This is a genomic window from Brevundimonas sp. GW821-FHT12C05 (genome assembly GCF_058807475.1).
In genome coordinates, this window is record NZ_JBXAQS010000002.1 from 384,695 (window position 1) to 439,650 (window position 54,956).

Below are 54,956 nucleotides of genomic sequence, written 5' to 3' on the forward strand. Positions count from 1 at the left end.
GCTATGACTTCACCCGCTGGCTGCGTCGCGAGACGCCCGCGCCGACCCGGCACACGCCGGTGATCATGCTGACCGGCCACGCGGCCCAGTCCAGCATCCAGAAGAGCCGCGACTGCGGCGCCAGCTTCGTGGTCGCCAAGCCCCTGACCCCGACGGTGCTGCTGCGCCGGATCCTCTGGCTAGGCGGGGACGAGCGCGAATTCGTGGAGTGCGAGACCTACGTCGGCCCCGACCGCCGGGTGCGCAATTTCGGCCCGCCGCTCGGCGAGCCCGGCCGCCGCGCCGGCGACCTGTCCACCCATGTGGGCGAACCGGCGGAGGCGAATATGGATCAGTCCGATATCGACATGCTGATGAAGCCCATGAGGGTGGCCCTGTGACCCAGGTTCGCACCACCAAGATCAAGAGTTCGCTGGCCAAACAGCTGGAGCGCCCGGGCGGCCGCACGATCGCCGACGCCCAGCGCCTGGCCGAGGCCGGTCTGCAGAGCCACAAGGCCGACATCATGGCGGACCTCGGCCGTCTGATCGGCCAGCTGGAAGACCTGTGCATGGCCGCCGCGCCTGAGGGCCGGGATCGGGTCTATGTGTTGGCCGCCGCCCTGGTCGACCTGGCGGGCTTCTTCGACACCGGCCCGCTGTACAGCGCCGGCTACAGCCTGTGCGACCTCAGCGACCGCATGCGCGCGCCCGCGCCGTGGAACTGGCCGGCGGTCGAGGTGCATGTGAAGGCCCTGCGCCTGATCCACACGGGCGGCTGCAAGGCCGGGGCGGAGTCCGACATCCTGCTGGCGGGACTCCGCAGCGTGCTGGGCGCGTTCACGGCGGCGGCCTAGCCGCCCGCGAACCGCGCCTTCAGCTCGGCCTTGACCACCTTGCCCGCCGCGTTGCGGGGCAGGGGTTCATCGACCACGAAGATCTCCACCGGCGTCTTGAACGCCGCCAGCCGGGCCGCCGTCAGGGCCTTCAGCGTCGCCGCGTCCACCGTCTGGCCGGGCGCCAGCGAGACCACGGCGACGGGCTCTTCGCCCAGCACCGGATGCGGCCGGGCGATCAGGGCGGCCTCGGCCACCGCCGGATGGTCGAACAGCACCGCCTCGACCTCCTGGCAGTAGATGTTCTCGCCGCCGCGGATGATGATGTCCTTCTTGCGATCGACGATGAAGCAGAAGCCCTCCTCGTCGATCCGCGCCAGGTCGCCGGTGTGGACCCAGCCGTCGACGAAGGTCGCGGCGGTGTCCTCCGGCCGGTTCCAGTAGCCCTTCACCACATTGGGTCCGTAGGCCAGAAGCTCGCCGACCTCGCCCGTCGGCAGGTCCGCGCCGTCGGGGCCGACCACGCGGATGGCGCTGACCGGCATGGCCGGGCCGCAGCTGTCCGGGCGATGCAGATAGTCCTCGCCGAAATGATGGGTGTGGGTGGCCGAGGTCTCGGTCATGCCCCAGCCCGATCCCGGCGAGGCGCTGGTCCGGTCGGCGATCTGGCGCACCAGGTCCGTCGGCGCCGCCGCCCCGCCGTAGGTCACGGTCTCCAGCGAGGACAGATCGTACTTGTCCCGGTCCGGATGCTGCAGCAGCTGGATGGCCACCGTCGGCACCCCGCCGATCAGGTTGATCTTCTCCCGCTCGATCAGCATCAGCGCCTCGGCGGCGTCGAACCGTCGCTGGCAGACCAGCGTCTGCCCCGTCACCAGCGCGGGCAGCAGCAGGGCGTTGCAGCCCGTCGTGTGGAAGAAGGGGATGGACACCAGCCCGACCTTGGCCGGGGCCGCCGGGTCCGGCGTCGGCGGCGCCTCGCCCCGGCGCACGAAGCTGCGGACATAGGAGTACAGCCCCGCCACCGCGCCGCAACCGGCGTTCCGATGGGTGCCCAGCGCCCCCTTGGGGAAGCCCGTGGTGCCGGAAGTGTAGAAGATCGCCGCCGCATCCTCGGGGTCCAGCGGGATGCCGGGCATCTCGCCCGGGGGCAGGTCCGCCCACGTCGCCGGGGCGCCGACGACGGCCTCCAGCCGGCGCACGCGCGGATCGCCGACCGCCTCGGTTCCGCGGCAGACCAGCACGTCGGTCAGGGCGGTCAGCTCCGGCAGGTGGGGCGCGATCCGTTCCAGCCGCTCGATGTCGACGACGGCGACCGTGCTGCCCGAGTCCGCCAGTCCGTAGGCCAGCTCCGCCCCGGTCCACCAGGCGTTCAGGGGCGTGGCGATGGCCCCCAGCAGGGTGGAGGCGAAGAAGGCGACGGGCCATTCCGGCAGGTTGCGCATGGCGATGGCGACCCGGTCGCCCTTCTTCACCCCGTGCGCCTTCAGGTCCGCGGCTAGCGCCAGGGTGGCGCGTGCGAAGGCCTCGAACGACACCCGTTCGTCGCCATAGACGATGAAGGTTCTCCCGCCCCACTGTCGTCCGGCCATGAAGGAATGCAGCAGCGTCGGCGGCGCGTTCTTCCACACCTTGTATGGTCGCCCCTCGATCACCGCGTCGGCCAACTCGAACGGCGACCCCGGCGCCGTCAGGGCTCCGGTGGCCTGGGCCAGGGTCAAGGCGGGCCACGGGCGGGCGGTGGAGTCGGTCATGGAGCGCTTTCCTGGGAGCCGCCGCTTTTCGCGGTCTGGTCTGACGCCACAGTGACCCCGATTACAGAACCTGATCAAGGTTCAGTTGGTCGCAGGGCGGTCGGTCGCGGACCTGGGCGCCGGATCGCTGCGCGCCGGGCGACGCCTTCGGGAGACGCAGTACGCGCGGGCATGTCAGGCGACCGCTTTTCGGTGCGTGGCGGCGCAGGCTTGGCGATTACCATTCGCCCATGGCAGCTTTACCGCATGAAGCTGACTGAATGGATCATCACCGGATTGTGCGGGGCTTGGTTGATGGCGCTATTAGCTATCGCTGCACCGGATGACAGGGTGCTGCAAGTACTGACCTCGACCAGCACCGCGGCTTGGTTGCAGGGGATCGGTAGCGTGGTGGCGATCTTTGCCTCCGCTCACATCGCGCTAGTCGTGGTCCAGCGCCAGCACGCCGCGACGGAGGTGGCTCGTCAGGAGGATGCGCGGGCCCTGGAACGGGAGCGACGTCGCCTGCTGTGGGAGGGCGAGCGCCTCGATCTGAAGTCCATTGTCGTAGTTGCTGACGAGCTCAAGACCGTCGTTGAGTTGGAGGCCCATCTGTCGGGCACACAGGGCTGGACAAAGGAGAACGTCCCTTACGCGCGCACCAGGCTGGCTGGCCTGAAACCCACGCTGGATGCGCTGGCGATGAAGAACCTTGTCGACGGCGGCCGCTTGGCCCTGAATGATCTGAGGCGTGTCACAGCAACCCTCGACACCGCACTCGAGGCTATCGAGAAACAGGTGCCCGCCGTGCAGCCTGACAAGGCGGCGCTGGGTGGCGTGCGAAAGCTGCTGACGCGCACGCGTACGGCGCTGAATCGGGCCTACAAGGCACACCTCGCCGTTGAGCCCTGAAGGGAGTGAGCCGGTGCGTTGGAGGCAGCCACGATCACATGGATGAATGTTAGTCGTGATCCGCCGGGGGCGGCACCCGGGGGCGCGTTTAATGAGCCGGCGAAGAACCAATGGGGCGCAACGGATCGGAACCGGAGGTCGGAGAGAGACCCCCGCCGCCTCCGCCGGACCCAGACGGGTCATCGGATCCATCCGGTTCGATCCAGCGGTCGTCGCCGAGCTGGCGATAGGCCGAAATACGGGCGATCGACAGACCGACACTGGCATCGACATCCGGCAGGCCGGCGACGCAGGCGATCTGTCCGCCCTCGAGGTCGCTGCCGGACATTGTGAGCATGCGCAAGAAACGCTGGTCGCTGCACGGCACCCGGACGCTCTCACCGCCGATGATCACGCGGATATGGTGAAGGTGCGAGGCGCGGTGAAAATCGAAGATCATTTCACCGGGTCGAGTGTCAGAAATGCCGGGCTTCCGATGACCGTAGCTCAGCATCTGGTCAATGTGATGGGTGGAAAGGGTGACCTCGCGCCGCATTGTCGTCAGCGTCAAGTTACTATCGGTTGAGCTCAAGATCGATCGCAGGCTTTCCAGGCGCCGGCGAAGTAGGGCGTCCCGAATGATCCAAGCAGTCTTTGGCGAGTTGTCGACCATCCGAAGCTTTCCGCCCGGTTCGACGACGTAGTGGGTCTTCTTTGGCCAGCCGAGCCGAACCCAGTCTGCTGTGATCTCGCCCCCAAACTCGATCGCCTTAAGGAGGTAGTCGAGGCCCAAGTCGGGGTCACTCCATGTCGACGGAAGTTCGTTCCATGGGTGGTTGGGGTGGAGATCCATCCAGTCCGATTTGCCTCTCACGCGCTTGCGTGAAAGCTTGAACGTCTCGATATCGAAGAGCCACCAGAAGCTGCCTTCGCCGGCGGCTTTAAGGTGGGCATTCAGGCCGATCTCATCGTTCTCACCAAGCGCCCGAGCATCCGTAATCGCCTGGATAGCTTTGAGCATCTCCAAGTCGGTCTTGAGCTGGCGGTTCCGTCCGCGATACGGCGACACACGAACTCGAAGCTGGTTCAGCCCCGGCTGGGGCGGCGTCTGGCCGGGCTGTGACGTCAACGGGTTCTCCCCCACGCGAAGGATGGCAGCTTCGCGCGAGAGGTTGGTTTTGGTCAACCGGGGGGTGCGGCGTGAGCGATAGCGTAGTCACCTGGGCGAAGGCCCCAATCTGTTCCTATTGCAGTTCGAAGCAGGTGCTAGTCGAACTGGCGAGCTCTGCCGACGCTTGAGGGGGCGTGGGAGTTTCAGCTCCTTGGCTCAGACAACGTAGCGTGAACGTTTGTCCGGGACTCTGCTGGCGCCTTGTCCTCTGCAACGAGCAGATTTTCACCAGTTGCTTCGCTGCACTCACGCTGATCGGTGCAGCGCTGGGCGGACTGATCAAAAACAAAGGAGAAATGGCGCACCCGAGAGGATTCGAACCTCTGACCCCTGCCTTCGGAGGGCAGTACTCTATCCAGCTGAGCTACGGGTGCGTCTGGCGGCGAGAACGCCGGAGGCAAGGCCTCTACAGGATGAGCGGCCCGCCCTCAATCCCGAAAGCATGACCGCTCTTGGCCGGACGGCGCTGCGGGCCTAGGGCGAAATCGGCGGTGCGGGACATCGGTCCCGTGCAGCTCAGATTTCGCTCCTCGACGATGCTGGACCATTTTTTGGATTCAGGGCGGGTCGCCCTGAAGCAAAAATGGTCTAGCCTGCCGCTGCTTCATCGACGGGAGGTTCCGATGCGCGCCCTCATTCTCGCCCTGCTCTGTCTCGTGGGGGCCTGCGCCACCGCACCGGCGGCGGCGCCGACCGGACCGGGGGGTGACACCCTGGACGCGGTGGCCCGCGACTATGTCGCCCTGATCCTGGAGATCGGAGAGCGCGAGCCCGGCTATGTCGACGCCTACTACGGCCCGGCCGAGTGGCAGGCGGCGGCCCATGCCAACCCCCGCACCGTGCCCCAGTTGATCCAGGGCGCGGCGACGCTGACCGAGCGGTTGAACGCCATCTCGACGACCGGCGCGGAGGCCATGACCGTCCAGCGCAAGGCCTATCTGCTGGCCCACGTCTCGGCGGCCTCGGCCCGCCTTCGCATGCTGTCGGGCGAGAAGATGGGTTTCGCCGACGAGGCCTTCGCCCTGTTCGGCGTGCGCCCCGAACTGAAACCTCTGAGTGACTACGATCCCGTGCTGGCCCAGATCGACGCCCTGCTCCCCGGCCCCGGCGCCCTGTCGGACCGGGTGACCGAGTTCAAGTCGCACTACATCATTCCGAAGGATCGGCTTCAGGTCGTCATGGACGCCGCCATCGCCGAATGCCGCGCCCGGACCGTCCGGCACATCCGTCTGCCCGCCGATGAGAACTTCACCCTCGCCTTCGTCGGCGACAAGCCGTGGTCGGGGTACAATTATTATCAGGGCAATTCGCAGTCCAAGATCGAGATCAACGCCGACTTCCCGATCTATACCGAGCGCGCCATCGATCTGGGCTGCCACGAGGGCTATCCCGGCCACCACGTCTACAACGCCCTGCTGGAACAGACCTTCGTGCGCGGCCGGGGTTGGGTGGAGATGAGCGTCTATCCGCTGTTCAGCCCCATGTCCTTTGTCGCCGAGGGCAGCGCCAACTACGGCATCGACCTGGCCTTCCCCGGTGACGAGGGAACCCGGTTCGAGCGTGAGGTGCTGTTCCCCCTGGCCGGCCTGGATCCGGCGACGGCGGAGAAGAAGGCCCGGCTGGGCGCGCTGACCCGCCGCCTGGCGAGGGCCGAGTACACCATCGCCGACGACTATCTGGCCGGCCGCATCAGCCGCGACGACAGCATCGAGCGGCTGATGAAATACACCCTCGCCGACCGCGCCAAGGCCACCCAGCGCCTGCGCTTCATCGACACCTACCGCAGCTACATCATCAACTACGGCCTCGGTCGGGATGTGGTTCAAGCCTGGGTCGAGCGGCAGGGACCGGATCACTGGCGGGGCATGGAGACCCTGCTGTCCAGCCAAATCCTGCCGGCCGACCTGACGGACTGAGCGCGCCTCAGCCGGCGACGCGGGGGTCCTGGTCCAGCCGCCGCATGAAGGCGGTCAGTCGGGCCAGGGCGCCCAGGTCCCGATCATCCGTCCGGCTGCCGGCGCGCAGGTTGTCCTGAAGCACTTCCAGGATCATCGCCGCATGCTTGGGCGTCTCCGGTTTCTGGTCGAGGATCTGGGCCTCGGCGCGGGCGCGCCGGACCTCGTCGCTGGTGTCAGGGCCGCTGGATTGCGTCCAGATCGACCAGGCTTGATCGATGTTTGTCTTGGTCATGTAACCCGCCCTCCCGGGCAAAGCGTCGCGCGGCCCAGGCTTCCCAGGCGCCGACGAAGAAAGTTATACAAATCAGTAGCCACACCTCCAGGCGGATGGTGATGGCGGTCCATGCGAAGTGCCGGCCGGCGGCCAGCACGGGTACGACGTGGGTCAGAACCGAGATCAGCTGGAAGCCGGCCAGGGCGGTCAGCCACCAGCGATCACGGACGTAGGTCAGCCACAGGATCGCGAACAGGAAGGCGATCTCCAGCCCCGCCACTCCGGCGCGCAGGGTGCCGATCTGGATCGGCTCCACGACGCGGACGAGGATCAGCAGGGCCAGAACCATCACGCCGACGGCGCGCTCTTCCCATCCGCCGAAGCGGAACAGGGCCAGCACACCCGCGAGGGTGATGGCGATGATCACGATTGTGGTCACGCGGGGCTGATCTTCAGACCGTGGCCAGACGGCCGGTCGTCTTGGGAGTGGGCGTCAGCACCTCGCCGTCCTGGGGCTTGGTCTCGCCCGGGATCAGCAGGGTGTGGTTCAGCCCCATGCGTCGTGCGTCGCGCAGGGCGTGGCCATGGGCCTCGACCAACTCGCCGCGGGCTTCGGTCAGGGTGTGCAGCGCCTTGGCGGCGGCGCTGAACGCCCGGTGACCGGCGCTGGCGGCCAGGCCGGCGCTCATGCGGCCGGACAGGGCGTGGGAGATCATGTCGGCCAGCCGGGCGCCGGCCGCGTCGATCATGTGTTCGGCTTCCCGCAGGTCCAGCGCCACGGCGCTGGCGTACTGGTCGGGCTTCTGGGCGATGTTCATGAGATCCTTCAGGGTCAGGGATTGCCACCTGTCGGTGCGAAAGGATCCGTTCCCCCGAAGATCAGCCCGACCAGCCCCGTGAGGATGGTCAGCACGATCAGCCCCACCAGCGCCCATCCGAAGATGGCCATGGTCCGCACGCCCAGCGAGCCGGGCGTCCGCCACCGTCCCAGTCGGCTGTAGACTCCGTAGAGGCTGCGGTCGGCCGGGACAGCGGAAGCGAGGGAACCGGCGACCCGGTCCGCATCGACCACCCGATCTGGCGTCGAAAATGGGTCCGGCGGTATGGCGTCCGTCGCGTAGGACGCGTCAGACGCCAGTAGGCGCAAGGCGGCTTTTCGCGTGTTGACCCCGAACTTTCGGAGGATTTCGCGGAAGTGTTTGTCGACGGTGTTTTCGGAGATGCCGAGCGCGCGCGCGATCTCCTTGTCGGTCATGGTCGCCGACAGGCGCAGGCATTCTTCCTGCCGTTTCGTCAACCTTTCCGGCATTCCGCGACCCCTCCCGGAGACAGCTAAGTCCGTTAGGTCGTGGCCGTCCAGAGCCTTGATTCTTCACGCGGCTTTCGAAGTCCCGGGACCACGTTGATCCTTAACGCCCCAAGGTGGTGTTCAGTACCCGACAGACCCATGAATGCGTGCGAACTGAGAGCGAAGTGGCCATTTTCGAGCCGAGAAGCCGCGTTTCCCACCTTGTCCGGCGCCTGATTGTTCGAGTGTGTTCCAATGAAAAAAGGCCGCGAATTATTTCGCGGCCTTTTCCGTTCGGCAATCTTCGATTGTGATCGAGCCGGTCCCTACAATCCCGGGATTATCGGCCCGGCGAAGGAGTCGCCGGCGCCGCCGGCGCCACGCTCTGGAACAGGGTGCGGGCGAACTGGGTCAGGAGCTGGAGCCAGATGTAGGTCGGCTCCTGAAGCTGGGGGGTTCCGTCGGCCAGCAGCAGGACATCGTACTGGGCGAGGATGGTGGCGTCGGCGCCCGCGGTCTGAGGGGCGATCCAGACCGCCTTCAGATAGCGGTTGTCGCGATTCCAGGCGGTGACCTGGGCTTCGGTGATCGGGCCGGTGAAGACCGCGTTGTACTGAAGATCGTCGCAGCGGGTCTGGCAGCCGAACAGGCTGAGACTCCACGGCAGCGGCTCGTCGGAGACGCGCAGCAGGAAGCCGCCGTCGACCGGCGAGGGGTCGGCGACCGTGCCGCCCAGGTTGGTCAGCCAGGTCTTCACCTCGGCCGGGACCACGCCGCGTTCCGGCGCGGGCGTCGCGGCGGGAGGCGGGGTCTGGGCGGCGGCCGGCGCGGCGACGGCGAACGTCAGGCCGAGGGCGACGGCGAAGGGGGTCAGGCGGCGCATGGCGATCTCCGTGGGTTCGCGATCAGGTCCGACCGGCGAAGCGAAATTGTGGCTGCACCCTAGAGCCTGATCGGCTGAAGAGGAATCGCTTCGCGATTCCGCTGATGCCGTGAATCAGGCTCAAGAATTTTGCTCTAAGCCGCTCTCTCGTGTTCGAGCCAGTCCGCCGAGGCCATTTCATTGAGGCGCGAGACCGTCCGCTCGAACTCGAAAGCGCCGACGCCCTCGGTATAGAGCGCCTCGGGGGCGGCGGCGGCCAGCGCCACCAGGCGCGCCCTGGCCTCGTACAGGGCGTCGATCAGGGTCACGAAGCGGCGCGCCTCGTGATGATTGGCCGGGCCCAGGACCGGCACGGCCTCGATGAAGACGGTGTGGAAGCGCGCGGCGATGGCCAGATAGTCCTGTGGTCCCAGCGGACGGCCGCACAACTCCTCGAACGTCGCGCGCGCCATGCCGCCGTCGGTCCGCTCGATGACCACGTCGCGGCCCAAAACGACCAGATGCGTCGGGCACTCCTGTTGATCGCCCTTGAGGTCGGACCACAGGGCCTCGAAACCGGCGCGGGCGTCCGCGTCGTTCGGCGCGAACCACATGCGGTCGCCCCTCAGCCGGTCCAGCCGCCAGTCCCGGGCGCCCTGCACGGAGACGACCTGGCACTTGGCCTCGATCATGTCGATGAAGGGCAGGAAGAGCTGGCGGTTGATCCCGTTCAGATAGAGCTGGTCCGGCGCGCGGTTGGAGGTGACGGCCAGCACCACCTTCTTCTCGAACAGGGCCTCGAACAGCCGGCCCAGGATCATGGCGTCGGCGATGTCGGTGACCTGAAGTTCGTCGAAACACAGCAGCCGGGCCTCCGACGCGATCAGTTCCGCGACGGGCTGGATCGGGTCATCCCCCTTCGATTGTCCGAACACGGCCTTTCGGGCTTGGGCGTCGCCCTTGCGCCACTGGCCGATCAGGTCGTGGATGCGGGCCATGAAGGCGTGGAAATGGGCGCGGACCTTCCGCTCTTCCGGCGCGTTGGCGAAGAACAGGTCCATCAGGATGGATTTGCCGCGTCCCGGCGGCCCCCACAGATAGACTCCGCGCACCTCCGGCCGAGCGCCGAACAGGCCACGCTTCTCCAGGTCGGCCTCCAGTCGCGCGAGCGCTTCGACCACCGTCACCTGCGACGGATCGGGCGTCAGCCGCCCGTCGGCCAAACGGCGTTCATAAGCTGTGCGTATGCGAGAGGACATCGTTCTCGGGCTTAACCGTCGGCGCTCCGCCTGAAAAGCGATTGCTTCGCGCCTGCGAAGGACTACATGCTGGGTCGCTTATCCACACCCCCTATCGCGCTCAGCAGCGAGCCACCGCGTGGCGAGTATCAGCGCACCAAGGAATATGCTCATGGGCTATCGCGTCGCCGTCGTTGGCGCCACCGGCAATGTCGGTCGGGAAATGCTGAACATCCTCGAGGAACTGAACTTCCCCGTCGACAAGATGCATGCGATCGCCTCGCGAAAATCCAAGGGCATGGAGGTCTCCTTCGGCGACAAGACGCTGAAGTGCGAGGACCTGGAGCAATTCGACTTCTCGACCGTCGACCTGGTGCTGATGAGCGCCGGCGGCACGGTGTCGAAGGCGTGGTCCGAAAAGATCGGCAAGGCCGGTCCGATCGTGATCGACAACTCCTCCGCCTTCCGCATGGACCCGGACGTGCCGCTGATCGTGCCGGAGGTGAACCCGGACGACATCAAGCTGGCGAAGAAGAAGAACATCATCGCCAACCCGAACTGCTCGACCGTCCAGCTGGTCGTGGCCCTCAAGCCCCTGCATGACGCCGCCAGGATCAAGCGCGTCGTGGTCTCGACCTACCAGTCGGTGTCGGGCGCCGGGAAGGAAGGCATGGACGAGCTGTGGAACCAGACCAAGGCCATCTACGGCCTGGGCGACGCCACGCCGAAGAAATTTCCCAAGCAGATCGCCTTCAACGTCCTGCCCTTCATCGGTTCGTTCCGCGACGACGGCTACACCGACGAGGAAGCCAAGATGTGGGACGAGACCCACAAGATGCTGGACCCGGACATCAAGCTGACGGTCACCTGCGTCCGCGTCCCGGTCTTCGTCGGCCACTCCGAGTCGGTGACGGTCGAGTTCGACAAGTCGATCAGCCCCGACGAGGCCCGCGCCATCCTGCGCGACGCCCCCGGCGTGCAAGTCATCGATAAGCACGAGGCCGACGGCTACATCACCCCGGTCGACGCCGCCGGCGAGCACGCCGTCTACGTCAGCCGCATCCGCAAGGATCATACGGTCGAGAACGGCCTGTCGTTCTGGGTGGTGTCGGACAACCTGCGCAAGGGCGCGGCCTTGAACGCCGTCCAGATCGCCCAGCTGCTCGACGAGACCGGTACGATCAAGTCTTCCAGCGGCTATCGCACCCTGACTGTCTAAGCGTCGGCCGCGTCATCGGACGCGGCCGTTTCCCGCCAGCCTCGCCGCCCTCCCCGGACTAGTCCGTCGGCGAAGGAGAAGCCCATGGCCCCCGCACCCGGCTCCGACCAGAGCCGTCCCGCCCTGCTGTCCGCATTCGGCTGCTATGTCCTGTGGGGGCTGATGCCCCTGCTGTTCATGGGCCAGCACGCCGTCGGTTTCGACGCGTTCGAGATCCTGGCCCACCGCGCCCTGTGGGCGGTGCTGGTGGCGGGGCTGCTGGTCATGCTGGCGAAACAGGGCGGGCAGGTGCTGGCGGTGTTCCGCACGCCGAAGGTGCTGGCTTGGCTGACGCTGTCCACGGCGTTGATCGCGGTCAACTGGGGCATCTACGTCTGGGCCACCACCCACCATGCGACGCTGGAAGCCAGCCTCGGCTACTACATCAACCCGCTGCTCAACATGGTCGTGGGCCTGTGGCTGTTCCGCGAGAAGATCGACAAATGGGGCTGGGTCGCCATCGGTCTGGCCGCGGTCGGCGTCGTGCTGCAGGCCTTGGCGCTGGGCCGGCCGCCGTGGATCTCCATCGCACTGGCCATTTCGTTCGCCAGCTATGGCGTCATCCGCAAGCGCGTGCCCATCGACGCCCAGGCCGGCCTGCTGGTCGAATGCTTGCTGCTGGCGCCGCTGGGCCTGATCTGGGTGCTGTGGCTGCAGCACACCGGCGCGGGCGTGGCCTTCGACAGCCCCACGAACACCCTGTGGGCCCTGGCCAACGGTCCGGCGACGGTGCTGCCCCTGGCCCTGTTCGCCTGGTCCGCGCGCCGCCTGCCGCTGTCGACCATCGGCTTCATCCAGTTCCTGGCCCCGACCCTGCAGTTCGCCGTCGGCGTCTGGGCGGGCGAGCAGCTGACCGGCCTGCGGATCGCCTCGTTCGCCTTTATCTGGATCGGCGCGGGCGTGTTCGCGGCGGCGGCCTGGTTCCGGGTGCGCGCGGCGCGCCAGGCGTTGAAGGACGCGGCCGGGCCCGTCTAGGCTCCCCAGGTCGCTCCAGCCAGGGCCAGCAGGATCACGGCGAGGGCGGCCGCGATGATGGCCAGGTGCACCAGGACGAACAACGCCAGGAAGCGCTGGAACAGTTGTCCGGGGGTGCGCCACCACACCTCGCGCCCCATGCGGAAGAACACCAACGCCAGGATGATGGGGCTGATGAAGGCCGCCGCCGAGCCGAGCGCCGGCCATATCGCTCCCGCCAGGACGAAGGGTGCGCCCAGCAGGCTCCAGCCGCTCATGAAGGTGAAGGCCTGGCCGCGGGTGTCTGGACCGAGAACCGACCAGCGTCGGAAGAGCCGGTCGAGGACCGGATAGGACGACAGGGCCATCGCCGGGATAGCCAGGATTGAGTACCACTGGTCCAGATCGGCCATGAAGGCGTCCAGGCTCTTGCCGGACATCCGCGTCAGAGGCTCGAACAGGGCGGTCGGCATGGCGCCCAGCCGACCCTCGAACCCGCCCAACATGCCCAGCACCAGCAGGAACAGGCCGTTCAGGGCCAGATAGTACCGGAGCGGCTTGGCGTAGGGCGATCCGGGCGTGGCCTGCAGCGTCACGACACGTCGGGGATCAAGCACAAGATCGCGGGTCATGCGCAATTCATTCGCGCCGAAGCCGGTCGCATCCGCCGCGACCTCCCGCAACCCGCCGCGCGGCGGTTCCTCCTGCGATCCCGGATCCGTCATCGCCCCTCCAGCAAACGAAGCCTAGGCGGCGCCGCCGCGCCTGTCATCCGCCCGCTGGCGCGAGGACGAAACATCGTTAGGCTGAGGGCATGAGCGACACCCTGTCCAAGACCCGCAAGCGGTGGGTGCTGGTCGCCACGGTGCTGGGCTCCAGCCTGACCTTCATCGACGGTTCGGCCCTGGGCGTGGCCCTTCCCGCGATCCAGCGCGATCTCGGCGCTGGCCCCGCCGCCGTGCAGTGGGTGTCGAACGCCTATCTGCTGACCCTGGGCGCCCTGGTGCTGATCGGCGGGGCGGCGGGGGACCGGTTCGGACGACGGCGGGTCTTCCTGATCGGGGTGGCGCTCTTCGCCCTGGCCTCCGTCGCCTGCGGCCTGGCGCCGAGCGTCGAACTGCTGATCGCGGGGCGGGCGGTGCAGGGGGTCGGCGCGGCCCTGCTGACGCCGGGCGCCCTGGCCGTCATCGGCGCGGTCTTCCCGCCCGAGGAGCGCGGCAGGGCCTTCGGAACCTGGGCCGGTGCGGGCGCCCTGTTCGGCATGATCGGGCCGCTGGTCGGCGGCTGGCTGGCCGACGCCGCGGACTGGCGCTTCATCTTCTGGATCAATGTCCCGCTGGCCGCCCTGACGGCGCTGGTCACCCTGAAGGCCGTGCCCGAAAGCCGGGACGCCGACGCCAGGGGGTTGGACTGGCTCGGCGGCGTGCTGGCCATGACCGGGCTGGCGGCCCTGACCTGGGCGCTGACGGCGGCGCCCGATCTCGGCTGGACCGGCCCGTGGATCGTCGGCGGCCTGGCGGGCGGCGCGGCGCTGCTGGTCGCCTTCCTGTGGGCCGAGGCGCGGGAGAAACACCCGATGATGCCGCTGGGTCTGTTCCGATCGTCCGTGTTCAGCGGAATCAACCTGTTGACGTTGCTGCTGTATTTCGCGCTCGGCGGGGCGATGTTCTTCCTGCCGTTCCAGTTGATCCGGGTGCACGGCTGGAGCGCGACGATGGCGGGCGCGGCCATGCTGCCCTTCGCCGTGATCATGAGCCTGTTTTCCGGCGCGGCCGGTCGGCTGGCCGACCGGTTCGGGGCGCGGCTGTCGCTGGGGCTGGGCCCGGTGTTGGCGGGGGGCGGCCTGCTCCTGCTCGCCGTCATGCGGCCGGACGCCGGCTATGTCGGAGGCCCCCTGGCCGGGATGACCGTGCTGGCGATCGGAATGACGCTGGCGGTCGGGCCGCTGACGGCCGCGGTGATGGGCGCCGTTCCCGAAGGCCATACCGGCGTCGCCTCGGGGATCAACAACGCCGTCGCTCGAGTGGCGGGCCTGCTGGCCGTGGCGGTTCTCGGCGTCGTTCTGTCGGCGCTGTTCGTCCGCCACCTTCCCGATCCGGCAACCGCGCGGGACCTGCTGGGGGCCTTCATGGGCGGAGAGACCACGGACGGCGCGCTGCGCGACGCCTTCCACCGGGGCTATGTCGGGGTGATGGTCACCTGCGCGCTGGCGGCCATCGCCGCCGGCGTCATCGGCGCCCTGACGGCGCCGAAGCGCGTTCAGAGCGCGCCGTAGAGCGCGCCGATCAGCCTCTGGGCGCGCGGGTCGCCGATCAGATAGGCCGACTGCCGGGTCATGACATAGGCCGCCGACAGGCCTAGGGCCGGATCGGCGAGGACGCAGCTGCCGCCCCAGCCGCAGTGGCCGACCGTGTTCTCGTTCGGACCGAAGATGTTCAGCCCGTCATTGCGCGTGAAGCCGGCGGCCCAGCCCATGACGAAGGGCAGCACCTTGTCCAGGCCGTGGATGCGCTCGCGCGTCGCGGCGGCGAGGGTCTCCGGGGACAGGATCGTCCGTCCCTCGAACGCGCCGCCGTTGGCGACGACGCCGACGATACGGGCCAGATCCGGCGCGGTCCCGTGCAGGTTGGCCGAGGGGATCTCGATGGAGCGCCATTCGGCCGAGCCGCGCCCGCCCGGCGAGGAACCCTTGTCGAGGAAGGCGGCGGTCTTGATGGCGTCGATGGGCCCCAGATCGGTGGCCTTGGCCGGCTTGCGCATCTGCGCCACCCGGTCGTGTTCGGCCTCCGGGAGGCCGATCCACAGGTCGAGGCCGGGGAAGTCCTGCCGCAGCGCCGTGCCCATCGTCCGCCCGTCGACGATGCGGAACAGCTCGCCGGCCAGATAACCGATGACGATTGGGCTGTAGCCCGAGGCCGTGCCCGGCTCCCACATCGGCGTCTGGGCGCATAGGCGGGCCAAGGTCGCCTCGCGGTCGAACCAGATCGCCGGGTCCTCGGTGGTGTCGAACCCCGGCAGACCCGCCTGATGGCTCATCATCTGGCCGACGGTGATGCGGTCCTTGCCCGCCTGTCCGAAGGCCGGCCAGTAGGACGCGACCGTCGCCTCGTAATCCAGCAGCCCGCGCTCGATGCAGGTCGCGATCAACAGGGCCATCACCGCCTTGCCGGTCGAGAAGACGGGCGTCAGGGTCCGCTCGCCGAACGGAACCGTCCTGGCCGCATCGGCCCAGCCGCCCCACAGATCGACGACCGTCTCGCCGTCGATGCAGACGCTGAACCGCGCGCCCTGTTCGTTCAGACCTTCCGGCGCGTCGGTGAAGTTGGCGGCGAAGGCGTCCTTCACGGCGGCGAACTCGGGCGGGCAGACGCCGTGGATGTCGGGAAGGTCGGTCATGCTGTCCTCCTACCGGCCTCGCCCGCGTCCGTCACTCCCGCCGATCCGCCGAGGCGTTCCGCGCGGCCTCGAACTCGGCGCCCGCGTTCCACCGCGGCCACTCCCGGCTGTCGGCGAGGTCGCGGCCGACGGCGTAGAGCAGGTTCACGTCCACGGCGGCGGCGTCCATGACCCAGTCCGGGGTCCACTCGTCCGAAGGCTGATGATAGCGGTTCTGGACGTAGTCGCGGCTGGCGGCGTTGTGACCGGTGAAGCCGGCGGCGGCGAACAGGGCGGGGACGCCCATCTTGGCCAGCGGGAAGTGGTCGGAGCGGTAGAAGCCGCCGGCCTGGGGCGCGGGGTCGGGGATCAGGCGGCGGCCCTGTTCGGTGGCGCGGCGCTCGATCCAGGCGTCGGTCTGGCTCTTGCCGGCGCCGATGACGACGATCTCGGGCGAGACCTCCGTGCCCGGAAGGAAGCTGTCCATATTGATATTGGCGACCGTGGTCTCCAGCGGCCAGACCGGATTGGCGGCGTAGTATTCGGCGCCCAGAAGGCCCGCTTCCTCGGCGGTCCAGGCGGCGAAGACGACCGAGCGCTTGGGCGCTGGGCCTGCCTTGAACAGCCGCGCCAGCTCCAGCACGGCGGCCACGCCCGTCGCATTGTCCACGGCGCCGTTATAGATGTCGTCGCCGTTCTTGGGCGTGGCCCGGCCATAGGCGTCCCAGTGGGCGCCGTAGAGCACCGTCTCGTCCGGATGCTCCGACCCCGGAATGCGGGCCAGGATGTTGCGGCTTTCGATGTTGGCGTGGGTCTGGCCGAAGTCGATCGACATCGTCACCCCGGGCAGTTCGACCGGCCGGAACTGCGGCGTACGGGCCTGATCGCGCAGAGCGGCGTAGTCGAGACCCGCGTCGCGGATCAGTCGCTCCGCCACATCGCCCTGAATCCAGCCCTGGGCCGGAACGCGCTCGGCCTCCCAGTTCGTCCGCACGATGTCGAAGTCGGGCGCGGTGGAGGAGTTCTCCAGCACGCTCCAGCCATAGCCGGCGCCGGCGGTGTCGTGGATGACCAGCACGCCCGCCGCCCCCTGCCGCGCCGCCTCCTGGAATTTGTAGGTCCAGCGGCCATAGAAGGTCATCGCATTGCCGTCGAACCGGCCCGTCACGGGGTGGCCCTCGGGCGCGCCGAAGTCGGGGTCGTTGACGATGACGAGCAGGATCTTGCCCCGCACATCGACGTCCTTGAAATCGTCCCAGTTTCGCTCGGGCGCATCGACGCCGTAGCCCGCGAAGATCACCGGGGCGTCGGTGACGGTGATGCGGTCGACCGGTCGGTCGCTGGCCACGAGGATCTGCGGACCCCGCTCCAGCGTCCGGGTCGCGCCGCCGACGGTGGCGGTGATGACGGCGGGTCCGTCCTGCTGGGTGCGGCTGAGATGGGCGGTCTGCACCCACTGGCCGTCCGGGCCCCCCGGCTCAAGGCCGAGCGCCCGGAATTGCGCCACCACATAGTCGACGGTCTTCTGCTCGCCCGCCGTGGCCACGCCCCGGCCTTCGAATTCGTCCGAGGCGAGGACGCGGGTGTACTCGTTCAGGCGGGCTGGGTCGGCCTGCTGGGCCCAGGCCAGAGTGGGCGCGGCGCCCATGAGACAGAGTAGCGCCGTGGTCGAAACGAGGGTCGATCTCAGGCGCATGTCGGATACTCCGGGTGGTCAGGAAGGGCGGTCACCCTGCCCCGCGACGCCCAGCCAGTCCAGCAACCCCTCCGCCGCCACCACGCCCGAGGCCAGGCTCGCCTGCAGCAAGTAGCCGCCGGTCGGGGCTTCCCAGTCCAGCATCTCGCCGGCGACGAAGACGCCCGGCAGGGCCTTGAGCATCAGCCGGGCGTCGACCTGGTCCAGACGGACGCCGCCGGCCGAGGAAATGGCTCGCTCCAGTCCCTGCACCCCGGTCAGGGTCAGGCGCACCGCCTTGATCCGCCGGGCCAGCTTGTCGGCGCCCTCGGGGATCACGCCAGGGATTTCGCGCATCAGCCCGACCGCCGCCGGGGACAGGCCGCCCGCCTTGCGCAGCCAGTTGGTGACGCTGTCCTTGCCGCGCGCCCGGGTCAGTCGGGCCGCGAGTTGTTCGATGGTCAGATCGGGGCGCAGATCGACCGCGACGGTCGCGGCGCCGTCGCGCGCGATGGCGTCGCGCAGGGCGGCGGACAGGGCGTAGACCACCCCTCCCTCCAGTCCGTAGCGGGTCAGCATCAGGTCGCCGCGCACCATCTGGCCGTCGTGGGTCAGGCTGATGGTTTTCAACGGCTCGCCCGCGAACCGCTCGATCAGGACCTCGCTCCACGCCACGTCGAAGCCGACGTTGGAGGGGCGAAAGTCCGCGATCTCGACGCCCGTCGCCCGCAGGTCGTCCGCCCAGCCCCCGTCCGAGCCCAGGCGCGGCCAGCTGGCTCCGCCGAGCGCCAGAACCACGGCGTCGGCCTGTTCGACGGTCTCGCCGTTCGGGGTCGCGAAGACCCAGCCCCCATCGCGGCGGCCGGTCCAGCGCGAACGGGTCCGCACCTCGACGCCCAGGTCCGACAACCGGCCCAGCCAGGCCCGCAGCAGAGGCGAGGCCTTCATCGCCCGGGGAAACACCCGGCCAGAGGAGCCGGTGAACGTCGCCTGCCCCAGACCCTCCACCCAGCCGATCAGACGGGTGGGGGAGAAGCGGTCCAACCAGGTCGAGACCACCGGGGCGGCCTCATTGTAGCGGCCCAGAAAGCTGTCCAGCGGTTCGGAGTGGGTCAGGTTCAGTCCGCCGCGGCCGGCCATCAGGAATTTGCGCGCGACCGAGGGCATGGCGTCATGGACGATGACCTTGACGCCGCCGCCGGCCAGTCTTTCGGCGGCCATCAGGCCCGCGGGTCCGGCGCCGATCACATGGACGGTCTTCATCTCAGGGTCGCTTTCAGTCGGACGGGCAGGACCTCAAGCGCGGTTCGGGCCGCCGCGCAACCTCAGACCGCCGCGCGCTCACGCTCGCCCGGGGCGTTGGGATCGGGTGCGGTGGCGGGTTTGCGCGTGTCCTGACGGCGCGGCAGACGCCAGGTCTGGCTGGGCTCGAACCGCTCACCGGTCCAGGCGATGGCGGTCACCGTGATCTCATGGGCGTCCCATTCGATCTGGTTGAAGCTGGCCGGAACCCCCCGTTCGCGATGGGACAGCGTCCCGCAGCCGACCGCATAGGAACAGTGGTCGCCCAGGTTGATCGGCAGGGCGAAGGGCACATGGACGTGGCCGGTGGTGATGAGATCGACCCCGGCCTCGGCGAAGATCAGCGCCGCCTCGTCGCCGCGCTTCACATCGCCGGTCATGGGCGTGCCGATCATTTCGACCAGCGGATGGTGGCAGGCTAGCACGCGCAGGGCGCCGACCGGCGCCTGACGCAGGGCTTCGGCGGCCTTGCGGGTCTGGTCCAGGTCGATGACGCCCTTGGACCAGTTGGCCCGCGCCTGCCAGCCGCGCGCCGTGACGACGCCGCGCACCATCAGGTCGGGACTGAGGAACTGATGATCGTGGGCGGGGTGGCCGATGGCCGTCTCGAACGCCTTCCACGGATGAAACAGGCGGGCGGTCAGGCTCCAGTAAGGCACGTCGTGATTGCCGACGATGACGAAGCGGGGGTCCGGCATCCGTCGAATCCATTCCCCGGCGGCCGCGAACTCGTCGGGAAGGCCCTGCTGGGTGATGTCGCCCGTGATCAGGATCAGGTCAGCCGGATGGGCGTGGGCGTAGTCGAGCGCGGCGGCGCAGGCGTGGCGATGCTCGCAGCCGAAATGGATGTCCGAGAACTGCAGGATACGCCGCACTAGACGGCGTCCTCCGCCGCCGGCGGGATGGGCGCCAACGCCTGGAAGGCCTTGGGGATGAAGCGCACCTTCGCTTCGTGCCGCAGCAGCACCGGCTCGCCGTCGATGACGGCGGGGATGCGCGAGCGGGCGCGGATCGTGACGTTCCGGGTGGCGCGGGTGGTCACGGCCGGATCCTGGCGCCAGTCGTCCATCACCGCGTGCGCCGCCAGACGGAAGGCTTCCATCGCGTCGCTGGGGTTCATGGCCGCGGCTTCCAGCCCGGTGTTTTCCTCCATGGCGCGCGAGATCATCGGGCTGATCAGGACCAGGGCCTCGGCGCGGCGCTCGGGCCGTTGGTCCAGCGAGAAGCGCAGGCGGCCGCTGAAGGCCCGCTTGAAGGCCCGGCGGGCGTAGAGCCAGGCCAGTTTCAGCTTGCCGGTCCGCATGGCCTCGCGGGCGGGCGCCCACAGCGCCGGGGAGCCCATGATGGCCGCGCAATAGAAGGCCTGCTTGATCTCGCCGTCGGTGACCTCGCCGCCCGCGACGCACTGGGGCGCGCCCTCCTCCAGGGCTCGCTGGAGCGCCAGCTTCCAGTCGGCGGTGCCGTACAGCGCCCGTGGCAGCATGTTCATGGTCCCGCCGGGCAGGGGTGCGACCAGGGGGCCGTCCGGCCCGGCGCGCGAGGCGATGGTCCCGGCGGTGCCGTCGCCCGCCAGCACGAACAGGACGTCGGGCCTGGCGTCGAGCGCGTCCTGGATCTGCTGGTCGAACTGGTCGCCCTCCAGCGACACCACCGAGGCGTCACAGGCGTACTCGGACAGGAGGGTCTCGGCCTCCGCGACCGCGCGGGGACCTACGCCGCCAGACAGCGGATTGACCAACATGATGATCCGCGACAGCTCCAGATGGGGTGTCAGCGGGCGTGGTTCGACGACCGCATCCGGAGATGCGGCCGTCGGATCGGAAACCGTAGCCGTTGTTGTGCTCATGCCGCCCGAACGTCCCGCGACGGGGGATGTTCCGGCGGCGCGAGGCCCCGCGGCGTCGGTTATTTCTTGAGTTCGTCGGTGGCGGCGGCGGCGCCGGCCTGGGCCGCGTCACCCGCCTTGCCGGCGGCGGCGCCGGCGGCGTCGACCGCCTCATCGGCGACCTTGGGCGCCTCGCCCTTCACGGCGGACACGGCGCTGGAGATCCAGCCGTCCATGATCGCGCCGCCTTCGGCCAGCGACCGTTCCTTGACGCCCAGCACGGCCGTCAGGACGCCGAACACCGCCAGCAGGGTCACGATGACGCCCACCAGAGGATTTGCTCCACGGCGACGCTTGGTGCGCGCCCATACCGGGCTGTGCTCGCCGTCGTCCGCCATACGAACCGGTTCAGAAAAACGCATACGAAACCCCCGTCTCACCCGAAAATCCCGCCGCGCGCCCTCCGCGCCGCCGGAACCAAGCCTAATACAGGCTTAACCATCGTCATAGGCCGGGGAACCGTGACGCTTATCCAGCGTTCTCACCCACGGGGCGAACCCGAGGGATGTAAGGAACACACCATGAAGAAGGCGATCATCGCGATTGCGGCCGCCGGCATGATGGCTTCGGCCTGCGCCAGCGACGGCTACGGCGGCTCGAATGAAACGGTCCGTCAGGGCGCCATCGGCGCCGGCATCGGCGCTGTCGCCGGCGCCATCATCGGCAACAACGTGGGTAACGGCAACGCCGGCACCGGCGCGGCCATCGGTGCGGTTGTCGGCGGCGCCGCCGGCGCGATCCGCGGCTCGTCGCAAGACCGCGCCAACCAGCGCCGTTACAGCGACAACCAGGGCCGGTACTACTATTGCTACGACGGCCGTCAGGATGAGTGTTACTGGGAAAACGGTCAGCGCCGCCGCTAGGGAGCGTGGGCCTTTAGCCTGAAGTTCCGGGGCGGTTCGTCGGCGACGGACCGCCCTTTTTCTTGCGTCGCCCGGGGCTGGGCGGAGGAGACAGGGGATGCCTATGAAACGTCTGATCATCATCACGACCGTCGCGGCGGCCCTGGCCGGGTGCGGCTGGACGCCGGGGATGCGCGACCGCAGCGCGCTGGTCGCTGAGCCGTCGGCGTGCTCGACGAAGCGGTTCGAGGTCTATTTCGCCGAGAACGAGGCGCGGCTGACCAATCCGGCGCTGCAGGCCATCGGCCTGACCGCGACGCAGCTGCAGGGCTGCGACATCAAACGGGTGCAGGTGCTGGGCCTGGCCTCGGCCACCGGCGGAGTGCAATCGAACCTGGACCTGTCGCAACGTCGCGCCGTGGCCGTGGCCGAGGCGCTGACGGCGGCGGGCTGGCCCGCCCCGGCCTTCGAGGTCGGCGCCGTGGGCGACGCGGGCGCCACGACGGCCGGCGGGGCCAATGAGCCGATGCGCCGCCGCACCGAGGTGCTGGTCGAGGCCGCCCCGCGCCGGTGAGGCGACCTGACGCTGACGGCGGACGGTGACGGGCAGGGGCGCGAGCGGCTAAGGTCGACGCTCCCCGAGCGAAAGACCGTCGCGTGCGCCGACTGCTGTTCCGTTTCCTGATCCTGACCGGCCTGCTGCTGGCCCCCGCCCTGGCGTGGGCGCAAGCCGGTCCCCAGCGCAGCGAGCGCATCGAGGCCGAATTGGTCTCGATGAGCCGCTGGGCCGCGCCGGGCTCGACCGCCGTGGTGGCGATCCGTCAGGACATCCAGCCCGGCTGGCACACCTATTGGCGCAATCCGGGCGACTCCGGCGGCGCGACCACTCTGAACTGGACCCTGCCGACGGGCGTGCGCGCCGGCGAGATCGTGTGGCCCCTGCCCGAGCGGCAACGGCTGCAGGGGCTGGTCAACTACGGCTATGAGGGCAAGGTCTACCTGCCCGTGCCGGTCGAGATTCCCGCCGACGCCCGGCCGGGTTCGACGCTGCCGCTGTCGGTGAAGGCCCTGTTCCTGGTCTGCAGCGCCGAGATGTGCGTGCCGGACGAGTTGACCCTGACCCTGGACCTGCCCATCCGCGAGGGCGCGGCGCCCCAGGACCCGGCGCACGGCGCGGCCATCGCCCGGGTGCTGGAACAGGCGCCCCGTCCCGCGGGGATCACCGCCCGGGCGACGCTGGACAACGGCGTCCTGACCCTGACCGCGACCGGCGGGCCGCTGGCGGGCAAGGATCCGGGCGCGAGCTATTTCTTCCCCTATGCCTCCGGGACCATCGATCATGCGGCCGCGCAGACGGGGTCATGGGGCCCGAACGGTCTGACGCTGGTGCTGGGGGCGGGCGGCAAGGTCCTGTCCGGCGGCCTGACCGGCCCGGTGTCGGGCGTGCTGGCGACGTCCGAAGGCGCGTTCGAGATCACGGCCGAGCCGGGCGCCGTCCTGCCCGGCGCGACTGGATCGGGCGATCTGGCCGCCCTGCCGGACGCCGTCCCGGCGACACAGGCGCCGGCGGCCGGCTGGGCCGTCTTCGCCCAGGCCATGGCCTTCGCCCTTCTGGGCGGACTGATCCTGAACCTGATGCCCTGCGTCTTTCCCATCCTGGCGATGAAGGCGGCGGCGCTGGCGGCCTCGGCCCATGACGCCCGGCGCTCGCGGATGGACGGCCTGGCCTTCCTGGCGGGCGTGCTGGTCACTTTCCTGGTGCTGGCGGGCGTGCTGCTGGGCCTGAGGGCGGCGGGCGAGGCGATCGGCTGGGGCTTCCAGCTGCAGTCGCCGCCGGTGACGGCGGGACTGGCGGTGCTTATGCTGGCCGTGGCCCTGAACCTGTCGGGGGTCTTCCACGTCGGGGCCGGGCTGCAGGGCGCCGGGTCCGGGCCGCTGGCCCGTCTGCCGGGCGGGATCGGCGCCTTCTTCACCGGTGCGCTGGCCGTGATCGTGGCCGCGCCCTGCACCGCCCCCTTCATGGCCTTCGCCCTCGGCGCCGCCCTGCTGATGCCGTGGCCGATGGCTCTGGCGGTCTTCCTGATGCTGGGGCTGGGGCTGGCCCTGCCCTATGTGCTGGTCAGCCTGAGCCCGCGCCTGCTGGCCAGGCTGCCCCGCCCGGGCGCCTGGATGGAGCGGCTGAAGGGCCTGCTGGCCTTCCCCATGTACGGCGCCGCCCTGTGGCTGGCCTGGGTGTTCAGCCGCCAGACCGGAGCCGACGCCCTGGGCCTGCTATTCGTGGCCGGACTGCTGGCGGCGGCGGGGCTTTGGCTGGTCGGCGCCGGCCAAGGGCAACGGGCGTTGGGCCAACGCGGCGTGGTCCACGCGACGGCGGGCCTGGTCGTGCTGGTGCTGGCGGGGGGCGCGCTGACGCTGGCCGTGCGGGTCCCGGCCGAGCCGACGGCGGCGCGCGCCGAGGGCCCCGAGGGCGCCGCATGGTCCCCGGCGGCCGTCGAGGCCGCGCTGGCGCAGGGGCGGCCCGTGCTGGTCAATTTCACCGCCGATTGGTGCGTGACCTGCAAGATCAACGAGCGCACCGCCCTGACCGCGCCCGAGGTGAGGCGGGCGATGGAACGGAGCAAGGCCGTCTATATGGTCGGAGACTGGACGCGGCGTGATGACGCGATCACCGCCGAACTGCAGCGACACGGCCGCTCGGGCGTGCCGCTGTATCTGCTTTACGCCCCGGGATCCGATGAGCCTCGGGTGTTGCCGCAACTGCTGACCGGAGGGCTGGTCGTCCAGGCCCTGGACGAGGCGGCCGCGGGCCGCTGAGGCGGCGTTGCGGGTCGAGGGAGGCCGGCGTCGCGCCGGAGGACAAGGGGACAGATGTCGATGAAGCCCGCAGTCGTCGTCGCGATCGCAGCACTGGCCGTTCCGCCCGCCGCGTCCGCCCAGGTCCGGAACGTCGATCCGCGCACGGATTTCGAGCGCTGCGTCATCGCGGCCTGGACCCGGGCCGCCGCCCGCGACTACCGCGAGAAGCCGCTGGGGCGGGAGATTTCGACCATGCTGGACGCGAACGGCGCCCTGGTGATCCGGGTGCGGTCAGTCTCCGCCCAATGGAGCAATTATTCGAGCAAGATCGACCTCCTGGCGACGACCCGGATCTCGGGCTCGGAGGCGGTGACCGAGCTTCTGGGTCAGGAACGCTTCCACTTCATGGGCCGCACGCAGGAGCTTCGGACGGCGCCGACGCCGCTGGACCGGGATATCGACCTGGGGCCTCGCGCAGGCCTCGCCCTTCACGAGGTCGCGCGGGACATGATGGACGACTTCCAGCCGGCCGCGCGGGCCTGCCTGAATCCGGCGCCGGCCGGCGGGGGGACGGACCCTGGCTCCTAGACCGGCGGCGCGGGCGGGGCGGTGATGACCTCGACGTTGTCGTTCAGCAGGTAGGCGAGCTCGTCCAGGGCCACGCGCCGGGCGGCGGGGGAGGCGGCGGTTTCGACGGCCTCGACCTTCTTGGGCATGTCTTCCGAGATGCCGCGCAGGATGCATTTCAGGTCGCCGTCGGTGCCGCGTTCCTTGAGGATCAGGTGACCCTGCATGTCCAGCGCGGCCAGTTCGGCGGCGCGGGCCTTGAAGCCGGTGAAGACCGCGCCGGTCAGGAAGTTGGGCTGGTCGGCGGCGCCCGAAGCCATCCAGTCGCGGACGACGCCGCGCAGGTCGCCCGAGCGGGAGACGATGTCGGCGAACAGGGGCTCGCCGGCGACCGAGACCGGCGCGTCGGCGGCGGGCGGCGGCAGGGCCGCGGCGGCGGCCACGTTCGGGTCGGAGAGCAGCAGGGAAATGGCCAGGGCGACGCCGCAGGACATGGCGAACCTCAATTGTTTGGCCGAATCACGGATTCAGCGTTGAACCGGCTTACGCCCGACCCGTAAACGAGGGTTTACCTCTCCCGCATCGAGTCCCCCGCCGATGACCGCTCGCAAACAAGCCCTCGACCTGCTCCGCGCCGTCGCGCGCAAGGACGCCGGGGCGCGCATCGTCCATCATTTCGCGACCGATCCGGGCCGCGTCGACCGGATGAGCGTCGACGCGGCGGGCCTGTATCTGGACCTGTCGAAACAGTCGTGGAGCGCCGAGGGCTTCGAGGCCGCGCTGGATGTGGCGCGGGCCTGCGACGTCGAGGGCCGCCGCGCCGCCCTGTTCGGCGGCGAGGCGGTGAACAACACCGAGGGCCGCGCGGTCCTGCACCCGGCCCTGCGCGCCGCCGACGGCGCCGCCTTCCACGCCCTGGGCGAGCCGGTGTCCAAGGAGGTCGACGAGACCCGCAAGGCCATGGCCGCCTGGGCCGCCGACATCCGGTCGGGCGCCGACACCGGCGGGACCAAGCAGCCGTTCACGGCCATCGTCCACATCGGCATCGGCGGGTCGGATCTGGGCCCGCGCCTGCTGTGGGACGCCCTGCGTCCGCTGGAGCCGGCCATCGACCTGCGCTTCGTCGCCAACATCGATCCGCGCGACATGGCCGAGGCTCTGGCCGGGCTGGATCCAGAGACGACGCTGATCGTGGTGGTGTCCAAGACCTTCACCACCCAGGAGACGCTGGCCAACGCCGATCTGGCCAAGGCCTGGCTGGCCGAGAGCCTGTCGCCGCGCCGCATGGTCCGACATCTGGTCGGCGTCACCGCCGCGCCGGAGAAGGCCAAGGACTGGGGCTGCGGCCGGACCTTCGGCTTCCGCGACTGGGTCGGCGGCCGCTATTCGCTGTGGTCGGCGGTCAGCCTGTCGGTCGCCGTGGCCCTGGGCTGGGACGTGTTCGAGCGGGTGCTGAACGGCGCGCGCGCCATGGACGAGCATTTCGTCCAGGCGGATCTGGAGAAGAACGCCCCGGTGCTGCTGGCCCTGGCGCAGATCTTCAACGTCGAGGGCCTGGGCCGTAACGCCCGCACCGTCGCTCCCTACGCCCACGGCCTGCGCCGCCTGCCCGCCTTCCTGCAGCAGCTGGAGATGGAGTCGAACGGCAAGCGGGTGAAGCGCGACGGCACGGCCGTCGACACCGCCACCGGCCCCATCGTCTTCGGCGAGCCCGGCACCAACGGCCAGCACGCCTTCTTCCAGCAGATCCACCAGGGTCCGACGGTGGTCCCCGCCGAATTCGTGGTGGTCGCTCACACCTCGGCGGCGGCGATCGACGACCGGGAGGGCGACGCCCCCCTGTGGTCCAACGCCCTGGCCCAGGCCCAGGCCCTGATGGTCGGCAAGACCGAGAAGGAAGCCCGGGCCGAGCTGATCGCGGCGGGCGCCGACGCGGCCGAGGCCGACCGTCTGGCTCCGCACAAGACCTTCCCCGGCGACCGCCCCTCGACCACCATCCTGACCGACGCCCTGACGCCCGAAACCGTGGGCGCCCTGTTGGCCCTCTATGAGCACAAGACCTTCGTCGAGGGCGTGATCTGGGACATCAACAGCTTCGACCAGTGGGGCGTCGAACTGGGCAAGGTGCTGGCCAAGGCCATCCTCAAGGACGTCGCGGCGGGCGAGCCGTCGCCGGGGCTGGACCCATCGACGGCGGAGCTGATGAAGCGGCTGATGGTGTGAGCGGCCTAGATCGAAAACCCGCATTCACCAAGGGCGACGGCAATCGACTGATCGCCATTCTTCTCGGCGCCTGGGCGGTTTGTCTCGGCGCCGCGCTGGCCGTTTCCGGCACAACCGATCACAGCACCCTTTACTGGTTCATGGTCATGTTCGGCATCTGCATCGCAGTAGCCGTGCTCCATCGCCTTCTTCAGAAGGACCTTCTGTCTTCTCTTTTGCTGATCGGCGGAGCGCTCATCGCATTCGCGATCACGGTGAAGGTCATGGAATTTCTCGGCGTTCCAGTCTGAGTAACTTCAAGCCTAAAGCTGCCCAGATCGACCCTCACCCTTTCGCGCGACCGGGCGCTCAAGCCCTCTCCCATCGGGAGAGAGGCGCCCATGAAAAAGGCGGCCCCCGTTGCAGAGGGGCCGCCTTCCTCGCCCACGTCCGGCCTACTTACGTGGTCGGACGAAGAGGTGTCTGATCACCAGCGGCGATCGTAGCGGTAGTCACGGTCGCGGCGGTCGTCGCGGCGGTCATAGCGGTCGTCGCGGCGATCACGACGGTAGTCGCGATAGTCCTGACGTTGTTCCCAGCGCGGGTCGCGGCTGTTGATGCCGTGTTCGCGTTCCCAGTGGCCCTGGTTCCGGTAGCACTGGCCACCACGGTAATAACCGCAATTGTCGCCACGGTTGCTGCTGGAGGCGGCGCCGACCGCCGCGCCGGCCAGGGCGCCGCCGGCGATGTAGGTGCCGTCGCCGTTGCCGATCAGGGCGCCGGCCAGGCCGCCGACGACGGCGCCGACGATGGCGTTGCGGCCGGTGTTGTCGCGGTCACGGCTCTGGGCCTCGGCGGGGGCGGCGGCCATCAGGGCCAGGGCGCCGACCAGAGCCGGCGAGGCGAAAGCGATCTTCGAAAGCATCTTCATGGTCGTGTCCCTTCAAACGGTTCGGCGATGTCCGCCGGTTGTGGAGACCCTTATGAGCGTCGCCGTCTGAACGGGTTCGGGGGGAGGCGTTCAGATACGGTTCACCTTGCATACAACGCCGTAATGCGGCCCTGTGCGGGTCCAAGGGGGAGGCGCGGGTGCGGCGGCTGATCGGAATCGGGATCCTGGGGGCGGCGCTGGCGCTTATGGCGACGCAGGCCCTCGCCCAGACCGCGCCGCAGGAACCGCCTCCCCGCCCGACCCGGCCCGCGCCGGTTCCGCCACCGCCTCCTCCTCCGCCACCCCCGCCGCCTCCGGCCGATGTGCGTATCTCGGCCGAGACCGAAATCGACCCGGTGCGCGCCATCCTGGCTCGCGAGACCGACCCGCAAGCGGCCGCCGAGGCCCTGGTGGCCCTGGGTATCGAACGCTACGGCGCCAATGACGTCGCCGGGGCCGGGGCGGCGTTGGAGGCGGCGATCCAGGTGGTCGAGACGCGGCTGGGCCCGGACGCGAAGGCGCTGGTCCATCCGCTGGCGGTGCAGGCGCGCCTGAAGCTGGAGGTCGGCGACTATCCCGGGGCCCTGGCCGACATCGAACGGGCCCTGTCCCTGATGGATGAAGCCTCCGATCCGCTGGAGCGGGCCACCCTGATCTACGACCGGGCGCGGACCTTCGACGCCCTGGGTCGTAACGAGGAGGCCGAGGCCGCCGCGCGCGAAAGCCTGGCCATTCGCCGGATCCAGCTGGGCGAGGTGCACGAGAAGACCGCCGACAGCCTGAACCTGGTCGCCAACGCCCTGACCGCCCAGGGCCGCCACGCCGAGGCCGATCCGCTCTATCGGCAGGTGCTGGGCATGTACGAGGTTCTGTACGGCCCCGACGATTTCCATGTCGCCATCGTGCTGTCGAACCTGGGCAACTCGCTGCGCCGCACCGGGCGGGCGCACCAGGCCGAGCCGCTGTACGTGCGGGCGGTGACCATCGCCGAGGGGGCCAATGATCCGGTGCTGCTGGCCCAGTGTCTGACCAACTACGGCTGGTTCCTGCACGTCACCGGCGACGGGGCGCGGGCCGAGGCGCCCTTCCGTCGGTCGCTGGCGCTGGCGCTGGAGATCGTCGGGCCGGACCACCCCTTCACCGGCAACGCCCGCGCCAACATCGGCTACGCCCTGTCCGACCAGGGCCGCTGGACCGAGGCGGAGGAGCCGTTCCGGCAGGGGCTGGCGATCTATGAGGCGGGCGTCGGCGCCGACAGTCCGGACCTGCTGGACACCCTGAGCGGTTACGCCGCCGTACTGGACCGGCTGGGCCGGGGCGAGGAGGCGGAAGGCTTGTATCGCCGCGCCCGGGCCATCGCCGGCGCCCGCCTGCCGCCCGCCCACGCCACGGCCCTGGCCGGGACCGAGCAGTATGCGGGCTTCCTGATCCACCGGGCCCGCTCCGACGAAGCGCTGGTGCTGGTGCGTGGAGGGCTGGGCGACCTGCTGGGCCAGCAGGCCCGCGGCCGCGACTGGCGCACCCGCGTGCGCGGGGCCCGCCCCCTGTTCGCGCGGCAGGTCGAGGCCGCCTGGACCCTGGCCGCCGCTACGGATTGAAGCGCGTCAAAACCGCCGCGCCGCTTGACGTTCACAGGCCGCCGCCCTACCTCCCGCTCGCGTTGGCACTCTCGGCCTTCGGCTGCCAAAACGGTAGTCGTCCGGGCGCCGACAGACTTTTCTCAAGGGAGACATTACCGATGGCGTTCCGTCCGCTCGGCGACCGCGTGCTCGTGAAGCGCGTTGAAGAAGAATCCAAGACCAAGGGCGGGATCATCATCCCCGACACCGCCAAGGAAAAGCCGCAGGAAGGCGAAGTCGTCTCCGTCGGCCCGGGCGCCCGCGACGAAAGCGGCAAGGTCAATGCGCTGGAACTGAAGGCCGGCGACCGCATCCTGTTCGGCAAGTGGTCGGGCACCGAGATCAAGATCGACGGCGAAGACCTGATCATCATGAAGGAATCGGACGTCCTGGGCGTGCTGTCCTAAGCACCCGCGTCTGAGTTTCCTTCCCAAAATCATAGAATTAGGAGCTGCCCGATGGCTGCCAAACAAGTGATGTTCTCCACGGACGCCCGCGAAAAAATGCTTCGCGGCGTCAACGTCCTCGCCAATGCGGTGAAGGTCACCCTCGGTCCGAAGGGCCGCAACGTCGTGATCCAGAAGTCCTTCGGCGCCCCGCGCTCGACCAAGGACGGCGTCTCGGTCGCCAAAGAGATCGAGCTGGAAGACGCCTTCGAGAACATGGGCGCCCAGATGATCCGCGAAGTCGCTTCGAAGACGAACGACAAGGCGGGCGACGGCACCACCACCGCGACCGTCCTGGCGCAGTCGATCGTGCAGGAAGGCCTCAAGGCCGTGGCCGCCGGCATGAACCCGATGGATCTGAAGCGCGGCATCGACAAGGCTGTCGGCGTCGTCCTGGCGGACATCAAGGCCTCGGCCAAGAAGGTCTCGAACAACTCCGAGATCGCCCAGGTCGGCACCATCTCGGCCAACGGCGACTCGGAAGTCGGCGAGATGATCGCCAAGGCCATGGAAAAGGTCGGCAACGAAGGCGTCATCACGGTCGAGGAAGCCAAGACCGCCGAGACCGAGCTCGACGTCGTCGAAGGCATGCAGTTCGACCGCGGCTACCTGTCGCCCTACTTCATCACCAACGCCGACAAGATGGAGGTTCAACTCGAGGAGCCGCTCATCCTGCTGCACGAGAAGAAGCTGTCGTCGCTGCAAGCCATGCTGCCGATCCTGGAAGCCGTCGTGCAATCGGGCCGTCCGCTGGTGATCATCGCCGAGGACATCGAGGGCGAGGCCCTGGCCACCCTGGTCGTCAACAAGCTGCGGGGCGGCCTGCGCGTCGCCGCCGTCAAGGCTCCGGGCTTCGGCGACCGCCGCAAGGCCATGCTGGAAGACATCGCCGTCCTGACCGGCGGCCAGGTCATCTCGGAAGACCTGGGCATCAAGCTCGAGAACGTCACCCTCGACATGCTCGGCAAGTCCAAGAAGATCACCATCACCAAGGACGACACCACCATCGTCGACGGCGTCGGTGAGAAGGACGCGATCGAAGCCCGCATCGGCCAGATCAAGGCCCAGATCGAAGCCACGACCTCGGACTACGACAAGGAAAAGCTGCAGGAACGTCTGGCCAAGCTGGCCGGCGGCGTCGCGGTCATCCGCGTCGGCGGCTCGACCGAAGTCGAAGTGAAAGAGAAGAAGGACCGCGTCGACGACGCCCTGAACGCCACGCGCGCCGCCGTTGAAGAAGGCATCGTCCCGGGCGGCGGCATCGCCCTGCTGAAGGCCACCAAGGCCCTTGAAGGCCTGAAGGGCGACAACGCCGATCAGACCGCCGGCATCGCGATCATCCGCCGCGCCATCCAGGCCCCGATCCGTCAGATCGTCGAAAACGCCGGCGTCGAAGGCTCGATCGTGGTCGGCAAGGTGCTGGAGAACGCCGACAAGTCGTTCGGCTTCAACGCCCAGACCGAAGAGTACGGCGACCTGGTCAAGATGGGCGTCATCGACCCGGCCAAGGTCGTCCGCACCGCCCTGACCGACGCTGCCTCGGTGGCCTCGATCCTGATCACGACGGAAGCGGCTGTCGCTGACGCGCCGAAGAAGGCCTCGGCCGGCGGCGCCGGTGGCGGCATGGGCGGCGGCATGGGCGGTATGGGCGACATGGACTTCTAAGCGGATCGAGGCGGGCGTCGCCGCCCGCCTCGGAACGCGGCCCGGCAAAAGCCGGGGGTCCGCATCGTTCAGCACTTCAGCTGAAACAAAAGAGGGCGCCCCGGGAGACCGGGGCGCCCTTTTCCATGGGTGACCGGCGGCCCCGTGAGCGAGGCCGACCGGGAACGCCGTCAGATCAAGCCAGCGAAGGCTCGATGTCCTTGCACGCCTGGATCAGGCCCTGCACCGACTCGACCGACTTGGCGAACATCGCCTTCTCGTCGTCATTGGTGGTGAACTCGATGACCTTCTCGACGCCGCCGGCGCCGATCAGGGCCGGAACGCCGACGTAGAGGTCCGACAGGCCGTATTCGCCCGACAGCCAGACGGCGCAGGGCAGGACGCGCTTCTGGTCCAGCAGGTAGGAGCGGGCCATGGCGATCGCCGATTCAGCCGGGGCGTAGAAGGCCGAGCCGGTCTTCAGCAGGGCCACGATCTCGCCGCCGCCCTTGCGGGTGCGCTCGACGATGGCGTCCAGTTCGGCCTGGGTCAGGAAGCCGGCGGCGACGGCGTCCGGCAGCGGCAGGCCGCCGACGGTCGAGTGGCGCACCATCGGGACCATGTCGTCGCCGTGACCGCCCAGGGTCCAGGCATGGATGTCCTGCACCGACACGCCGGTCTTTTCAGCCAGGAAGTAGGCGAAGCGGGCCGAGTCGAGCACGCCGGCCATGCCGACGACCTTCTCCTTAGGCAGGCCCGAGAATTTCTGCAGGGCCCAGACCATGGCGTCGAGCGGGTTGGTGATGCAGATGACGAAGGCGTTGGGGGCGTGGGCCTTGATGCCCTCGCCGACGGCCTTCATGACCTTCAGGTTGATGCCGATCAGGTCGTCGCGGCTCATGCCCGGCTTGCGCGGCACGCCGGCGGTGACGATGCAGATGTCGGCGCCGGCGATGTCGGCGTAGTCGTTGGCGCCCTTCAGGGCCACGTCCTGGCCGAACACGGCGGAGGCTTCGGCGATATCCAGCGCCTTGCCTTGCGGGGTGCCTTCGGCGATGTCGAACAGGATGATGTCGCCCAGCGCTTCGCGCGCGGCCACGTGGGCCAGGGTGCCGCCGATCATACCGGCGCCGATGAGGGCGATCTTCGCGCGAGCCATGCTGTCTGTCTCCGGGAGGAAGTTGTTGTGCGGTGCGATACCGCTGACCGGCGGCGGTCTAGACCCGCGCGCTTTCGCCTGCAACCGTGACGCCGCGTGAGGTTTTCCCGACCATGACCCATCCCCCCGAGACCCTGCCCGAATTCGTCGCCCCCGATGAGGTGCCGACGGGCCTCGTCGCGATCACGGACGAGCGGGCGATCCGGGCCGAGATGCAGGCCTGGCGGGACAGGGTGCTGAAGCGGCCCGGCCTGTGGGACAAGGCGACGCGGGGCACGCAGGACCGGATCAACCGCATCATCCCTGAGCGCGTCCACGCCATCATCACCTCCGGCGTCGAGGCGATGACCAAGGGAATTCTGTTCGGCTCGGACCTGATCCAGCCGCGGCTCACGGCCGAGGGTTCGCTGGCGGCGCGCGAGCAGCGGGCCCGGGCGGCGATCCGCGCCTACCGCAACACCGCCAGCGTCGAGGGCGGCGTGGCCGGGGCCGGCGGCTTCGTGCTGGCGGCCGCGGATTTTCCGGCCCTGATGGCCATCAAGGTGCGGATGCTGGGCGACGTGGTCGCCGCCTATGGCTGGGGCGGCGGATCGGTGCGTGAACGGCTGTTCGTGCTGCACATCTTCCACCTGGCCTTCGCCAGCGCGCGGCGGCGGCCCGAGGCCCTGGCGGACCTGGAGAAATGGATCGCCGGCGTCGACCAGCCCGAGATCCTCACCGAGTATGACTGGCGGACCTTCCAGATCGAGTACCGCGACTACATCGACCTGGCCAAGATGGCGCAGCTGATCCCCCTCGTCGGCGCGCCGATCGGGGCGGTGGTCAACTGGCGGCTGGTTGAGCGCCTGGGCGAGACCGCCGTCATGGCCTGCCGGATGCGGTGGTTCGGCGAGGCTGAGGACGCCGCCTAGACTTCTTCAGCGGGCGCGTCGTCGGTCTTGGACCGGGTGTTCAAGCGCCGAGCGGCCAGCGCCCCGGCCAGGAACAGGGCCCCGACCACCAGGAAGGAAGCGGCGCGGACGATGCCCTGCAGTTGGCTGAGGTCGAAGAACAGCACCTTCACCGCCGTGACCAGCAACACCAGCAGGCCCGACCAGCGCAAGGTCGCGTCCTTGCGCAGCGTGCCCAGGCTCAGGGCCGCCAGACCGAACACAGCCCACAGGGTCGAGAAGGTCCAGGTCTCCAGCCCGCCGCCCTCCGACGCGTCGCCCATATCCCCGCCATGGAAGACCCAGCGGATCAGCAGGGTCATCAGGACGAACAGAACGCCGACCGTCGCCGCCGTCGCGGCCTTGCCCAGGGCGCCGGGGCTCTGGCGCAGGCCGAAGATCAGCGCGGCGCCCGCGGCGTAGAGGGCGAACAGCAGCAGGGCGTGGGGCACGGAGGCCAGCGGGGCGACGAGCGGTCCCCACCAGGGGCTCGCATAGAGGCCGAACACCAGCACCGACACGCCGAGCGCGATCCAGTTCAGCGACCGGGCGATGATCCCGGTCCATTCGCTCCGGGCCCGGAGCGTCAGGGCCCGGCCGGTCAGCAACAGCAGGACGGCGTAGGCGGCGCTCTCGGCGCGGCCGATCCCGGCCCAGTCCATGTCGTCGCCATGGAACAGGTGACGCACGACCAGCAGGGCCCAGAGGAAGGCGAACAGCACCGCCGCCGCCGCCCAGACCCGGGTCCAGACGTCGGCCGGACGCCGGCGCCATGCACTGACGGCCAGCAGGGCCGCGGGGGCGAGGAAGGCGACGATCAGGGTGTTGACGACCGGCGGGCCGACCGGCGGCGCGTCGGGGAGGCCCCACCAGGGGTTCCAGATCAGTGCTTGCGCCAGCAGGCCGTGCAGGGCGCCGACTCCGACGACAATGATCGTGCGCCAGCGGGCGATGGGCCCGTCATCGGGCCGCTGGCGGGTGACCAGCAGGACCCCGGCGGCCAGCAACAGAAGCGTGCGCAGGGCGCCTTCGAACAGACCGCCCGATGTGTCGCCCTTCACGCCGGCCAGGAGGACATGCAGGCCGATGAACAGGCCGGTCAGCAGGACCATCAGGGATGCGGTGACCTGGGCCTCGACCTCATTGCGCCGCGCTCCGTCCGGGCCGGACATCAACCGGGCGCCGAGGAACAGCAGGGCCGCGGCGCCGATGGAGACGCCCATCGCGACCGGCAGGGCCAGGCGGCCCTCAAGCGCCGCGCCGATGAAGTCGAAGCGGAACAGCATGGCCAGGGTCAGCAGGCCGCCGACCACGCTGGCCTGGGCCAGGCCCCGCCAGGCGAGGCGGCTGGCGGCGACGGCCAGAAGCAGTGCGGCCCCGGCGAGGGCTACGGGTTCCAGGTGTGTCGGAACCGCGGCGTGGATCGACAGGAAAGCCAGTTCGGCGGCGGCGGCGAGCCAGAAGATCAGCCCCCTGTCGCTCTCGGCCTGTTCGACCCGCCGGGCGATCACGGCCGCCGAGGCGAACATCGCGCCGCTCAGCAGGGCGGCGGGCAGCCAGGGCAGGCGAGCGCCGATCTGATCCAGCAGGGGCCAGGACAGGCTGGCGAGCAGGGCCAGGCCCACGCCGCCGACCGCCAGCATCGTGGTGCGCGCGGCGGCGGGCGACCGGAGCGCTCCGATCAGGGTGACGGCGGCGATGACCGCGGTCAGTCCATGGATCCAGACCAGGGGCGTGAGCTGGGTGGGATCGTAGGCCAGGGAGGCCAGGGTCAGCAGCGAGGCCAGCACCGCCATGCCGACGGGGACCGCGAAGACCATCGGCATGGCCATGCCCAACGCCACGACGGCCGCGCCGAGCGCGACGAGGACCCCGGCGACCAAGGTCGCTTCCGAAACGTCGGCGGGCCCGACAGGAGACAGCAGCCACAGGTGCGCCGAGACCAGGCTGGCCAGGATCAGGGCGACGGCGGGTTGCGCCCGGAAGGTGGCGAGGGGCTGGCCCGGCGGGTCTTCGAGCCGCCGGCGACGGCGCCACAGGACGGCGAAGACGGGGCCGGCCGCGGCGAGGATCAGCAGGGGCGAGCCGCCCCCGAACTTCGATGCGAGGCTCCACAGCAGCAGACCGGCCACGGTGATGAACCCGGCCCGGCCCCACAGCCGCGTGGCGCTGAGCACGAAGCCGGTGACGCCGATCAGCAGGGCGTAGGCGTACAGCACCGTCGGCGACCAGGCGTCCATGCCGGTCACCCACGGCGTGATCACCGCCCCGAACAGCGCCAGCAGGGCCAGGGGCTCGCCATGGCGCAGCGACAGGCCGAGCAGGCCGACCGATATGGCCGCCGTCAGCAGGGCGGCCGCCGGGAAGGGGATCAGGCCATACAGGGTGTAGGCGGCGCAGACCGCGCCATACAGGGTGACGGCGCCAGCCCCGGCCGCGACGGCCGCAGCCAGCAGATGCCGCCCGCCCGGCGCGCGCTTCTGGCGCAGGATCCACTCACTGGCCGCGATCATCAGTCCACCGAGGATCACGGCGGCGGCGATGCGCAGCGGCGGGCCAAAGACGCCCTGCTGGGCCGCGTAGACCACCAGGAGCAGGCCGCCCAGCGCCAGACCGCCGCCGCCCAGCCAGGCCAGGCCGTTCTCGGCCAGCCAGGTCGACAGCGCGGCCCAGGTCAGATCGGGAGAGGACCGGCGCGGCGCCGTCCGTTCGGGCCGCTCCGTCCGCCGCGTCGGCGCGTCGTCCGAGACGCTCCAGTCATCGACGGGCGTCCGCAGCGTGCGCGGGCTGGGCGGTGGAGACGGCGCGGGCGTGACCGGGCTGCTGACCCGCGCGGCGGGCCGCGCCTCGGCGATCGCGGGTTGCGGCGTGGGGGCGGCAGGTTGGGTGGGAGCAGCGGCCGGCTTCACCGGTTCCGGCGCGGGCTCCCGCCGCGGCTCGGTCCGGGCGCGCAGCAGGGCGTCGATCTGGCGCTCCAGCTTGTTCAGCCTGTTCGTCTGGACGAAGACGAACGCGGCGAGGACGAGGGTCAGGACCCAATGCAGCATGTTATGCGCCCCTGTCGCCCACGGCCCGATCCGAAGATCGCCGCCTCCGGCTATCGCCAGACAGTTGTGCAGGAACCGTCACCTCCGGCAACCGGGTTCGGTCGAAGCGGGCGGGAAGGATTATAACTTCCACTGTTCCTGACCACAAAGTTTATTGATTTTCCCTGTCGTCAGTACGGGCATAGGCTTCTCTCAACATCAGGGAGAAGACATCATGGACGGCAACGCTGGCGGCCCCTCGCCCCTCAACGATCCGAAGAAGGAGCCCGCAGCGCTCCGCAGTCTCGTGGGACGCACCAACCGCGACTGGTGGCCCAACCACCTGTCGATGGACATCCTGCATCAACAGGGCAAGTCGGGCGACCCGATGGGCGACGACTTCAACTACGCCGAGGCCTTCAAGAGGCTGGACTATGCCGCGGTCAAACGCGACCTGACCGCCCTGATGACCGACAGCCAGCCGTGGTGGCCGGCGGACTACGGCCACTACGGCCCCTTCTTCATCCGCATGGCCTGGCACTCGGCCGGCACCTATCGCACCGGCGACGGGCGCGGCGGCGCCGGCGCGGGCCAGCAGCGCTTCGCCCCGCTGAACTCCTGGCCGGACAACGGCAACCTGGACAAGGCGCGCCGCCTGCTGTGGCCGATCAAGCAGAAGTACGGGGCCAGCCTGTCGTGGGCCGACCTGATGATCCTGGCCGGGAATGTGGCCATCGAAAGCATGGGCGGGCCCGTATTCGGTTTCGGCGGCGGCCGCGCCGACGTCTGGGAGCCCGAAAAGGACGTCTACTGGGGCACCGAGGAACAATGGGTCGGCGAGGAGGGCAACGAGACCCGCATCCAGCCGGACAAGCAGATGGTGCTGGAAGAGCCGCTGGCGGCGATCCAGATGGGCCTCATCTATGTCAATCCGGAAGGCCCGGGCGGCGTGCCGGAAGCCCTGGCCTCGGCCCGCGACATCCGCGAGACCTTCGCCCGCATGGGCATGAATGACGAGGAGACGGCCGCCCTGACCGCCGGCGGCCACACCTTCGGCAAGGCCCACGGCGCCGGCGACGCCTCCAAGGTCGGGATCAGCCCCGAGGGCGCCGACATCGCCCAGCAGGGCCTCGGCTGGATCTCGGGCCACGAGAGCGGCGTGGGCGACCACGCCATCACCTCGGGCATCGAAGGGGCGTGGACCCCGACCCCGATCACCTGGGACATGACCTTCTTCGACATGCTGCTGGACCACGACTACGAGCTGGTCCGCAGCCCGGCGGGCGCCAAGCAGTGGCAGCCGGTCGGCAATCCCGAGGACACCCTGGCCCCGGCCGCCCACACCCCGGGCAAGCGCGTGCCGACGATGATGACGACCGCCGATATGGCCTTCAAGATCGACCCGGAGTTCCGCAAGATCATGGAGCGATTCCGCGCCGATCCGGCCTATTTCGGCGATGCGTTCGCCCGCGCCTGGTTCAAGCTGTGCCACCGCGACATGGGGCCCAAGGTCCGCTACCTGGGCCCGGATGTCCCGGCCGAGGACCTGATCTGGCAGGATCCGATCCCCGCCCCGTCCGGCCCGGCCCTCGCCACCGCCGACATCGCCGGCCTGAAGGCGAAGATCGCGGCCTCGGGCCTGTCCGTAGCGGAACTGGTTTCGACGGCCTGGGCCTCGGCCGTGACCTATCGCGGCTCGGACCATCGCGGCGGCGCCAACGGCGGCCGGCTGCGCCTGGCTCCGCAGAAGGACTGGGCGGTCAACGAGCCGGCGAAACTGGCCAAGGTTCTCAAGGTCTACGAGGACATCAAGGCCGGGACCAACGCCTCCATCGCCGACCTGATCGTGCTGGGCGGCGTGGTCGGCGTCGAGCAGGCGGCCAGGGCGGCGGGTCATGACGTGGCCGTGCCCTTCACGCCGGGCCGCACCGACGCTTCGCAGGAAGAAACGGACGTCGAGGGCTTCGCGGTCCTGGAACCGCGCGCCGACGGCTTCCGCAACTATCTGCAGGTGCGCTTCAACGTCCCGACCGAAGAGCTGCTGGTCGACCGGGCACAGCTTCTGGGTCTGACGGCGCCGGAGATGACGGTGCTGGTCGGCGGCCTGCGGGTGCTGGGCGCCAACCACGGCGGCTCGAAGGACGGCGTCTTCACCGACCGCCCGGGCCAGCTGACCAACGACTTCTTCGTCAACCTGCTGGACATGAAGACCGGCTGGAAACAGGTCGACGGTCACGCTGACGAAACCTTCGTCGGCACGGACCGGATCAGCGGCGAGGAACGTTGGACCGCGACCCGCACCGATCTGGTGTTCGGCTCCAACTCGCAGCTGCGGGCCCTATCGGAAGTCTACGCCTCGGCCGACGCCGGTCCGAAGTTCGTGAAGGATTTCGTGGCCGCCTGGACCAAGGTCATGAACGCCGACCGCTACGACCTGAAGGCCTGATCCATCGCTGGCCCTCCGCCTCTCTCGCTTCGAGGGGCGGAGGGGCTCGGTCGATAGATTTTGCCATGACGATAGAGAATCCCTATGTCGCGCGGATGCTTCCCACGCTCCGCCAGCTTCAGTACCTGCGTCTCCTCGCCGAGCACGCTTCATTCAGCCGCGCCGCCGAGGCCGCCCACGTCAGCCAGCCGGCCCTGTCCGCGGGCGTGCAGGAACTGGAACGCATCCTCGGCGCGCCCGTCGTCGAGCGCACCCGGGGCAATGTCCAACTGACCGCCGTCGGCGCCGAGGCCGTGCGCCGGGCCGAGGACGTGCTGGCCCGCACCGAGGACCTGGTCGAGGCCGCGCGCAACGCGGGCAAACCCCTGTCGGGCCGTTTCCGGCTGGGCGTCATCCCGACCGTCGCCCCCTTCCTGCTGCCCGCCCGCCTGCCGGACATCAAGCGGGACTATCCGGCCCTGCGCCTGTTCATCCGCGAGGATCTGACGCCGCGCCTGGTCGCGGCGCTGAAGAGCGGCCACCTCGACGCCGCCGTGATCGCCCTGCCGTACAGCGCCGCCGGCATCGACCACGCGCGCATCGGCGACGACGAGATCCTGGCCGCCGCCCCGGTCGGCCATGCGCTGGCGGGGCCCGGCCCCATCGCTCCGGGCTCGCTCAAGGCGGAGGATCTGATCCTGCTGGAGGACGGTCACTGCCTGCGTGATCAGGCGCTGGCCGCCTTCGACATCGAGGCGCCGAAGGGCGACGACGTCTTCGCCGCCACCAGCCTGCACACCCTCGTCCAGATGGTCTCGTCAGGCCTCGGCGTCAGCTTCTTGCCCGAGATGGCGGTGCGCGCCGGCCTGGCCGACATGCCCGGGGTGGTGGTCCGCCCCATCGCCGCCAAGGCGCCTCGCCGCGAGATCGTGGTCGCTTGGCGCACCGGCTCCAGCCGCGCGGCGGAAGCGAAGCTGCTGGCCGAGGCCCTGACCCTCGACTGAGGATCATTACCACTCCGTAAGGTGCGCCCCGGTTCGGCCCTGATAGGGTCGGCGCGCCCGCCGTCCGGGCGCCCGGAGCCCCCCAATGAAGACCCGCCTGATCCTCACCGTCGCCGCCTCGGCCCTGCTGCTCGGCCTGCCCGCCGCCGCTCCCGCCTTCGCCCAGACCGCCGCCCCGACCGCCGGTTCGGTGGTGGTGCCGCCGCTGGGCTTCCAGGAGCGCACCCTGCCGAACGGTCTGAAGATCTACACGGCGCGGGACACCTCGACCTCGAACGTGACGGTGCAGGTCTGGTACAAGGTCGGGTCCAAGGACGATCCCGAGGACCGGTCGGGCTTCGCCCACCTGTTCGAACACCTGATGTTCAAGGCGACGCAGAACTTCCCGGACGAGACCTTCGACCGCCTGACCGAGGACGTGGGCGGCAACAACAACGCCTTCACCTCCGACGACGTGACGGCCTATCACGAGACCGTTCCGGCCAATCACCTGCAGCGCCTGATCTTCGCCGAGGCCGATCGCCTCGGTTCGCTGGTGGTCAATGAATCCGTCTTCGCCAGCGAGCGCGACGTCGTGAAGGAGGAATACCGCCAGGGCGTTCTGGCCAGCCCCTATGGCCGCTTGTTCAGCCTGTTCGTTCCGGCGACCATCTATCGGGACCATCCCTACCGCCGCTCGACCATCGGTTCGATCGAGAACCTCGACGCCGCCACCATCGAGGACGTGCGCCGCTTCCACGCCACCTACTATCGCCCGGATAACGCCTATCTGATCGTGGCGGGCAATTTCGACCAGGCCCAGCTGGACGGCTGGATCAACCAGTATTTCGGCCCGCTGACCAACCCGTCGCGTCCGCTGCCGACCAACAATGTGCGTGAGCCGGAGCCGACGGCGCCGCGCGAAGCCACCTTCTATGCGCCCAACGTGCCCCTGCCCGCCGTAGTGCTGGCCTGGCCCGCGGTGCGCTACGGAGATCCGGACCGCGCCGCCCTGACCGTGCTGGACGGCATCCTTTCCACCGGCGAGAGCTCGCGCCTGTACCAGGCCCTGATCTACGACCAGAAGATCGCCACCCAGGCCAGCTCCAGCCTCGACGCCGGCCAGCAGGCCGGCGCCGTCGTCACCTACGCCATCATGGCCGAGGGCGAGACGCCCGAAGCCGGTCTGGCCTCGCTGCGGGCCGAAGCCGCCCGTCTGCGCGACGCCCCGGTCACCGAGGCCGAGCTGACCGAAGCCAAGAACGAGCTGGTCGCCGGCGCCCTGCGCGACCGCGAGACGGTCGAGGACCGCGCCAGTGCGCTGGGCTGGTCGCTGATCAACACCGGCGACGCCGCCGCCGCCGACCGCGAGGTCGCGGCCCTGCAGGCGGTGACCGCCGCCGACATCCAACGCGTCGCCCGCCGCTATCTGACGGATCAGCGCAGCATCGCCATCCGCTACCTGAACGCCGACGATCAGCACCCGGTCACGGCCCAGTCGGTCGACGTGGAAGCCCCGGTCAAGGTCGCCGACCTGGCCCCGGTCGGCCGCATCTTCGAACTGCTTCCCGAGGCCCAGCGCGTCGCGATTCCGGCGGCCGGTCCGGCGGTGGATCTGGCCACCCCGGCGGTCGAGACCTTTACCCTGGCCAACGGCCTGGACGTCTATGTCGCCCGCAAGCCAGGCATGCCTCTGATCTCGGCCCGTCTGGGTCTCGCCGCCGGTTCGGCCGACGACGGCGCCAAGGCCGGCCTGTCGGTGCTGACCGCGGGTCTGCTGACCCAGGGCGCCGCCGGCCGTTCCGCGCCGGAGATCGCGGCCGAGATCGAACAGCTGGGCGCCCAGGTCGGCGCCTCGTCCGGCCCGGACTTCTCCAACGTCTCGGCCAATGCGCCGTCCGACGTCTTCCCGCGCGTGCTGGGCCTGATGGCCGATCTGGTGCGCCGCCCGGACTTCGCCGCCGAGGAAGTCGAACGTCAGCGCGACCAGTCGCTGGATGGCCTGCGCGTGCAGCTCAGCTCGCCCGGTCCGGTCGCCGCCATGGCCGCGGGTCGCCTCGTCTATGGTGACGCGCCCTATGGCTCGCCCTCGGGCGGCACGCCCGACAGCCTTCCGGGCCTGACCCGCGAAGACGTGGTCGCCTTCCACGCCAGCCGCTACCGGCCGGAGACCGCACGCCTGATCTTCTCGGGCGACATCACCGTGGCCCAGGCCCGCGCCCTGGCGGAGCAGGCCTTCGGCGACTGGCGCGCCACGGGCCCCGCGCCCGCCCCGCGCGCCCATCCCGCGGGCGCGGCCACGACCCCGCGCGTCGTGGTCATCGACCAGCCGGGCGCCGGCCAGGCGGCGGTCTATGTCGCCATGCGCAGCATCGCGCGCAGTGACGGCGACTACTTCCCTCTGACGCTGGGCAACACCCTGCTAGGCGGCAGCTTCACCTCGCGCCTCAACCAGGAAATCCGCATCAAGCGCGGCCTCAGCTACGGCACCCGCTCGAACATGGGCGTCCGTCAGGACCAGGGCGCCTTCGTCGCCTCGGCCCAGACCCGCAACGACGCCGCGGTCGAGGTGTCCGACCTGATTCTGGCCGAGATCGCCCGTCTGTCGAACAGCCGTCCGACCGACAGCGAGATGACCACGCGTCAGGCCATTCTGTCGGGCGGTTTCGGCAGTTCGCTGGAGACCGTCGACGGTCTGGGCGGCCTGGTCGCCGGCCTGGCTCTGTACGATCTGCCGATGAGCGACCTCGCCGCCTACGTCGGCCGGGTCGAGGCGATCACGCCCGATCAGGTGCAGGCCGCCTTCGCCGAGCATCTGCCCGCCTCGAACGCCAGCCTGGTGATCGTCGGCGACGCCTCGAAATTCCTCGAGGCGCTGCGCGCCAAACACCCGAACGTCGAGGTCATCCCGCTGACCGACCTCGACCTCGACACCGCGGCGCTGAAGTAGGGCGCGATAGTCTCCCTCCCCCTCGTGGGGAGGGAGAATTCCTTCAGTTCCTACACCGACAGACACACCACCCGCGCCACCCGCAGATCGCGGCGCAGGCTGTCGGCGACGAGGAAGTAGTTGTCGATCGTGACCGCGCGGCTGGTCAGAGGCTCATCGGCCTTCTGAACCCCGCGCATCGCCGGCAGGAAGGTGTCGGGCGCGGTCGTGTAGATGCGTCCGCGGCGCGGACTTTCGGCGATGGTCACTCCGACCACCCGGCCCTGACGATCCATCACCGGCGCGCCCGACAGCCCCGCCAGAGTGCCGCCCAACCCGTCGGTCCGGCCGACCTCGGCCCAGACCAGGACCGGCTCGGAGCGTTCGCCGCGGCCGCGAATGTTCAGCGTCTCTCGACCCAGCAGGCGCGAGGTCACCTCGCCCGCCCGCGCCTGCGGAAAGCCGGGGTGGAAGCCTCTCTGACCGGCGCGCAGCGTGCCGGGCGGGGCGATGGGCAGGGCTGGCGGTCCGCCGGCGGTTTCCAGCACGGCGATGTCAGCCCGCGCCGCGAGGCGCACGTCGGCGGCCACGGCCCGTCCGCCGCCCACCATGATGGCCGGCCGGCGGCACCCTTCGACCACGTGGCGGGCGGTCACCCAGCGGCCCGAACGAGCGATGGAGAAGGCGGTGCCGGTGCTGGGCTGGAAGGGAATGTCGGGGGCGTTGACGGTGACCGCCGGATCGAAGGGCGTCACCGGCCCCAGCAGGGCGCCTTCGACGTCGTCCGGGGCCGCCGGGGCCGCCGGGGCGTCCGCGTTCTCGCGATGGGCCAGCGACGCGACCAGAAGGGCTCCGAGCACCGACGAATAGATCAGCCAGTCGGGAACCCGCATCCGATCAGCCCGTGAGAGCCGCCGCGAGGATCACCGCGGTCGCCAGCTTGGCGCCGACCAGCAGGACGGCGGCGGAGACCTCGCCCTCGCGGATGCGTTGGGGCAGACCGGTGAGCAGCAGGTCGACGACGCGGAAGGCCAGCAGCTGCAGCGCCAGGGTCGCGACGCCCCACAGGGCGATGTCCTTGATCGAGGTGGAGACGCTGAGCGACACCGCCAGCGGCACGGCCAGTCCGACCAGCACCCCGGCGAAGGCGACGGCGGCGGCGGCGTTGCCCTCGCGGATGAGCGCGATCTCCTTCCACGGCGTGAACAGGGCGTAGACCACGGCTCCGACCAACAGCAGGCCGAGGGTGACGGCCAGATGGGCCATCGTGGTCGGGAAGCCGGTCGCGAAGGCCTGCACCTCGGCGCTTTCGAGCACATTGGAAAGGGACGAGGAGTCCATGAGGGTCCGGCTGGTCAGGGGGGTCGAAAACGATTGCCCGTTTTTCGCCCCAATCCGCAAGCGCGTGGAAGCCACAGGTGGTCAAGATTGGTGACGGCGTGTGTCTGGGAGGCGCGATTAGGGGGTAGGGATTAGCGGGCCGATGCGGACACGCCAGTGATCGGGCCCCTGACCCGGCCGATCACTAATCACTTCTGGCCCTCAGGCCGCTTCCGCGTTCTCGCCGCCGTCCGCGCCAGCCTTCCGCAACGCGCTCGCCCGCACCTTCTCGCTTTCAGACTTCAGCTGACCGCAGGCGGCCAGGATGTCGCGGCCTCGCGGGGTGCGGATCGGGCTGGCGTAGCCGGCCTTGTTCAGGATGGCGGCGAAGCGCTCGATCGTCTTCCAGTCCGAGCACTCATAGTCCGTGCCGGGCCAGGGGTTGAACGGGATCAGGTTGATCTTGGCGGGGATGCCCTCGATCAGCTTCATCAGGGCGCGAGCTTCGTCGGGGCTGTCGTTGACGCCCTTCAGCATCACGTACTCGAAGGTCACGCGGCGCGCGTTCGACAGGCCCGGATAGGCCCGGATCGCCGCCATCAGCTGCTCCAGCGGATACTTCTTGTTCAGCGGCACCAGCACGTCGCGCAGCGGATCGTTGGTGGCGTGCAGGCTGATCGCCAGCATGGTCTGGGTCTTCTCGCCCAGCTCGGCGATCTTGGGCACGACGCCCGAGGTCGACACCGTGATCCGGCGGCGCGAGATGGCGATGCCTTCGTTGTCCGAGATGATGTCGATGGCGTTGGCGACGTGGTCCAGATTGTACAGCGGCTCGCCCATGCCCATGAACACGATGTTCGACAGGCGGCGGCCTTCCTTGGGCGACGGCCATTCACCCAGGTCGTCACGGGCCACCTGCACCTGAGCCACGATCTCGGCGGCGGTCAGGTTGCGCACCAGCTTCTGGGTGCCGGTGTGGCAGAAGGTGCAGTTCAGGGTGCAGCCGACCTGTGAGGACACGCACAGGGCGCCCGCCCGGCCGACGTCGGGGATGTAGACGGTCTCGATCTCGATGCCCGGCGCCGTGCGGATCAGCCATTTGCGGGTGCCGTCCTTGGACACCTGCCGCTCGACGATCTCGGGGCGGGCCAGGGTGAAGGCCTCGGCCAGCCTGGCCTGCATGTCCTTGGCGACATTGCTCATCGCCGCGAAGTCGGTGACGCCGTAGTGGTGGATCCAGCTCCACACCTGCGACGCCCGCATCTTGGCCTTCTCGGGCGGGCAGACCCCGGCGTCGACCAGCGCCTGCCGCAGCTCCGCGCGCGTCAATCCGGACAGATTGACGGGGGCCGCGGGCGGCGTTGCGGTCGTGCGCGAAAGGTCGAGCGTCAGGCTCAAGGCGGCATCCTTGGGTGGTGGGGAACGCGCCTTATACCACAGATCGCGCTGGTTTTAAGGCGGAGGCGGGCGGGTCAGTCCGCCTCGTCCTCGATGTGGTGGATCTGGTCGTCGTCCAGCCCGAAATGGTGGCCGATCTCGTGGATCAGGACGTGGGCGATGATCTCGCTCAGGCCCACATTCCCGCGCTCGCACCATTCGTCCAGGATCGGGCGGCGATACAGGAAGATGCGCGAGGGCGCCGCCGCCGGGCCCATGCTGTCCCTCAGGCCGATGTCGACCCCGTGGTACAGGCCCGTCAGCTCGAACGGGTCCTCCATCCCGAACCCGGCCAGCACCTCGTCGCTGGCGAAGTCGTCGACGCGGATGACCACGTCTCCGGCCAGCCCCTTGAACGGTTCGGGCAGGGCGTCGAACGCCTCGCGCGCCAGACGGGCGAAGTCCTCGAGGGACGGGGCGAGTTGGTCGGTCCAGGGAGAGGGCATGGGGGATAAGTGAGCAGGCGACGGGCGACAGGCAACAGGCAAAGCGCCGGCTTGTCGGTCCAGAGCGTCGCACCACCCTGCAACCCTACGCCCTAGCCCCCCGCCCCTCATGCGTTATGGTTACCGAATCGGAGCGTGGGAGCTGATCGACAGACAATGGCCGAGGCGGACATCGCCTATGTCGCGACCGCGGGCGCCGCGGGTCTCGCCCTGGCGCTCAGCGCCTGGGCCGCGCGGCTGCGTGGGCGGCTGGCCGATCGCAACCGGGTGCTCGAGGCCGCCATGGCGCGGGCCCACGCCGACATCTCCGCCCGTGACGGCGCCCTTGCCGCCTTCGAGGACGTGCGCATCGCCCTGACCCCGGGCGGCGGCGCCGATCGGCTGGGCTCGCCCGCCACCTGGGATGTGATCGTCCGTGATCTGACGAACGACTCTGACGTGGTCCTTTCCGATCCTGTCCTGGTCGTGCTGGACGCCGTCCGCGCCGCCGCCGGCGCGCGCCTGGACGGCCTGATCGATCGGGGCGAGGCCTTCGACGCCGTATTGGAAGGCCAGTCCGGCGCCTGGGCGGTCGAGGGCCGGTCCGCCGCCGGCGCCGCTTGGCTGCGGCTATCTCGCCTGGGCCTGATCGGCACGGCGGCCGAGAGCGGGCTGGGCCTGTTGGCCGACTATTATCCGGCCCCAACCTGGGTCGTCGACGCGGGCGGACGGCTGGCCTGGGCCAATCGCGCCTGGCTGGCCGAGATGAAGGTCGAGACCGCCGAGACCGCCCGCGACAAGGGCCTGACCTTCGACCGCGGCGCCGACGCCATCGTCGCCGAGGCCGGCCGCCTGCATCAGCGTCAGGAAGGCTTCCGCTGGACCACGGGCGGCGGTCGCCGCCGGGCCTGGCGCATCGTGGCCGAGCCCGCGCCGGGCGGCGGCGTGCTGGCCTTCGCCCTGGACATGACCGAGGCGGAGGAGACGCGCGACACCCTGCGCCGTCACGTCGAGGCCCATGACGAGACCCTGAACCACCTCGCTGACGCGGTCGCCATTTTCGGCCCGTCCAAGCGGTTGGCCTTCCACAACACCGCCTTCCAATCCCTGTTCAGCCTCGATCCCGCCTGGCTGGACGAGCGCCCGACCCATGCTGAGCTGCTGGATCGGTTGCGCCAGCGCCGGCTGCTACCCGAGGTGGTCGATTACGCCGGTTGGAAGGCGCGTGAGCTGGACTTCTACGGCGCCGCCGCGGCCGCCCCGGACGACAGCTGGTCCCTGCCCGACGGCCGCACACTGCGCATGGTGCGCCAGCCGCACCCGCTGGGCGGCGTCCTTCTGCTGTTCTCGGACATCACCGATGAGCTGAAGCTGCGCAGCCGCTTCAACGCCCAGATCCAGGTCCAGACGGCCACCCTCGACAAGCTGAACGACGCCGTCGCCGTGTTCGGCTCGGACGGCCGCATCCGCCTGCACAATGAAGCCTTCGAGACCTTCTGGGGCGTCAGCGGCGACCAACTGCGCGCCGCCGGCGACTTCGACGCCGTCGCCGCCCTGTGCCAGACCACCATGCCCGATCCCAGCCTGTGGCTGGGCCTCAAAGCCCGGGTCGCCGACCCGGATCCGGAAAGCCGGGTGCCGATCTCCGGCGAGGGCCGCACCGTCGACGGCCGCGTCGCCTCCTGGCAGACCCGCCCCCTGCCGGATGGCGCGACCCTGGTCGCCTTCTCCGACGTCACCGCCCGCCGCGACCTGGAGCAGGCGCTGGCCGCCAAGGCCCAGGCGCTGGAGGAATCCACCGCCCTGAAGCGCGAGTTCGTGGGCAGCGTCTCCTATGAACTGCGCACTCCGCTGACGACCATCGTCGGCTATTCCGAACTGCTGGAGCTGCAGGGTGAACTGCCCGAACGCAGCCGCCAGCACGCGGGCGCCATCCGCGTCGCCGCCAGTCAGCTGGCCAGCTCCATCGACGACGTCCTGGACATGGCTCAGATCGACGCCGGGGAGATGGAGCTGACCCTCGGCGATGTCCGGGTCTGCGACTTGCTGGATGCGGCCGCCGACAAGGTCCGTGCGCGGATCGAGGGGCGGGGGGCGACCCTGACCGTCGCTTGTCCGACCGGACTGCGGCCCATCCGCGCCGACGCCCAACGGGTCGGCCAGGCGCTCGAACATCTGTTGGATAACGCCGCCCGCGCGGTGGGCGACGGCGGCGGCGTCAGCCTGATCGCCGAGGGCGCGCCGTCCGAGGTCCGCATCCGCGTCGAGGACACGGGGCGGGGGATTCCCTATCACCTGCAGGCCCACGTCTTCGACCGCTTCGTCCGGCGCGAGCGTGGTGGTCCGGGCGTCGGCCTGGCCCTGGTGAAGGCGCTCGTCGAACTGCACGGCGGCTGGGCCGAGGTCGAGAGCGAGCCCGGCAAGGGCGCGGCCTTCATCCTGCACCTGCCGCTGGAAGCGGCCGGGGTCGCGGCCGCGCCGGAGTTGCGGCTCGGCTAGTTTGGTATAGAGCGGCGGAACACCTCTGGATTTCGCCCATGGCCAAGCTTCTCAAGACCGCCCTCATCTATGATTTCGACGGCACCCTCGCGCGTGGCAACATGCAGGAGGTCACCTTTATTCCGTCGATCGGGATGGGGATCGGCGACTTCTGGGCCGAGGCGGAGGCTCTGACCAAGGACGCCGACGGCGACGGCATCCTGATGTACATGCAGCTGATGCTGGCGCACGCGCGCCAGAACAACGCGCCGATCACCCGCGAGACCCTGCGCGAGCACGGCCAGGACGTGAAGCTGTTCGACGGTCTGAAGAACGACCTGACCGGCAAGGGCTGGTTCGACCGAATCAACGCCAAGGGCGCCGAATACGGTCTCGACATCGAGCACTACATCATCTCCGCCGGGCTGGAGGAGATGATCGACGGCTGCCCGATCCGGGACGAGTTCCACCACGTGTTCGCGTCGAAGTTCGTCTACGACAAGGACGGCGTCGCGATCTGGCCGGCGGTGGGCGTCAACTACACCACCAAGACCCAGTATCTGTTCCGCATCAACAAGGGCGTGCTGAACCACTGGGAGCACGACAAGATCAACAAATTCATGGCCGACGACGACCGGCCGGTGCCGTTCGAGCGGATGATCTTCCTCGGCGACGGGGACACCGACGTGCCGACCATGAAGATGATGCACACCAAGGGCGGCTTCTCGATCGCGGTCTATGATCCGCGTTTCAACGAGAAGGATCAGAAGAAGATCTACTCCCTGATCTCCGAGGATCGGGTCAATTTCGTCGCCGCCGCCGACTACCGCGAGGGCTCGGCGCTGGACCTGATCGTGAAGGGCCTGATCGGCCGTATCGCCATCAACGCCGGGACGATGCCCGACGGGGTGTGAGCTAGCTTCGCGCCCTGTTCCGCTCCCGGACAAACGCCACGAAGGCGGCCAGGGCGGGCGGCGCATACCGGCGCGAGGGGTAGTAGAGGAAGGGTCCGTCAAACGGCGGCAGCCAGTCCTCGAACAAGGACACCAGCCGTCCCGCGGCGATGTCGTCGCGCGCCCAGGCCTCGAAGGTGGCGAAGAAGCCCAGCCCGTCCAACGCCGCCATCCGGGCCATCGATGCGTCGCTGATGGTCAGCGGTCCCTGTGGCTGGATGCGGACGGTCCGCCCGTCCTTCTCGAACTCCCACGCCATGACCCCGCCGGGCAGCCGCATCCGCAGGCAGGGCAGGGCCGCCAGGTCCTCCGGCCGCTCCGGCCGTCCGACCCGGTCCAGCAGCGCGGGAGCGGCCACCAGCACGAACCGCTCCAGCCCGCCCAGCGGCACGGCGATCATGTCCTTGTCCAGCCGTTCGCCGTAGCGCACGCCGGCGTCGAATCCCTCGCCGACCACGTCGGTGAAGGCGTTGTCGATCACGATCTCCATCTGCACGCCCGGGTGGGTCGCCAGGAAGGGCGCGATCAGCGGCCCCAGCGCCGTGTCCGCCGCGCCCGGGGCATTGATCCGCAACCGCCCCACCGGAGCGTCGGCGGGTAGGCCGGTCGCCGCCACCGCCTGCGCCAGATCCTCCAGCGCCGGACCGATCCGCGCCATCAGGGCCTCCCCGGCCTCGGTCGGACTGACGCTGCGGGTGGTGCGGTTCAGCAACCGGACGCCCAGCCGGTCCTCGAGCGCCCGAACGCGCTCGCTCAGGCTGGACGGCGACACCCCCGCCTCGGCCGCGGCGCGGCGGAAGCCGCGATGGCGGACCACGGCGGCCAACAAGGCCAGATCGTCATAGGAAGGGTTCATTGTTCGTTATTCCGAACGGCTCATGCGGACATTGGCGGATTATCGAACGACGGGGAAGGGCGCACATACCGCTCCACCGACAAGGAGATCCCCGATGACCGCTTCCTTCCCCACCCGCCGGCTCGGCCGCACCGGCCCTGAAGTGTCCGCCCTCGGCCTCGGCTGCATGGGCATGTCCGGCATGTATGGACCGGCCGACCGCGCCGAGAGCATCGCCACCATCCACGCGGCCCTCGACCAGGGCATCACTCTGCTGGACACCGGCGACTTCTACGGCATGGGCCATAACGAGATGCTGATCGGCGAGGCCCTGAAGGGCCGCGACCGCGACGGCGTCATCCTCAGCGTCAAGACCGGCGCCTTGCGCGACCCCGACGGCGCCTTCAACGGCTACGACAGCCGCCCCGAGGCCCTCTACAATTTCGTCGCCTATTCGCTGCAGCGTCTGGGCGTCGACCACATCGACATCTACCGCCCGTCGCGCCTCGATCCGAACGTGCCGATCGAGGAGACCATGGGCGCCCTGACCCGCATGGTCGAAAAGGGCTGGATCAAACACATCGGCCTGTCCGAGGTCGGTGCTGAAACCATCCGCCGCGCCGCCGCCGTCGCCCCCATCGTCGACTTGCAGATCGAATACGCCCTGATCACGCGCGGCATCGAGGACGACATCCTGCCGACCTGCCGCGAGCTGGGCATCGGCGTCACCGCCTATGGCGTGCTGTCGCGCGGCCTGATCAGCGGCCACTGGTCCAAGGACCGGGTTCTGGGACAGGACTGGCGCGCCGCCGGCCCGCGCTTCCAGGGCGAGAACCTGGACCGCAACCTGGCCCTGGTCGACGCCCTTCGCGCCGTCGCGGAAGGCCGGGGCGTGTCGGTCGCGCAGGCCGCTATCGGCTGGGTGGCGGCGCAAGGCGACGATATCGTTCCGGTCATCGGCGCCCGCACCCGCGAGCGCCTGGCGGAGGCGCTTGGCTCCCTCGACGCCGCCCTGACGCCCGCTGACCTCGCCGCGCTGGAGGCCGCCGCGCCCAAGGGCTCGGCCGCCGGCGCCCGCTACCCGGAAGCCATGCTGGCCCATATGGACAGCGAACGCGGCTAAGGTTGCATCCAAAGGGTCCCCCGGCGACGACTACTCCATGAAGGCGGATGGTCCGCCGGGGGAATTCCGATGTTTCATCGATTGATCGGCTTGCTCGCCGTCCTGGGCGCGCTGGCCTTCGGGAGCGCCGCGGCGGCGCAAACCGTGACCGAACGGCCCGTGGCGGGTTTCCCGCACGCGGTTCTCTATACCGTGGGCGAGGTCCCGAAGCCGGTGGTGGTCATCCTCCACGGCGCGGACGGCAATGACGAGGCCAGCACCCGCTTCGGCCCCATCCTGGCCCGCATGGGCTACGCCGCCGTCGGCCTGCCCTACTATTCGCCGAACTGGGGCGAGTACGGCCCGCCGCCGAAATTCCCCGACCTGCCGGGAAGCTTCATCGACATCCGCGTCGACCAGCTCGCCGATCTGCGCGAGGCCCTTCGCGGCATGCCCGGCGCCGACGTCGAACATTTCGGCCTGTTCGGCGCGTCCAAGGGCGCCGAGTTCGCCCTGATCGCCGCCAGCCGCTATCCGTGGATCGACAGCGTCGTCGCCTACGCTCCGACCGATGTGGTCTGGGAAGGCTGGGGTCTGGAGATGGTCGAGGCCGAGGGCACGCGTTCGTCCTTCTCCTTCGGCGGTCAGGCCCTGCCCTTCATGCCCTATCGCGGCTTCGTCGAAGGCCTTCTGGCCGGCCCCGCCGCCGACCTGCGCGCCATCCACGCCAACGGCCGCGCCGACCATCCCGAGAAGGAGGCCGCGGCCCGCATTCCGGCTGAAAACTATCCCGGCGCCCTGCTGCTGATCGCCGGCGGTAAGGACGCGCAGTGGGATTCGTCGACCGCGGTCGCCAACATCGTCCGTTCACGGACGGCGGCGGGTCTGCAGACGACCGCGCTCGTCTATCCGGACGCCGGCCACGACCTTGTCGGCGACGGCGGCGTGCGTCAGGCGAACCGCAGCGGCGGGACGCCGGAGGCCGATGCGGCCGCCCGCCAGGACGCCTGGCCTCAGGTCGTCGCCTTCATGGCCCGGACGCTCAACTAGCGCCCGCCGGCTCTCAGGAAGGCGGCGCGGGCCGCCGCGAAACGCGAGGGGGTCAGTCCGCGCAGGCTGGACTGGCCCTTTCGCTTCAACCCCGCATCCTGCCCCTTGGACCAGGCCACGCCGGCCTCGATGGCGACGCCCTGGGCGATGTCCACCACCTGCACCTGGGGCGGCAGGGCCAGCTTGCGGTCCAGGCGCACCTTCAGCCCCGCGCCCGACACGTCCATGATCTGGCAGGGCATCTCCAGTCCGGGCGCGACGACGATCCCGCGCGCATTGGCGGGCGAGCGCGGTTCAAAGCGGCGGTCCTGCGAACTCATGCGGACACCGTGACCGGCAATCGGTTTCGATCCAGTTTCACGGTGACGTCCGCCATCACGCCGCCCGCGATCATCTGTCGGGTCAGCCGCTCGAAAGACTGGATGAAATCCGCGATCCGGGCGCGTTCTGCTCCGGTGAGCGCCCGGCCCCGCAATGTCTCTTCCTGCTCGCAGCGCCAGTCCAGGACCACCTCGAATCCCGGCGCCTGCAAGAAGAGGCGCGCGTCCAGCTGTTCGGCCATCGTCCGATAGAGCCCGCCCGCGAAGTCGTTGACGGACCTGCGCCAGACGCCGTCCGGATCCTGATCCCGTTCGAGCGGGTTCAGCGGCTCGATTAAGGCGGCGGCGTCCTGGGCGACCGCGCCGAGGCACCAGCCGTCGATCAGGATCGCCGTCGGCCGTCCCCTGAAACGCATCCAGTCCTGTTCGGGCGCGCGCTCGTCCGCCAGTTTGTCGAAGGCCGGGATCAAGGTGGTGTCGTCCGGGCCGGCCGCCGACAGCGTCGCCACCGTCCGTTCCAGCAGCTTCAGGTCGTGGGTCCCGGGCGGCCCCCGGACGGCGAACAGGGGGTGGACCTTCCGCGCCAGGGCCTCGCGTTCGGCCTTGGTCAGATAGACGTAGTCCAGCGAGATTTGCACGGCCCCGAAAGCCTCCGCCGCGGCTCGCGCCAGCGTCGTCTTGCCCGAGCCCTGTGATCCGGCGATCCCGATCAGGGGCGGACGATCCTTCGGTCCGGCGGCGATCAGGCCGCCGATCAGCGCGACCAGATCGGGCCGGGCGTCGGTCAGTGCTGGTTTTCCGGCAGCCGGACGATCAGACCGTCAAGATCGTCCGATACACGGATCTGGCAAGACAGGCGGCTGTTCGGCTGGACGTTATCGGCGAAGTCCAGCATCGACTCCTCCATCGCCGACGCCCGCCCCGTTTCGGCGGCGAAGGCTTCGTCGACATAGACGTGGCAGGTGGCGCAGGCGCAGGCCCCGCCACAGTCGGCGTCGATCCCCGGCACATTGTTCCGGATCGCGCCCTCCATGACGCTGAGGCCGTTCTTAACCTCGACGACGTGCTCGCGGCCGTCGTGCTCGATGTAGGTGATCTTCGCCATCAGGCGGGGATTACGGGACCCGCGAGGCTGCGGCAAGAGGGCCGCTGGCGCACCCGATCCGGCAGGCGCAGTCTGAAGCCGAACACTGATCGGGGAGGGCGAGGATGTTATTTCACGTTCTGGAGCGGGGGCTGGCGCGTTTTCTTCTCGGCCTGCCGTTGGCGGCCCTGCTGGCCGTCGCCGGCGCGGCGTCCTGCGTCGGCGTCTGGCTGGTGCTGTTGAACCTGTCCCCTCCCGGTTCGTACGGCATGCCAGTGGCTCTGGCGGTGTCGGGGATCGCATGGATCGTGTTCGCCCACGCCTGGGTCGCGCTGTTCCTGACCGCCTGGCATCTGCGCCGCCAGACGCCGAACTTCACCTGGCGCGGGGCGGTCGTGAAGACGACCGGCTGGGCGGCGGTCTCGACGGTGGTCCTGGCGCTGATTCCGCTGGGCCTGATATTCGCGCAATCCCTGCTCAAGCAGACGCATCTGCTCGCCCACTCGCAAGGCCAGGAGGTGCGCCTGCTGGGCGACTGGGTCGTCTACTCCCAGTCCGCCGGAGGCGTGACGGTCTTCGGACTGGCGGCGGGCTGGTTGATGTGGACGGTCCTCTGGGTCGTGCTGTGCCTCACCCGGCTGCCGGCGCGGCTGGCGCTGGGCCGGGCGACGCCGCGCCGACGCCTGTGGGGGTCGTTGCTGATCGCCATGACCCCATGGCTGGGCGCGATCATGCTGACGGGTTTTCCGGCGCAGGCCTGCCGCGGCGAATGCTGGGGGGTCATGGAGGGCGGGTTGTTCATGCTGCCGATCACGGCGATGCATTTCTTCCTGATC

The 54,956-nt window shown here is 69.5% G+C and carries 52 protein-coding genes and 1 tRNA gene (2 of these 53 running past the window's edge); 25 read left to right on the top strand and 28 right to left on the bottom strand.

The features are described from left to right. On the top strand, positions 1–380 hold the 3' portion of the coding sequence (locus tag AC1RRF_RS11265; RefSeq protein ID WP_492834520.1) for a response regulator. It extends 232 nt beyond the left edge of the window; the window shows 380 of its 612 coding nt (coding positions 233–612); its start codon lies off the left edge, out of view; the stop codon is at positions 378–380. Next, entirely contained in the window at positions 377–835 is a 459-nt protein-coding gene (locus tag AC1RRF_RS11270; protein ID WP_492834521.1) for a chemotaxis protein CheE, read from the top strand. The genes AC1RRF_RS11265 and AC1RRF_RS11270 overlap by 4 nt, the downstream gene beginning before the upstream one ends. On the opposite strand, the gene AC1RRF_RS11275 is transcribed toward AC1RRF_RS11270, so the two are convergent. Next, on the bottom strand, positions 832–2,568 hold the full coding sequence (locus tag AC1RRF_RS11275) for a class I adenylate-forming enzyme family protein (protein WP_492834522.1): 1,737 nt from the start codon (positions 2,566–2,568) through the stop codon (positions 832–834). The genes AC1RRF_RS11270 and AC1RRF_RS11275 overlap by 4 nt on opposite strands. A 171-nt stretch (positions 2,569–2,739) precedes the next feature. Between AC1RRF_RS11275 and AC1RRF_RS11280 the strand changes: the two genes are divergently transcribed. Next, positions 2,740–3,459: a hypothetical protein gene (locus AC1RRF_RS11280; protein WP_492834523.1), complete on the top strand. Its 720-nt coding sequence runs from the start codon at positions 2,740–2,742 to the stop codon at positions 3,457–3,459. Between the two features lie 88 nt (positions 3,460–3,547). On the opposite strand, the gene AC1RRF_RS11285 is transcribed toward AC1RRF_RS11280, so the two are convergent. Both AC1RRF_RS11285 and AC1RRF_RS11290 read right to left on the bottom strand, forming a co-directional pair. Then, positions 3,548–4,624: a hypothetical protein gene (locus AC1RRF_RS11285; RefSeq protein WP_492834524.1), complete on the bottom strand. Its 1,077-nt coding sequence runs from the start codon at positions 4,622–4,624 to the stop codon at positions 3,548–3,550. 282 nt (positions 4,625–4,906) lie between these two features. Then, positions 4,907–4,983 (bottom strand) — tRNA-Arg (locus AC1RRF_RS11290). A gap of 249 nt (positions 4,984–5,232) precedes the next feature. Between AC1RRF_RS11290 and AC1RRF_RS11295 the strand changes: the two genes are divergently transcribed. After that, positions 5,233–6,525, top strand: a complete 1,293-nt coding sequence (locus AC1RRF_RS11295) for a hypothetical protein (protein WP_492834525.1) — start codon at positions 5,233–5,235, stop codon at positions 6,523–6,525. A 7-nt stretch (positions 6,526–6,532) separates the two neighbouring features. Here AC1RRF_RS11295 and AC1RRF_RS11300 read toward each other — a convergent pair whose 3' ends face one another. The 6 genes from AC1RRF_RS11300 to zapE form a co-directional block, all read right to left on the bottom strand. Beyond that, positions 6,533–6,799 (bottom strand): hypothetical protein, encoded by a 267-nt coding sequence (locus AC1RRF_RS11300; RefSeq protein ID WP_291834910.1) that lies wholly within the window; start codon positions 6,797–6,799, stop codon positions 6,533–6,535. After that, a complete protein-coding gene (locus tag AC1RRF_RS11305; protein WP_492834526.1) occupies positions 6,741–7,220 on the bottom strand; it encodes a hypothetical protein in 480 nt (159 codons plus the stop codon). Before AC1RRF_RS11305 ends, AC1RRF_RS11300 begins: the two co-directional genes overlap by 59 nt. 13 nt (positions 7,221–7,233) lie before the next feature. Beyond that, on the bottom strand, positions 7,234–7,599 hold the full coding sequence (locus AC1RRF_RS11310) for a hypothetical protein (protein WP_492834527.1): 366 nt from the start codon (positions 7,597–7,599) through the stop codon (positions 7,234–7,236). 14 nt (positions 7,600–7,613) lie between these two features. Further along, a complete protein-coding gene (locus tag AC1RRF_RS11315) occupies positions 7,614–8,090 on the bottom strand; it encodes a LuxR C-terminal-related transcriptional regulator (protein WP_492834528.1) in 477 nt (158 codons plus the stop codon). Positions 8,091–8,409: 319 nt separating this feature from the next. Next, complete coding sequence (locus tag AC1RRF_RS11320; RefSeq protein WP_492834529.1) at positions 8,410–8,952, bottom strand: type III secretion system chaperone family protein; 543 nt, start codon at positions 8,950–8,952, stop codon at positions 8,410–8,412. A 134-nt stretch (positions 8,953–9,086) separates the two neighbouring features. Continuing rightward, positions 9,087–10,190, bottom strand: a complete 1,104-nt coding sequence (gene zapE / locus AC1RRF_RS11325; RefSeq protein ID WP_492834530.1) for a cell division protein ZapE — start codon at positions 10,188–10,190, stop codon at positions 9,087–9,089. 151 nt (positions 10,191–10,341) lie between these two features. Between zapE and AC1RRF_RS11330 the strand changes: the two genes are divergently transcribed. Continuing rightward, positions 10,342–11,388 carry an aspartate-semialdehyde dehydrogenase gene (locus tag AC1RRF_RS11330; RefSeq protein WP_492834531.1) on the top strand — a complete coding sequence of 349 codons (1,047 nt, stop codon included), beginning with the start codon at positions 10,342–10,344 and terminating at the stop codon, positions 11,386–11,388. An 84-nt stretch (positions 11,389–11,472) separates the two neighbouring features. Beyond that, positions 11,473–12,402: an EamA family transporter RarD gene (gene rarD / locus AC1RRF_RS11335; protein WP_492834532.1), complete on the top strand. Its 930-nt coding sequence runs from the start codon at positions 11,473–11,475 to the stop codon at positions 12,400–12,402. Here rarD and AC1RRF_RS11340 read toward each other — a convergent pair. After that, on the bottom strand, positions 12,399–13,013 hold the full coding sequence (locus AC1RRF_RS11340; protein WP_492834534.1) for a hypothetical protein: 615 nt from the start codon (positions 13,011–13,013) through the stop codon (positions 12,399–12,401). The genes rarD and AC1RRF_RS11340 overlap by 4 nt on opposite strands. Before the next feature lie 182 nt (positions 13,014–13,195). On the opposite strand from AC1RRF_RS11340, the gene AC1RRF_RS11345 reads away from it, so the two are divergent. After that, positions 13,196–14,656 (top strand): MFS transporter, encoded by a 1,461-nt coding sequence (locus tag AC1RRF_RS11345; RefSeq protein WP_492834536.1) that lies wholly within the window; start codon positions 13,196–13,198, stop codon positions 14,654–14,656. On the opposite strand, the gene AC1RRF_RS11350 is transcribed toward AC1RRF_RS11345, so the two are convergent. From AC1RRF_RS11350 to AC1RRF_RS11375, 6 genes are all read right to left on the bottom strand, one after another. Beyond that, entirely contained in the window at positions 14,641–15,777 is a 1,137-nt protein-coding gene (locus tag AC1RRF_RS11350) for a serine hydrolase domain-containing protein (RefSeq protein WP_492834538.1), read from the bottom strand. The two genes, AC1RRF_RS11345 and AC1RRF_RS11350, sit on opposite strands and share 16 nt — an antisense overlap. A 31-nt stretch (positions 15,778–15,808) precedes the next feature. Continuing rightward, entirely contained in the window at positions 15,809–17,452 is a 1,644-nt protein-coding gene (locus tag AC1RRF_RS11355; RefSeq protein WP_492834540.1) for a M20/M25/M40 family metallo-hydrolase, read from the bottom strand. A gap of 18 nt (positions 17,453–17,470) precedes the next feature. Next, positions 17,471–18,694, bottom strand: a complete 1,224-nt coding sequence (locus AC1RRF_RS11360) for a BaiN/RdsA family NAD(P)/FAD-dependent oxidoreductase (RefSeq protein ID WP_492834542.1) — start codon at positions 18,692–18,694, stop codon at positions 17,471–17,473. 62 nt (positions 18,695–18,756) lie between these two features. Further along, on the bottom strand, positions 18,757–19,608 hold the full coding sequence (locus AC1RRF_RS11365; RefSeq protein ID WP_492834544.1) for a metallophosphoesterase family protein: 852 nt from the start codon (positions 19,606–19,608) through the stop codon (positions 18,757–18,759). Next, positions 19,608–20,579, bottom strand: coding sequence for a diacylglycerol/lipid kinase family protein (locus tag AC1RRF_RS11370; RefSeq protein WP_492834546.1), 972 nt, complete (start codon positions 20,577–20,579; stop codon positions 19,608–19,610). Before AC1RRF_RS11370 ends, AC1RRF_RS11365 begins: the two co-directional genes overlap by 1 nt. Before the next feature lie 59 nt (positions 20,580–20,638). After that, positions 20,639–20,980, bottom strand: a complete 342-nt coding sequence (locus AC1RRF_RS11375) for a hypothetical protein (protein ID WP_492834548.1) — start codon at positions 20,978–20,980, stop codon at positions 20,639–20,641. A gap of 159 nt (positions 20,981–21,139) precedes the next feature. Between AC1RRF_RS11375 and AC1RRF_RS11380 the strand changes: the two genes are divergently transcribed. The 4 genes from AC1RRF_RS11380 (at position 21,140) to AC1RRF_RS11395 (ending at position 24,844) form a co-directional block, all read left to right on the top strand. Then, on the top strand, positions 21,140–21,481 hold the full coding sequence (locus AC1RRF_RS11380; protein WP_492834550.1) for a YMGG-like glycine zipper-containing protein: 342 nt from the start codon (positions 21,140–21,142) through the stop codon (positions 21,479–21,481). A 103-nt stretch (positions 21,482–21,584) separates the two neighbouring features. After that, positions 21,585–22,034, top strand: a complete 450-nt coding sequence (locus AC1RRF_RS11385; RefSeq protein ID WP_492834552.1) for an OmpA family protein — start codon at positions 21,585–21,587, stop codon at positions 22,032–22,034. Between the two features lie 83 nt (positions 22,035–22,117). Continuing rightward, on the top strand, positions 22,118–24,274 hold the full coding sequence (locus AC1RRF_RS11390; RefSeq protein WP_492834554.1) for a protein-disulfide reductase DsbD family protein: 2,157 nt from the start codon (positions 22,118–22,120) through the stop codon (positions 24,272–24,274). A gap of 60 nt (positions 24,275–24,334) precedes the next feature. Then, entirely contained in the window at positions 24,335–24,844 is a 510-nt protein-coding gene (locus AC1RRF_RS11395; protein WP_492834556.1) for a hypothetical protein, read from the top strand. Here the strand turns inward: AC1RRF_RS11395 and AC1RRF_RS11400 are convergent. Then, positions 24,841–25,317, bottom strand: coding sequence for a hypothetical protein (locus tag AC1RRF_RS11400; protein ID WP_492834558.1), 477 nt, complete (start codon positions 25,315–25,317; stop codon positions 24,841–24,843). The genes AC1RRF_RS11395 and AC1RRF_RS11400 overlap by 4 nt on opposite strands. A gap of 103 nt (positions 25,318–25,420) precedes the next feature. Here AC1RRF_RS11400 and pgi point away from each other — a divergent pair, with 103 nt between their 5' ends. After that, positions 25,421–27,046, top strand: coding sequence for a glucose-6-phosphate isomerase (gene pgi, locus AC1RRF_RS11405; RefSeq protein ID WP_492834560.1), 1,626 nt, complete (start codon positions 25,421–25,423; stop codon positions 27,044–27,046). Continuing rightward, positions 27,043–27,336: a hypothetical protein gene (locus AC1RRF_RS11410; RefSeq protein ID WP_492834562.1), complete on the top strand. Its 294-nt coding sequence runs from the start codon at positions 27,043–27,045 to the stop codon at positions 27,334–27,336. Before pgi ends, AC1RRF_RS11410 begins: the two co-directional genes overlap by 4 nt. Positions 27,337–27,512: 176 nt before the next feature. Here AC1RRF_RS11410 and AC1RRF_RS11415 read toward each other — a convergent pair whose 3' ends face one another. Beyond that, positions 27,513–27,956 carry a YMGG-like glycine zipper-containing protein gene (locus AC1RRF_RS11415; protein ID WP_492834564.1) on the bottom strand — a complete coding sequence of 148 codons (444 nt, stop codon included), beginning with the start codon at positions 27,954–27,956 and terminating at the stop codon, positions 27,513–27,515. 158 nt (positions 27,957–28,114) lie between these two features. Here AC1RRF_RS11415 and AC1RRF_RS11420 point away from each other — a divergent pair, with 158 nt between their 5' ends. From AC1RRF_RS11420 to groL, 3 genes are all read left to right on the top strand, one after another. Further along, positions 28,115–29,554: a tetratricopeptide repeat protein gene (locus tag AC1RRF_RS11420; RefSeq protein WP_492834566.1), complete on the top strand. Its 1,440-nt coding sequence runs from the start codon at positions 28,115–28,117 to the stop codon at positions 29,552–29,554. A 140-nt stretch (positions 29,555–29,694) separates the two neighbouring features. After that, positions 29,695–29,982, top strand: a complete 288-nt coding sequence (gene groES, locus AC1RRF_RS11425) for a co-chaperone GroES (protein ID WP_492834568.1) — start codon at positions 29,695–29,697, stop codon at positions 29,980–29,982. A gap of 51 nt (positions 29,983–30,033) precedes the next feature. Further along, positions 30,034–31,686 carry a chaperonin GroEL gene (gene groL / locus AC1RRF_RS11430; RefSeq protein WP_492834570.1) on the top strand — a complete coding sequence of 551 codons (1,653 nt, stop codon included), beginning with the start codon at positions 30,034–30,036 and terminating at the stop codon, positions 31,684–31,686. A gap of 175 nt (positions 31,687–31,861) precedes the next feature. Here groL and mdh read toward each other — a convergent pair whose 3' ends face one another. Beyond that, complete coding sequence (mdh, locus tag AC1RRF_RS11435; protein ID WP_492834572.1) at positions 31,862–32,824, bottom strand: malate dehydrogenase; 963 nt, start codon at positions 32,822–32,824, stop codon at positions 31,862–31,864. Between the two features lie 113 nt (positions 32,825–32,937). On the opposite strand from mdh, the gene AC1RRF_RS11440 reads away from it, so the two are divergent. Next, entirely contained in the window at positions 32,938–33,735 is a 798-nt protein-coding gene (locus AC1RRF_RS11440) for an EcsC family protein (RefSeq protein ID WP_492834574.1), read from the top strand. On the opposite strand, the gene AC1RRF_RS11445 is transcribed toward AC1RRF_RS11440, so the two are convergent. After that, positions 33,732–36,800, bottom strand: coding sequence for a DUF2339 domain-containing protein (locus AC1RRF_RS11445; RefSeq protein ID WP_492834576.1), 3,069 nt, complete (start codon positions 36,798–36,800; stop codon positions 33,732–33,734). The genes AC1RRF_RS11440 and AC1RRF_RS11445 overlap by 4 nt on opposite strands. A 214-nt stretch (positions 36,801–37,014) precedes the next feature. Here AC1RRF_RS11445 and katG point away from each other — a divergent pair, with 214 nt between their 5' ends. From katG to AC1RRF_RS11460, 3 genes are all read left to right on the top strand, one after another. Next, the gene (gene katG, locus AC1RRF_RS11450; RefSeq protein ID WP_492834578.1) at positions 37,015–39,225 is read left to right on the top strand and encodes a catalase/peroxidase HPI; all 2,211 of its coding nucleotides are present in this window, start codon (positions 37,015–37,017) and stop codon (positions 39,223–39,225) included. A gap of 95 nt (positions 39,226–39,320) precedes the next feature. Then, complete coding sequence (locus tag AC1RRF_RS11455; protein WP_492312713.1) at positions 39,321–40,208, top strand: hydrogen peroxide-inducible genes activator; 888 nt, start codon at positions 39,321–39,323, stop codon at positions 40,206–40,208. 85 nt (positions 40,209–40,293) lie between these two features. Next, the gene (locus AC1RRF_RS11460; RefSeq protein ID WP_492834580.1) at positions 40,294–43,137 is read left to right on the top strand and encodes a M16 family metallopeptidase; all 2,844 of its coding nucleotides are present in this window, start codon (positions 40,294–40,296) and stop codon (positions 43,135–43,137) included. Between the two features lie 50 nt (positions 43,138–43,187). Here AC1RRF_RS11460 and AC1RRF_RS11465 read toward each other — a convergent pair whose 3' ends face one another. The 4 genes from AC1RRF_RS11465 to AC1RRF_RS11480 all read right to left on the bottom strand — a co-directional run bounded on the left by AC1RRF_RS11465 (position 43,188) and on the right by AC1RRF_RS11480 (position 46,319). After that, the gene (locus AC1RRF_RS11465) at positions 43,188–44,009 is read right to left on the bottom strand and encodes a S1 family peptidase (RefSeq protein ID WP_492834582.1); all 822 of its coding nucleotides are present in this window, start codon (positions 44,007–44,009) and stop codon (positions 43,188–43,190) included. 4 nt (positions 44,010–44,013) lie between these two features. Then, the gene (locus tag AC1RRF_RS11470) at positions 44,014–44,457 is read right to left on the bottom strand and encodes a DUF350 domain-containing protein (RefSeq protein WP_291841064.1); all 444 of its coding nucleotides are present in this window, start codon (positions 44,455–44,457) and stop codon (positions 44,014–44,016) included. A 201-nt stretch (positions 44,458–44,658) separates the two neighbouring features. Beyond that, on the bottom strand, positions 44,659–45,834 hold the full coding sequence (gene rlmN / locus AC1RRF_RS11475) for a dual-specificity RNA methyltransferase RlmN (RefSeq protein ID WP_492834585.1): 1,176 nt from the start codon (positions 45,832–45,834) through the stop codon (positions 44,659–44,661). A gap of 74 nt (positions 45,835–45,908) precedes the next feature. Further along, on the bottom strand, positions 45,909–46,319 hold the full coding sequence (locus tag AC1RRF_RS11480; RefSeq protein ID WP_492312031.1) for a metallopeptidase family protein: 411 nt from the start codon (positions 46,317–46,319) through the stop codon (positions 45,909–45,911). 156 nt (positions 46,320–46,475) lie between these two features. Here AC1RRF_RS11480 and AC1RRF_RS11485 point away from each other — a divergent pair, with 156 nt between their 5' ends. Continuing rightward, positions 46,476–48,797: a PAS domain-containing sensor histidine kinase gene (locus tag AC1RRF_RS11485; protein WP_492834587.1), complete on the top strand. Its 2,322-nt coding sequence runs from the start codon at positions 46,476–46,478 to the stop codon at positions 48,795–48,797. A 38-nt stretch (positions 48,798–48,835) separates the two neighbouring features. Next, entirely contained in the window at positions 48,836–49,690 is an 855-nt protein-coding gene (locus AC1RRF_RS11490; protein WP_492834589.1) for an HAD family hydrolase, read from the top strand. A 1-nt stretch (position 49,691) separates the two neighbouring features. On the opposite strand, the gene AC1RRF_RS11495 is transcribed toward AC1RRF_RS11490, so the two are convergent. Further along, complete coding sequence (locus tag AC1RRF_RS11495; RefSeq protein ID WP_492834591.1) at positions 49,692–50,585, bottom strand: LysR family transcriptional regulator; 894 nt, start codon at positions 50,583–50,585, stop codon at positions 49,692–49,694. A gap of 94 nt (positions 50,586–50,679) precedes the next feature. Here AC1RRF_RS11495 and AC1RRF_RS11500 point away from each other — a divergent pair, with 94 nt between their 5' ends. Both AC1RRF_RS11500 and AC1RRF_RS11505 read left to right on the top strand, forming a co-directional pair. After that, positions 50,680–51,687: an aldo/keto reductase gene (locus tag AC1RRF_RS11500; RefSeq protein ID WP_492834593.1), complete on the top strand. Its 1,008-nt coding sequence runs from the start codon at positions 50,680–50,682 to the stop codon at positions 51,685–51,687. Positions 51,688–51,756: 69 nt separating this feature from the next. Continuing rightward, positions 51,757–52,716, top strand: a complete 960-nt coding sequence (locus AC1RRF_RS11505; protein ID WP_492834595.1) for a dienelactone hydrolase family protein — start codon at positions 51,757–51,759, stop codon at positions 52,714–52,716. On the opposite strand, the gene AC1RRF_RS11510 is transcribed toward AC1RRF_RS11505, so the two are convergent. The 3 genes from AC1RRF_RS11510 to AC1RRF_RS11520 all read right to left on the bottom strand — a co-directional run bounded on the left by AC1RRF_RS11510 (position 52,713) and on the right by AC1RRF_RS11520 (position 54,141). Next, complete coding sequence (locus AC1RRF_RS11510; RefSeq protein WP_492834597.1) at positions 52,713–53,036, bottom strand: PilZ domain-containing protein; 324 nt, start codon at positions 53,034–53,036, stop codon at positions 52,713–52,715. The genes AC1RRF_RS11505 and AC1RRF_RS11510 overlap by 4 nt on opposite strands. Next, entirely contained in the window at positions 53,033–53,674 is a 642-nt protein-coding gene (locus tag AC1RRF_RS11515; protein WP_492834599.1) for a kinase, read from the bottom strand. Before AC1RRF_RS11515 ends, AC1RRF_RS11510 begins: the two co-directional genes overlap by 4 nt. 146 nt (positions 53,675–53,820) lie before the next feature. Then, positions 53,821–54,141, bottom strand: a complete 321-nt coding sequence (locus tag AC1RRF_RS11520) for a 2Fe-2S iron-sulfur cluster-binding protein (protein ID WP_492834601.1) — start codon at positions 54,139–54,141, stop codon at positions 53,821–53,823. A 104-nt stretch (positions 54,142–54,245) separates the two neighbouring features. Here AC1RRF_RS11520 and AC1RRF_RS11525 point away from each other — a divergent pair, with 104 nt between their 5' ends. Beyond that, on the top strand, positions 54,246–54,956 hold the 5' portion of the coding sequence (locus AC1RRF_RS11525) for a hypothetical protein (protein WP_492834603.1). It continues 69 nt past the right edge of the window; only the first 711 of its 780 coding nucleotides appear in the window; its start codon is at positions 54,246–54,248; the stop codon falls past the right edge of the window.

Bases quoted from the DNA above. Each gene is read 5' to 3' on its own strand.
- AC1RRF_RS11275 (WP_492834522.1), bottom strand. From the start codon at position 2,568: ATGACCGACTCCACCGCCCGCCCGTGGCCCGCCTTGACCCTGGCCCAG.
- AC1RRF_RS11280 (WP_492834523.1), top strand. From the start codon at position 2,740: ATGTCAGGCGACCGCTTTTCGGTGCGTGGCGGCGCAGGCTTGGCGATT.
- AC1RRF_RS11295 (WP_492834525.1), top strand. From the start codon at position 5,233: ATGCGCGCCCTCATTCTCGCCCTGCTCTGTCTCGTGGGGGCCTGCGCC.
- AC1RRF_RS11300 (WP_291834910.1), bottom strand. From the start codon at position 6,799: ATGACCAAGACAAACATCGATCAAGCCTGGTCGATCTGGACGCAATCC.
- AC1RRF_RS11310 (WP_492834527.1), bottom strand. From the start codon at position 7,599: ATGAACATCGCCCAGAAGCCCGACCAGTACGCCAGCGCCGTGGCGCTG.
- AC1RRF_RS11315 (WP_492834528.1), bottom strand. From the start codon at position 8,090: ATGCCGGAAAGGTTGACGAAACGGCAGGAAGAATGCCTGCGCCTGTCG.
- AC1RRF_RS11320 (WP_492834529.1), bottom strand. From the start codon at position 8,952: ATGCGCCGCCTGACCCCCTTCGCCGTCGCCCTCGGCCTGACGTTCGCC.
- zapE (WP_492834530.1), bottom strand. From the start codon at position 10,190: ATGTCCTCTCGCATACGCACAGCTTATGAACGCCGTTTGGCCGACGGG.
- AC1RRF_RS11330 (WP_492834531.1), top strand. From the start codon at position 10,342: ATGGGCTATCGCGTCGCCGTCGTTGGCGCCACCGGCAATGTCGGTCGG.
- rarD (WP_492834532.1), top strand. From the start codon at position 11,473: ATGGCCCCCGCACCCGGCTCCGACCAGAGCCGTCCCGCCCTGCTGTCC.
- AC1RRF_RS11340 (WP_492834534.1), bottom strand. From the start codon at position 13,013: ATGACCCGCGATCTTGTGCTTGATCCCCGACGTGTCGTGACGCTGCAG.
- AC1RRF_RS11345 (WP_492834536.1), top strand. From the start codon at position 13,196: ATGAGCGACACCCTGTCCAAGACCCGCAAGCGGTGGGTGCTGGTCGCC.
- AC1RRF_RS11350 (WP_492834538.1), bottom strand. From the start codon at position 15,777: ATGACCGACCTTCCCGACATCCACGGCGTCTGCCCGCCCGAGTTCGCC.
- AC1RRF_RS11355 (WP_492834540.1), bottom strand. From the start codon at position 17,452: ATGCGCCTGAGATCGACCCTCGTTTCGACCACGGCGCTACTCTGTCTC.
- AC1RRF_RS11360 (WP_492834542.1), bottom strand. From the start codon at position 18,694: ATGAAGACCGTCCATGTGATCGGCGCCGGACCCGCGGGCCTGATGGCC.
- AC1RRF_RS11370 (WP_492834546.1), bottom strand. From the start codon at position 20,579: ATGAGCACAACAACGGCTACGGTTTCCGATCCGACGGCCGCATCTCCG.
- AC1RRF_RS11375 (WP_492834548.1), bottom strand. From the start codon at position 20,980: ATGCGTTTTTCTGAACCGGTTCGTATGGCGGACGACGGCGAGCACAGC.
- AC1RRF_RS11380 (WP_492834550.1), top strand. From the start codon at position 21,140: ATGAAGAAGGCGATCATCGCGATTGCGGCCGCCGGCATGATGGCTTCG.
- AC1RRF_RS11385 (WP_492834552.1), top strand. From the start codon at position 21,585: ATGAAACGTCTGATCATCATCACGACCGTCGCGGCGGCCCTGGCCGGG.
- AC1RRF_RS11395 (WP_492834556.1), top strand. From the start codon at position 24,335: ATGAAGCCCGCAGTCGTCGTCGCGATCGCAGCACTGGCCGTTCCGCCC.
- AC1RRF_RS11400 (WP_492834558.1), bottom strand. From the start codon at position 25,317: ATGTCCTGCGGCGTCGCCCTGGCCATTTCCCTGCTGCTCTCCGACCCG.
- pgi (WP_492834560.1), top strand. From the start codon at position 25,421: ATGACCGCTCGCAAACAAGCCCTCGACCTGCTCCGCGCCGTCGCGCGC.
- AC1RRF_RS11415 (WP_492834564.1), bottom strand. From the start codon at position 27,956: ATGAAGATGCTTTCGAAGATCGCTTTCGCCTCGCCGGCTCTGGTCGGC.
- groES (WP_492834568.1), top strand. From the start codon at position 29,695: ATGGCGTTCCGTCCGCTCGGCGACCGCGTGCTCGTGAAGCGCGTTGAA.
- groL (WP_492834570.1), top strand. From the start codon at position 30,034: ATGGCTGCCAAACAAGTGATGTTCTCCACGGACGCCCGCGAAAAAATG.
- mdh (WP_492834572.1), bottom strand. From the start codon at position 32,824: ATGGCTCGCGCGAAGATCGCCCTCATCGGCGCCGGTATGATCGGCGGC.
- AC1RRF_RS11440 (WP_492834574.1), top strand. From the start codon at position 32,938: ATGACCCATCCCCCCGAGACCCTGCCCGAATTCGTCGCCCCCGATGAG.
- AC1RRF_RS11445 (WP_492834576.1), bottom strand. From the start codon at position 36,800: ATGCTGCATTGGGTCCTGACCCTCGTCCTCGCCGCGTTCGTCTTCGTC.
- katG (WP_492834578.1), top strand. From the start codon at position 37,015: ATGGACGGCAACGCTGGCGGCCCCTCGCCCCTCAACGATCCGAAGAAG.
- AC1RRF_RS11455 (WP_492312713.1), top strand. From the start codon at position 39,321: ATGCTTCCCACGCTCCGCCAGCTTCAGTACCTGCGTCTCCTCGCCGAG.
- AC1RRF_RS11460 (WP_492834580.1), top strand. From the start codon at position 40,294: ATGAAGACCCGCCTGATCCTCACCGTCGCCGCCTCGGCCCTGCTGCTC.
- AC1RRF_RS11465 (WP_492834582.1), bottom strand. From the start codon at position 44,009: ATGCGGGTTCCCGACTGGCTGATCTATTCGTCGGTGCTCGGAGCCCTT.
- AC1RRF_RS11470 (WP_291841064.1), bottom strand. From the start codon at position 44,457: ATGGACTCCTCGTCCCTTTCCAATGTGCTCGAAAGCGCCGAGGTGCAG.
- AC1RRF_RS11480 (WP_492312031.1), bottom strand. From the start codon at position 46,319: ATGCCCTCTCCCTGGACCGACCAACTCGCCCCGTCCCTCGAGGACTTC.
- AC1RRF_RS11485 (WP_492834587.1), top strand. From the start codon at position 46,476: ATGGCCGAGGCGGACATCGCCTATGTCGCGACCGCGGGCGCCGCGGGT.
- AC1RRF_RS11490 (WP_492834589.1), top strand. From the start codon at position 48,836: ATGGCCAAGCTTCTCAAGACCGCCCTCATCTATGATTTCGACGGCACC.
- AC1RRF_RS11495 (WP_492834591.1), bottom strand. From the start codon at position 50,585: ATGAACCCTTCCTATGACGATCTGGCCTTGTTGGCCGCCGTGGTCCGC.
- AC1RRF_RS11500 (WP_492834593.1), top strand. From the start codon at position 50,680: ATGACCGCTTCCTTCCCCACCCGCCGGCTCGGCCGCACCGGCCCTGAA.
- AC1RRF_RS11505 (WP_492834595.1), top strand. From the start codon at position 51,757: ATGTTTCATCGATTGATCGGCTTGCTCGCCGTCCTGGGCGCGCTGGCC.
- AC1RRF_RS11510 (WP_492834597.1), bottom strand. From the start codon at position 53,036: ATGAGTTCGCAGGACCGCCGCTTTGAACCGCGCTCGCCCGCCAATGCG.
- AC1RRF_RS11520 (WP_492834601.1), bottom strand. From the start codon at position 54,141: ATGGCGAAGATCACCTACATCGAGCACGACGGCCGCGAGCACGTCGTC.